The organism is Tardiphaga sp. 866_E4_N1_4 (assembly GCF_052076075.1).
Taxonomy (GTDB): domain Bacteria; phylum Pseudomonadota; class Alphaproteobacteria; order Rhizobiales; family Xanthobacteraceae; genus Tardiphaga; species Tardiphaga robiniae.
In genome coordinates this window covers 3327745-3383139 of the sequence record NZ_CP197242.1, presented here as the reverse complement: position 1 = coordinate 3383139, position 55395 = coordinate 3327745, and the positions used below count along the sequence as shown (strand labels likewise).

Here is a 55395-nt window from a genome sequence, read left to right as displayed (position 1 = left end):
AGGGCTCCTCGCAATGACGGCTGAGAGGTCTGTGGCTCGCGATCACTTCGGCGCTCTCGCTTTTCCCGATTTCGAACCTTAAAATCCTCCCCGACGACAAAACAACGAGACGCCGTGCGTCGCGCGTCCATTTTGCCGCAGGGAGACTTTGATGTCCGGTTACGACATTTTCGCCATCGCCGTTGTGCTGCTGATCATCTTCACGCTGTTTGCCGGTGTGAAGACCGTGCCGCAAGGCTATGACTGGACCATCGAGCGCTTCGGCAAGTTCACCCGCACGCTGTCGCCGGGCCTCAACCTCATCATCCCGTATTTCGACCGTGTCGGTCGCAAGATGAACATGATGGAACAGGTGATCAGTATTCCCGAGCAGGAAGTGATCACCAAGGATAACGCCACCGTCACCGTGGACGGCGTCGCGTTCTTCCAGGTGTTCGACGCGGCCAAGGCAAGCTACGAAGTGTCCGACCTCAATCAGGCGATCATCGTGCTGACCATGACCAACATCCGTTCGGTGATGGGCTCGATGGATCTCGATCAGGTGCTGTCGCATCGCGACGAGATCAATGAGCGTCTGCTGCGCGTCGTCGATGCCGCCGTCTCCCCATGGGGCCTCAAGGTCAACCGTATCGAGATCAAGGACATCGTGCCGCCCGCCGATCTGGTCGAGGCCATGGGCCGGCAGATGAAGGCCGAGCGCGTCAAGCGCGCCGACATTCTGCAGGCTGAGGGTCAGCGCCAGTCGGAAATTCTCCGTGCCGAAGGTGCCAAGCAGGGCCAGATCCTGCAGGCGGAAGGCCGCCGCGAGGCTGCGTTCCGTGACGCCGAGGCACGCGAGCGTTCCGCAGAGGCCGAAGCCAACGCAACGCGGGTGGTGTCGGAGGCGATTTCGAAGGGTGACGTTGCGGCGCTGAACTACTTCATCGCCGACAAATACATCAAGGCGTTCGGCCAGCTTGCGGAATCGCCGAACCAGAAGGTCATCATGCTGCCGGTGGAAGCCATGAGCATGCTGGGCTCGCTGGCCGGTATCGGCGAGATCGCCAAGGCGACCTTCGGCGAGAACTCGACCTCGGCCCAGGCTGCCGCGCGCCGCAGCGGATCAGTGCCGCCGGCGGGTACAACGCCGCCGCGCAGCTAGGGATTTCGCAATGGCCGAAATGTTCGTCACTTTGGGCAACTGGAACTGGTTGATCTTTGGCGTGCTTCTGATGGCGCTAGAGCTGCTGGCGCCCGGCGTCTTCATGTTCTGGCTCGGGCTGTCCGCATTCCTGGTCGGCGTGCTGTCCTTCATCGTCACGCCGTCATGGCAGGTGCAGATCCTGCTGTTCGGATTGTTCGCCGTCGCCGCCGTGCCGCTATGGCGACGCATAGCGCGTCAGAAGCCCGGCGCCAATCCGAATCCGTTCCTCAACAAGCGCAGCGATGCGCTGGTCGGCCGTATCTGCACGCTGGATCGGCCGATTATCGACGGCGAGGGCATCGTGCGGATCGACGATACGGTGTGGCGCGTCAGTGGCCCGGATACGCCGGCAGGCACCAAGGTGAAGATCGTGAAGGCGGACGGGGCCAGTCTGACGGTGGATGTGGCGTAAAAACTAAGCCACGCCCGCCCGCAGCAGATCATGCAGATGCACGATGCCGACGGGCTTTCTGGCGTCCGTCACCAGCAGCGCGGTGATCTTCGACGAGTTGAGGATTTCCAGCGCTTCGCCGGCGAGCAGGTCACGGCTGATGGTCTTGGGATTCTTGGTCATGACTTCATCGACCGAGACCGTCATCAGGTCGGCGCGCATGTGACGGCGGAGATCGCCGTCGGTGACGATGCCGACCACATGGCCGTTGCCATCGGTGATGCCGACGCAGCCAAAGCCCTTCGAGGACATTTCCACCAGCGCATCGGACATCTTGGTGCCGAGCGGCTTGAGCGGCACGGCGTCGCCTGAATGCATGAGGTCGCGGGTGTATTTCAGCATTGCGCCGAGCTTGCCGCCGGGGTGCAGCACGCTGAAATCCACCGACGTAAAGCCACGGCCTTCCAGCAGCGCGATCGCCAGCGCATCGCCCATCGCCAGCATCATCAGCGACGACGTCGTGGGCGCGAGATTATGCGGGCAGGCCTCGCGCGCCTTCGGCAGCGTCAGCGCGACATCGGCGGCCTCGGCCAGCGTCGAGGTAGCTTCGGAGGTGATCGCGACCACGCCGATCCTGAAACGCTTGGCATAGGTGATGAGGTTCTTCATTTCCGGCTGCTCGCCGGACCACGACAGCGCCATGATGACGTCGTCGGGCGTGATCATGCCGAGATCGCCATGGCTGGCTTCGGCGGCATGGACGAAGAAGGCAGGTGTTCCGGTCGAGGCGAAGGTCGCGGCGATCTTGCGGCCAATATGGCCGGACTTGCCGAGGCCGGTGATGATCAGGCGGCCCTTCGCCTTGAGGATCAGGTCGGCGGCGGCGACGAAGGACGGGCCAAGGTCGGATTGCAGCGCGGTGGCCAGCGCGGTGACGCCGCTGGCTTCGGCCTCCAGCGTCCGCAGCGCCGAGGCAATCGCTTCAATGGCTTGATCGCTCATCGCTGCCGTCGTTTTCGTCGGAAGGCCGGGTGTCTTGGAGAGGGGCATCAATCGCATCCTGGGGCCGTAAATTGTCCGGCTGTGTCGCCGTCCTCTTAGCACGGCTGGGCCTGCCTGGCGAAACCCCGCCGATGCGATCTCAACGGGCCATTAACCATAAGCGTTTTAACTCCCTTAACCATGAGTTGTCGCGCGCGCCTCCGGCGTCGCTCTTGGTGGATTTTGTAAGCTTTTGATAGTGTTGGAGTTTTTCTGATCGTGAGGATGGGTCGAGTACGCGACCGCCGCAACCGCGCCTGGGCCAACGGCGCGGTTTCGGCATGTCTGTGCCTGAGCCTCCTCATGCCATCTCCGGCATTCTCGCAAGCATTGACGTCAGACCTGCTGGCGCCGGTTCCGGGCGGCTTCGTGTCGCCGCAGAACCTGCCGACGCGGCGGACGACGGATGCGCCGCTCCAGCCAAATGGAACGCTGCAGACCAGCCAGCTATCGCCGGATCGCATCCCACAGTCGATCATCACACCACCCATACCCGCCGCATCGGGCGCCGCCGGCACCGGGTTCGATGCGCTCAACCGCAAGCGCAAGCAGACCAAATATTATCCGGGCGCGAAGAAGCCGAAGCCGCCAGTGGGGCCTGGCAGCCCGCCGCCGCCGCTGGTGCCCGAAACCCGGCCGTCACCGCCATCGGCCAAGGCCGCCAAGCCTCCCGTCGCCCCATCGGTTGCCGGTACGGTGGTGGGTCAGCCGCCGCGCCGGCGATTGCCGATTGATCCAGATCCTTACGCGCCGACCGGCGTGCGCGTCGGCAGCTTTCTCGTGAAGTCAGCCGTGGAACTCTATGGCGGTTTCGACAACAATCCGGCGCGTTTCGTGCAGCCGAAGGGGTCGTCGTTCTACAAGGTCGCGCCGGAGCTGCTGGCCGCAACCGACTGGACGCGGCACTCGATCATCGTGGATCTGCGCGGATCCTTCACCGGCTATGAGAAGCAGTTTCCCGCAGCGCCATTCCAGACTTCGCCGGCACCCGAAAATGTCGATCGCGCCGAATTCAACGGCAAGATCGCCGGTCGTCTCGATGTCGCCCGCGACCTGCGCGTTAACAGCGAAATGCGTATGCGGGTCGGCGCGGATAATCCGGGCAGCCCGAACATTCAGGCCGGCTTGAAGGAGTTCCCGCTGTTCACGACGACTGGTGGGTCGCTCGGGGTCGAGAAGGACTTCAACCGCCTTCAGATCAAGGTCGATGGTCTCGTCGATCGCACCGTCTATCAGGATTCGAAACTGACCGACGGCACCCAGACCAACAACAATGACCGTAATTTCAATCAGTATGGCGGCGTCGGCCGCGCCACCTATGAAGTGCTGCCGGGTCTAAAGCCATTCGCCGAAGTCCAGGGCGATGTCCGTGTGCACGACGATCGGGCGGATCGCTTCGGCTATCTCAGGGATTCCAGCGGCGGCTATATCAAGGCCGGCACGACGTTTGAATTCACGCGTCTGCTGACGGGCGAAGCCTCAATCGGTTATGCAGCGCGCAGCTATACGGATACGCGGCTGGAGGTTCTCAAGGGCCTGCTGACGTCAGCGTCGCTGATCTGGACGGCCACACCGCTGACGACTGCAAAATTCGTTTCGACCACGTCGATCGACGAGACCACCGTGCCCGGCGTTCCCGGCATTCTCACGCGCACCTATACGGTCGAGGTCAATCACGACTTCCGGCGCTGGCTGACGGCCACGGGCAAGTTCACTTACGTGACGCAGGATTATCAGGAAAACTTCCGCTTCGATAAGATCTACTCGCTGCAAGGTGATCTCGTTTACAAGCTGAACCGTGAGATCCAGCTCAAGGCGCAGGTACGCCGCGATATCCTGGATTCAAACATCCTTGGCGCGAGCACGGCCTCGACCGTGGTGATGCTGGGCGTGAGACTACAGCGATAACGGTCAAAAATCGCTGGGCGCCACGTCGCTCGTCCTAATTCCACTTCCGCATGAACTTGGCCGTCTTCCGGCGAAATTTCACACCGGAGCCATCGGGCAATCGGATGGCGATGAAGCCGGCTGCGATACAGGCCTCGCGCTGCGGCATGTGCTCATCGGGCGCGCGCTCGGTCTCCCACCACGAGGCCCGGTGCGACGCGCGCGGCAGCGCGTCGTCGATGATCTCCTCGATCGCATCCATGCTCAGCACGAATTCGTCCTTGGTCTGGCTGGCCAGGTAGGCGCGGAGCAGGTCGTAGTCAGGCACGGAATTGTCCTCGGTATAATCTCGCAAACGTCATACGCGCCCGCGCGATCAGGCGCTACAGCGCGATTTCGGTAAATCGACATCGGAAGTGCGTCATCCGAGCATTTTCCGCAACCGTTCGTTAACGCCGTGTGGAACCCAAAGCCGGTACTTAAGCGCTCGGCAAGCATTCGCGTGCGATCCGTGGGGTACGGAGCACATGATGAAGTCGGGGAATGCAAGCACGGGAATTCGACGCTGGCCGTTATCGGCCAAGCTGTTGATTCTGTCGTCGCTGGTCACGATCATTGGCTTTTCGGCCGTTTGCGGCACTGTGATGCTCGATATGCGCCGCGGCGAGGAAGCGCTCGCGCGACAGACTGCCGAGAACCTCGCCACCTCCATCGATTCTGATATAGGTCGAACCGTTGAACAATACGATCTGTCGTTGCGCGCTGTCATTTCCGGCATCAATACGCCCGAGATCGACAAGCTCAGCAAGGAAATGCGCCAGCTGATCCTGTTCGACAATGCGGCATCAGCGCGCCAGTTTGCATCCATTCAGGTGTTCGATGCGCATGGCGATCTTATCATCGATGCGGCATCGCTCGATCCTGCCAAGCAGAGCAGTGCCGACGAAGAGTTCTTCAAGGTACACAAGTTCGACGGCGAGCGCGGGCTCTATGTCAGCAAACCGATGCTGCACCGGGGCGCGTACTCCGTCGTGCTGAGCCGCCGCATCACCGACGTCGATGGCAATTTTGCCGGCGTCGTCGCGGGTGCCATCCGGTTCGCCTACTTTCATGATCTGTTCGGCCGCTTGCGGCTGAACAAGGACGACAACATCACAGTGATCCGCCGCGACGGCGTCGTCATCATGCGTACGCCGTTCGATCTCGACGTGGTCGGCAGGGATCTGAGCAAGACCCCCGGCGTGATGCGGGCGCTGAGCCGGTCCAACGGGTCGTATTCGGGCGTCGGTGTCGTTGACCAGATCGAGCGTCTCTATGTGTGGCGCGACAGCGGTCGGCCGTTGCTCGTGATTGTCGGCCGGCCGTGGGCCGGCATCTACAGTCTGTGGTATCAGCAGGCGATCAAGATCGGCGGCATCATGCTGGCGCTGATTATCTTCATCACCGCGGTGACACTGTTCCTGGCGCGCGAAATAGGCCGCCGCGCGCACGCAGAGCACAAGCTCGAAGAACTGGCCACGACCGATGGTCTCACTGGACTGCGCAATCGCCGCAAATTCGATGCGGCGATGGAGCTGGAATGGCGCCGTGCCATCAGGCATTCACGGCCGATGGCACTGCTGTTGATCGACGCCGACCATTTCAAGGTTTTCAACGACAGCTTCGGTCATCAATCCGGAGACACCGCCCTGATCGCGATCGCGAATTGCATCGCAGGAGCGGCGAAGCGCGCCGGCGACTGTGCCGCGCGCTATGGCGGGGAAGAGTTCGCCGTGCTGCTGCCCGGTGCGACCGTGCAGGATGCCTATGAGGTTGCCGAAACCATTCGACGTCGCGTCGAGCAGGTGCCGGCCGATCCTGCGATGCTCACGGTCAGCATCGGCGTCGCCAGCGTGAAGCCGCTGGTGACGATGGAGTGGACGGGACTGGTAGAAGCTGCCGACAAGGCGCTCTATGCGGCGAAGGCCGCAGGCCGCAACCAGTGTGTCATCGCAGGCGATGCGTACCAGGCGATTGCAGCCTAGCGCTTACTCTCCGAGGTAACGTAGCATTTCGGCGCGCAGACCTTCGCGCAGATCAGGGCGTTGCAGGCCGAACGCGATATTGGCGCGCAGGAAGCCCGACTTCGAACCGCAATCGTGCCGCTCGCCTTCGAATTCCACGCCGTAGAACGACTGGCTCTTGGCGAGGCCGATCATCGCATCGGTGAGCTGGATTTCGCCACCCGCGCCGCGCTCCTGAGTCTCCAAAATCTTGAATATCTCCGGCTGCAGGATGTAGCGGCCGGTAATTGACAGGTTGGACGGCGCGGTGCCCTTCGGGGGTTTCTCGACCATGCCGTCGATGGTGAAAGCGGCCTCGTGGGTTGGGTGGCGCTCGCCGACACCGCAGATGCCGTATTGATGCGTCATGTCCATCGGCACTTCCTCGACGGCAACGAGGTTGGACTTTTCGCCAAGCGCTCCCGCGATATCGACCATCTGCTTCAGGCAGCCCGGGGAATTCAGCACCAGCTCATCCGGCAGCACCACCGCGAAGGGCTCATTGCCGACGATATCGCGGGCACACCACACAGCATGGCCAAGCCCGAGCGGCGCCTGCTGGCGCGTGAAGCTCATGGCGCCGGCGGCAGGCTGGGACAGCGCCAGCTGTTCGATCTCGGCAGACTTGTTGCGGCTCTTGAGTGTCTCGTCGAGCTCGAACATGCGGTCGAAGTGATCTTCGATGATGCCCTTGTTGCGGCCGGTAACGAAGATGAAATGCTCGATGCCGGCCTCGCGGGCTTCGTCGACCACATATTGGATCAACGGCCGATCGACGATAGTCAGCATTTCCTTCGGCATCGCCTTGGTGGCGGGAAGGACGCGGGTGCCGAGGCCGGCGACCGGAAAAACGGCTTTGCGAATTTTCATCAGGGGACTTTGCAATGACCTTGGAGGGGAACGACGCAGGCAGGCCAACGAAGATTGCGCCTGCTGGTTCCGTTTGCAACCGGGAACAAAGGCGGATGTGTGGTGCCGGGCTACATGTCTGCAATTATCCTTTCTGCCGCGCGGCACGTCCGCCCAGCCAGGCAAAACTGGAATAGTGTTAAGCTGATGGAAACCCTCACCGGGCCTCCTGTCATGCCACAGTCATGACCAAATTCCGGTCAGATTCCCGAGATGGATAGTGATGAAATCTGCGAAGAAGATGGCGCGGAGCCTGACATGCGGTGTAGCTGCGCTCGGCGCAGTTTTGCTTACGGCAGCCCTGCCCGTGGCGGCGCAGGCGCAGAGCAAGAGCGGCCCTTTCAGCCTGTTCGACAATATCTTTAGCGGATCGTCGCAGACCCAGGACCCGCCGCCACAGGCGGCACTGCCCGGCGCGCCCGGAGCGCAGCCCTGGAGCGGCGAGGACGGCGCATCCGGCCATCCGCTGATGACTGCACAGGCAATCCGCGAGGCCGCTGGTAATTTCGACAACTGCATTGCCGGACTGTGGCCTGATGCCGCACGCCGCGGCATCTCGCAGGACAGCTATCAGCGTTTCACCGCCGGGTTGACGCCGGATCTGCGAATCATGGACCTGATGGATTCGCAGCCGGAATTCACCAAGGCGATCTGGGACTATCTCGACATCCTGGTGAACGACAACCGCATGGCCAAGGGCCGCGAGGTGCTGGCGCAGTACAAGACGATCTTCGATGCGGCCGAGAAGGCCTATGGTGTCGATCGCTACATCATCGCGTCGATCTGGGGCATCGAGTCGAACTACTCGACGATGATCGGCGATCGCAGCGTTCTGCGCTCGACGGCGACGCTGGCCTGCGTCGGCCGCCGTCAGGCGTATTTCAAGGACGAATTTCTGGTTGCTCTGGAAATCCTGCATCGCGGCGATCTGAGGCCTGAACAGATGCGAGGCTCCTGGGCCGGCGCATTCGGCCCGACCCAGTTCATGCCGACCGCGTTCAAACGCTTTGCGGTGGACGGCGACGGCGACGGTCGCCGTGACGTGGTGGACAATCCGACCGATCTGATTTTCTCGACCGCCAACAACCTGAAAAAGGATGGCTGGCAGAGCGGCCAGACCTGGGGCTACGAAGTCGTGGTTCCACAGGGCTTCAACTACATGCTGGCCGACAAGGCCAAGGCGATGACGCTGCCGCAATGGGAGCAGCTTGGCCTCAAGCGGGCCAACAACCAGCCGTTCCCGCGCATGACAGAAAAGGCCTATCTGCTCGCGCCCGCCGGTTCGCAGGGGCCGGGCTTCCTGATGCTGACGAATTTCCGCGTCATCATGAAATACAATCCGGCCGAGGCCTATGCGATGGCGATCGGCCATTTTGCCGATCGGTTGCGCGGCGGTCCGCCTTTCCTGCAGCCATGGCCGCGTCAGGAGCGCGTGCTGTCCCGCGCCGAGCGGCTCGAGCTACAGCAACTGCTGGCGCAGCGCGGCTTCTACAAAGGCACGCCGGACGGCCAGTTTGGCGGCCAGACCCGCGAAGCCTTGCGCAATTTCCAGGCCTCCGTCGGCGCGCCTGCTGATGGGTTTGCATCGTCGGAGATGCTGGATCGGCTCCGGGTGAGATAAGCGCCCTGCGCAGAGGGCCATAGCGCATAACATTATACCGCATTGCAGCATGCATGCTACGCTGCTCCCCTTGATGCATTCTTGGGGACTATCGATGTTGAACAGGCGCACGCTGCTGGCCGGGTTGTCGGCAAGCCTTCTTCCATTTCAGGCTAAAGCGGCGTGGCCGGAACGGTCCATCACCCTGCTGCACGGTTTCGCGCCGGGCGGCGGCACCGACGCAACCTCGCGTGTGCTCGCCGAAGGTCTGTCGAAAATTCTCGGCCAGACCGTGGTGGTCGAAACCAAGCCCGGCGCCGGCACGACGCTCGCCGGGGCGCAGCTCGCCCGCTCGGCGCCTGACGGCTACACGATCTCGCTGATCACCGCGACCTATGGCGCGTCGTCGGCCTTCTACAAGAGCCTGCCTTACAAGCCGGTCGATGACCTCAAGGGTATCTGCCAAGTCTCCGAAGCGCCCTACATGTTCTCGTGTAATGCGGACGCGCCCTTCAAGAATCTCGCCGAGTTGATCGCTTCTGCAAAGAAGCAGCCGGACAAGCCGCTCACTTACGGCACGCCCGGTGTCGGCTCGGGCCCGCATCTAATCGTCGAGCAGATCGGGCAGTTGGCCGGCGTGAAGTTTCAGCACATTCCGTTTCGCGGCGGCGCTCAGGCCGTTGTCGAAGTCCTCGCGGGGCGCATCGACTTCATGGTCGATCCGCCGATCTCGATGATCGAGCAAATCAAGGCCGGCAAGTTCCGCGCACTCGCCGTAACCACCGCTGAACGCTTTCCGTCATTCCCGGATATTCCGACCGTGGCCGAGGCAGGTTTCCCCGGTTACGCGGCGCCAGGCTGGTACAGCCTCGTTGGCCCGATCGGCCTTCCCGATGACGTTGTGGCAAGACTGAACGCCGCGACGGTCACGCTGCTCAAGGATGAGAGCGTGAAGGAGCGGCTGCTGTCGCTCGGTAGCCAGGCTAAGGCCTCGCAGCCGAAGGAGGTCATCGATCTCCTGGCCTCCGACGTGAAGCGCTGGAGCGAGGTGCTGGAGAAGGCAAAGATCGAGCGGATCTAGAACGCACACAGGCGCGCCGCATCGTGCGGCGCGCCTGTCTTTGAACGGCAGGTTATTCCGCCGCCTGCTGCGCCACCGTCGGCGCATTGCCGGCGACGGTGGCCCGGCGCATGTCGCGCGGCTGCGATTGGTCGTAGCGGCGGACTCGATGCATGGTCTGGCGATTGTCCCACATCACGAGATCATGCAGCGTCCATTTGTGGACATGGACGAATTGCGGCTGCGTGGCGTGCTCGTTGAGATCGCGCAGCAACACGCGGGCTTCGGGCACCGACATGCCCTGGATCGCGCCGGCATGCGACGACAGATACAGCGACTTCCGGCCATGCACCGGATGCGTGCGCACCAGCCGCTGCAGCACCGGCTTGAACATCTCTTTCTCTTCGTCAGTGTAGTCGAGAAAACCGAGCGCACCTCGCGACGTCATCAGCGAATGTTCGCAGATCATGTCCTCGATCTCGGTCTTGGCATCACTGTCGAGCGCATCATAGGCCGCGCGCATGTCGGCGAATTCGGTATTGCCGCCCTTCGGATTGACCACGCGTGCCGACAGCAGCGAGAATTTCGCCGGAATCGGCCGGAAGGAACTGTCGGAGTGCCACAGGCAGTTGCCCAGATTGAACAGGTGTGCCCGGCTGTCTTTCGGCAGCGGCTTGCCGTCCTTGCCGAGATTGGATACGTCGGCGAGCCCCGATGTGAGCCGGTAATCTTCCTTCTTGGTGACGGAGCCGCCTTTTCGGTTCTCTCGCTCGCCGAAATTCTGCGCGAAAGCGAGTTGCTGTTCGTCGGTGATATCCTGCTTCGGGAATATCAGGACAGCGTAGTCATCCATGCCGCGCTCGATGGCAGCGGCGTCATCGAGGCTGACCGGCTTGGTCAGGTCGACGCCGGTCACTTCGCCGACGAACAAGGGATGCAGTTTGCGGATTGTCACGGGCATTGCAGATTTCCTCCGTGTGGAATGGTTGACCCATTCGATTGCGGCTTCCAGCGATGCTGTGCCGCTTGAGAAAAATGCTACGCCCGCAAGGTGCGAAGTCAACCGGCGTGAATGCCGTCAGGCATTGCGTGCCATGAGGCCGCCGTCGACCGGGATCACCGCGCCTGTGATATAGGACGCGGCCGGCAGGCACAGGCTCAGCGTCATATGCGCGACTTCTTCCGGATCGCCATAGCGGCGCAACACGGTGCGGCGCTTGGCAAAGATCACCTTGTGCTCGTCGCTAATGCGTTCGGTGATCCCGGTCGTGATCGGTCCGGGACAGATGCAGTTCACAGTGATGCCGTCGCGGCCGAGTTCCACGGCAAGTGAGCGCGTCAGGCCGGTCACGCCAGCTTTTGCTGCGGAATAGGGACTGTGCAGTGCGGTGGCGCCGAGTGCTTCGGTGGACGCGATGTTGACGATCCGCGGCGAGGGCGATTTGCGCAAGTGAGGCAATGCGGCGCGGATGATGCGCTGGTGCGAGGTCAGCATCACGGCGATGGCGCGATCCCATGCGGCGTCATAGCCGTCTTGATCGATGGCGGTCGATACCGAGATGCCCGCATTGTTGACGATGATATCGAGGCTGCCGAAATGCGCGGCGACGTCGCTGACCACTGTGCGGATGCGATCGGGATCGGCGACATCGAGGGTCCATGCGTGTGCGCTGCCGCCGCCTGATGTGATCGCGTCAACGACGGAGGCAATGCCGTCTGCCGAAATATCGGTGACGGCAACATTGGCGCCTTCTTCGCCGAACACGCGCGCCGTCGCGCGGCCCATCCCGCTTGCAGCGCCGGTGACCAGAACGGTGAGGCCGCGCACCGAGCGGCTGAGTTGTTTGTAATCCGACAAGGCATCCTCCGAATTTTGCGCCTTCATGATGAGGCTTGGTTGAAGGCTTGCACCGATCGCCGGCGCGGTCAAACATGTGCCGATAAAATCCAGAAGGACGATCAGGGATGAACGAACTCGATTTCAGCGGCCAGCAGGTGCTCATCGTCGGAGGATCAAGCGGCATCGGCAATGGTATGGCGCAGGCCTTTCGTGCGCGCGGCGCGCATGTGCATGTCTGCGGGACGCGCGCCAAGGCAAGCGACTACACGATCGATGAAGGTTCCGATCTCGACGGCCTCGGCTACAGCCAGCTCGATGTTGGCAGCGCGTCGGCCATCGAGGCCTTCGATCCGAAGCTCGATCGGGTGGATGTGCTGATCCTCGCGCAGGGTGCTGTGATCTATCGCCGCGGTGAATTCGAAATGGAGGGCTTCCGCAAGGTGATGGAAGTCAACCTGATCAGCCTGATGGGCTGCGCGACGAAATTTCACGCGCAACTGAAGGCCAGCAAGGGCCGATTGATCATTGTCAGTTCCACCGCGGCCTATCATGCGACCAAGGGAAACCCCTCCTACAATGCGTCGAAGACCGGCGCAGTTGGGCTCACGCGCACATTGGCGCAGGCGTGGTCGGAAGACGGCATCCGTGTCAACGGTATCGCGCCGGGGCTCGTTGACACCAAGATGACAAAGGTCACGACAGCGAATCCGAAGCGGCTGGAAGGCGCGATTGCCAGGATCCCGCTGCAGCGCCTCGGCACGCCTGCCGATATGGCCGGTGCCGCATTGTTCCTGGCGTCGCCGCTGTCATCCTATGTTTGCGGTCATACGCTGGTCGTCGATGGCGGTTTGATCCTTTAAATTCACGGCGCCTGCATCGCGGCGGAACCAGTACTGGCTTCAGGCATTACACCGGCGAGAATTTCCTCACGGAGTAATCGACATGGACAAGGACCGTATTGCGGGCGCAGCCAAGGATGCAGCTGGCAAGGTTGAAGGTGTGATCGGCCGAGCCACGGGCGATGAGCGGACTGAAGCCTCGGGCCGCGCGCGCGAAGCGACGGGCACCGTGCAGAACCTGTATGGCCAGGCCAAGGATGCCGTGCGTGACGCATCGGACGCCGCCACCAGCTATGCCAAGGATGCACTCGACAGCGACGTCTATCGCGACGGCACGCAGGCGATCACCGACAAGGTCCGCGACAATCCGCTCGGCTCGCTGTTGATCGCAGGCGGTATCGGCTTTGCGCTGGCGATGCTGATGACGCGTCCGCCGCGCCGTCGTCCGAACCGTTTCGGTTATTGATAGCAGATCACGGCTGAGATAACGGACGCCGCAGAAGCGTCAGCAGCCACATCTAAGAAAACGTCCAAGAAAATATCCAAAGCAAAAATCCCTCAGCCCGCAAAGGCTGAGGGATTTTTTTGACTCTGAAATTTCGCGTCGCAATTTTTCGCGCGATTAGCGCGTGAAGAAACCGGAGGGGGCGGAGGCGGCGGGGCCGACATTGGCCGGCGGGCGCGGCCCGGGCGCCTGGGCCGGGCGGGGGCGCTGGGGCGCCTGCTGGACGGGCGCGCGGCGCGGCGCATCGTCGAAGCCAAAGAAACTACCGAAGGATGACGGCGCTTCGGTGGCGATGACGGGTTTCGGCTTTTTCTTCGGCGCGGCCGGCGGCGCCGGCACCGGAACGATGCCGTCCGGCCCGGTCGCCGCAGCGGTCGTGCCGCTCGTGCCTGATGTGGTCGGGGTGACTGCGGCCACAGGTACATCGCCCTTGGCCTGTTCGCGGCCGATCTCGCGGCGCGGCCAGGCGAAGTCGTCGGCGCGGCCGGCGGGCGCGGCGAGCGGCTCGCCCTTCACCAGCACGCGCGCCACCAGCGCATCGACACTCACCGGCTTCACGCCGGGGCCGCCGAGCAGTTGATCGGTGCCGACCGAGGAAGCGACCAGCGGCACGATGGGGCCGGCCAGCGGACGCGGCGCTGGCGCACCAGGCACGGCATTGAGGTCCGGCGTCGCAGGCTCGCTCGGCAGCGCGATCGGCGCGGAGCGGCCGGAGAGCAAACGGGTGATTTCGCGCTCGACGTAATGCGCCATCTTGCGGGCGCCGGCCTTGGTGAAATAGACGCCGTCGGCCGAACGCAGCCGGCGGATCTGGCCTTCGAAATCCGGGCCCTGCTGCAGGAAGCGGCCGGCCTCGTCGACGAAGCCGTCCCAGATATCGACATAGGTGATGCCGGCCTTGGTCGCGGCGTCGCGATAGAGATTGTCGAGATAGAGCATGTCGGCGGTCGCCTTGGTGCCGCGCACCGCGGGCAGGCCGACCCACAGCACGGGCATGCCCTTCGCCTTCACGACATTGATCATCTCCTCGATCTTCTTCGAGTAGAGTTCGCCCCAGCGCTCGTCGCGAAAATCGACCATGCCGCCGGTCCGCGCGCCGCGCTCGGTGACGATCGAACCGGGATCGGGAATATCTGCATCGTCAGCCTCGGGCTCGGCCGGCTTGTCGCCGGGCTTCACTTCGGCGGCGCCGTCCTTCTTCTCGTCCTTCTTGGCGCCCTTCTTCTCGGCGGCCTTGTCGGGCTCGCGGATTGCGACGCGGTCATTGAGGCCGAGCATGACGACAATGGCATCGGGCTTCTCGGTGGCGAGAATGCCCTTGGCCGCCGCGGCCCAATCGGCGGGCTCACCCTTCGGCTGATAGCGCAGCAGGCCGGAGACGGTCTTGTGCTTGCGGATCACGCCCATGTCGGGCTGTTCAGCATAGGCGTCCTCAAGGCCGTAAGCGAGCCAGTCGGCCATGCTGTCGCCGAGCACCAGCACGTTGCGCTCGGCCGGTGCATCGCGTTTTTCCGGCGACGGTGCGCGCGAATAGTCCTCGCGTGGAGCGGCCCGCTTCGGCGCCTGTTGTTGTTGGAACGGCGCGAAAAACGGACTGTCATTGCCGCCGCCGAACCAGCCGAAGCCGCCACCGCCGCCTTGAGGCACATTGCGCTGCGGACGCGGAGGAGGTTGCTGCGGACCGCCGAAACCGAAGAACTGCGCCGACGCGGGCGCCACGATGCCGATCAGCAGGCCCAAAGCCACGGCGAGCACCATCAGCGTGCCCTTTTCGGCACGCCAGTGATCGATCCGCCATCTCGGCAAGTTGGGCTTCTGTGACATGCGCCTCGACCGCAATCGCAGGGTCCGCAGACCCGGGTTCCCGCTCGACATACTACCGGATTCGGGCCGCAAGCGGGCAGCCGCGATCCCGCCATCAAGCGCCGCCCGGCGTTAACGTCAAGCAAATCCCGGAACTTTTAGCGGCAGGGTGAACGGCGAGACCGCAGCCAAGGCCTGTGCCGAACAAAGCGGCAATTCCGGAGTTGTCGTGACAAATCAGGGAGGTTTGCCATGAAGTCACTGCTGCTCGCCGCTGCGCTCGTTCTCGCGCTGCCCTCATGGGCTTCTGCAGATACCCCCGGCAAGGACTGGATGACCGCACAGCAGGTCACCGAGAAGCTGCGCAGCTTGGGCTACACGGAGATCAGAGAGCTTGAGGCCGACGACGGCCATTGGGAAGCCGATGTCGTGAAGGACGGCCGGACCTTCGAGGTCCATGTCGATCCGCATAGCGGCGCGCTCACCAAGAACGAGCCCAAGCACTGACGCCGGCAGGCTAGTCTATTTCCACAGCCCCAAAGCCTGCCATTTCGCCGGCGGAATGACCGTTCCCGTCTTGTAGGTGAAATCCAGCACCGTCTTGTGATCCGGCGTCGCCTTGCAGGTGAAGGCGACCTGCATCCATTTGCCGCCCGCGCGATAGGCGCCGCCCTTGGCGATCAGCGTATTGCCGAGATGCTGCGGCAGCACCAGCGCGTCGGATTTGGCGCGCTCGACACGCGGGCCGCCCTTGCTGATCCGGCGCATCGCCTCGAAGTCGCAGACCTGCTCCAGCCGGGTCTTCGGATCGAGCTTGCCGAGGGCCGCCATGAAGCGGGTATCGCTGGCATGGGCCTGCGGGACAAGCGCCACAAGGCCGAGCGGAATAAGCAGGAATTTCATGCGGGAAGGGACAACACGTTTGGAAGGTAAGAGATCGGCGGGATAATACCGCTTAGCGTCTCTGCGGGTTGCTGGCTACCCACTCTGGGATGCGCCGCGCGGCAGGTCGCGCTGTGCGAGTCCCGGCCGTGAATGGGATCGACGCGCGCACGCGCCGTCTGTCCCGCGCCGCCGCGCAAGTTGGCCTTCCGGTGGTCCCCCGCCTGAAGTAAGGGGGATAGAGCGCCGAAAGGCGCAACTTTGTAATCAGTGGCGCGGCCCGTCGGCTGCCTGCGACAGCGACCTTCGGTGCGCGCACGCCTTTCGGCGCTCCATCGCAGCTTTTCTGTTCCCGGGGCCGTGCTTCCGGGTACTGGGTACGGGCATCGTGCCCGTCATCCGGCCGGCTTTCGCCAGCCTTCACCCGCACCCGTCCAGCCGCAAGCGGCAGAGCCCCGTAGTGGGCCCGGACGGCTACCCAGGACCTCCCGAGTCCGTGCTTGCGAGGCACGTCCGCGGGCGCCGCATCCTGTCCCACCTCCAAAGACGCCCTCGAGAAGCGCCCCTCGTCGACAGGGTGAGGGGAATATAAGCTTAAATAGGACATATGTCAATAAGGAGCTTTCTATCGTTTCTGTCGAAGCGTCGAAGGAGTTCTCTGGCGTCCCACCCGACTGGCCTTACGTGCTCAGTTCGCAGCGGTGCCTTAGCTCCTGCTAATTGGTTGGTCTCCCTAAAATGTGTTACTATCAATCATGCCTCAGAAAGCGAACCGATCTGCGAAGACTGGAAAATTCGTCCTCGGAGCCGAGCGCTACGAGAGGATCAGTGCTGTCGAGGGCATCGCCTTGACACCTGCGATGAAGAAGCGCTCCGCGGACGCAAAGAAGAAGAAAGCCTCTCCGGCCGAATACCGTAAGGCGATTATGGACGCGCATCGCAAGGCCTGACCCTCCAGATGTATGACGCGATCGAAGACCCGTACACGTATCCAGGGTCGACGGTCCTCCGGAATAAACTCGATCTTCGGGAGCAGGGTGCGCTTGACGACTTCGAAGCGGAAATCTCCTACGCGCGGTCACAGGAGCCTTTTCCAGTCGGGCATCTGGATTTTGCGCACTACAAGGCGATCCATCACCACCTCTTTCAGGATGTCTATGATTGGGCAGGTGTCCCGCGGACGGTGCGGATAACGAAAGACGCCAGCCCGTTCTGCTTTCCGGAGAACATCGGAGGGCAGGCTGACAAACTGTTTGGCCAGCTAAAGCGCGAGAATTTCCTGCTCGGTCTGGATGCAAAGGCGTTCAGCAGAAAAGCGGCTCACTTTCTCTCCGAACTGAATGCCATCCACGCTTTTCGTGAGGGAAACGGCCGTGCCCAAACCACCTTTCTGGTACTGCTGGCAGCGGAGGCTAGTCATAGCTTCGATCATGAGAAGCTTGACCCGGACGAATGGCTCCGGGCCATGATTGCGAGCTTTGATGGCGACGAGAAGCCGCTTGCTTCGGCGATAGAGCGTCTGTTGACCGATTGAAGTTCGGGACCGCCGGGAAGGGCGGGCGACAAGAGAAAGGGCTCCGACACATAAGTGCGGAGCCCTTCAAAATTTGGCGATGTTGATGCCTTCACCTCGGCAGCGTCGTCGTTCCCATCAGCGCCTGATCGATCGAACGGGCGCAGAGACGTCCCTCGCGGATCGCCCAGACCACCAGCGACTGGCCGCGGCGCATGTCGCCGGCGGAGAACACCTTCGGCAGCGAGGTCGCGAAGTCCGTCGTCGCGGCGCGGACGTTACCGCGCTGGTCGAGGTCGACGCCGAGGGTCTTCAGCATGCCTTCGTGGACGGGATGGACGAAGCCCATGGCCAGCAGCACGAGGTCAGCCTGCAGCGCAAATTCCGAGCCGGGGATCGGCTTGAACTTGTCGTCGACCTGCACGCAGTTCAGCTTGGTGACCTTGCCGTCTACGCCTTCGAAGCTTTGCGTCAGCACGGCGAATTCGCGCTTGGCGCCTTCGGCTTGGCTCGACGAGGTCCGCATCTTCAGCGGCCAGTTCGGCCAGGTCAGGCCCTTGTTCTCCTGCTCGGGCGGCGCCGGCATGATTTCGAGCTGGGTCACCGACAGCGCGCCCTGACGCAGCGAGGTGCCGATGCAGTCGGAGCCGGTGTCGCCGCCGCCGATGACGACGACATGCTTGCCGCCGGCCAGGATCTCCTTGACGTCGCCGAGCGGCTCGTTGCCGACGCGGCGGTTCTGCTGCGGCAGGAAGTCCATCGCGAAATGGATGCCGTCGAATTCGCGGCCGGGGATCGGCAGGTCGCGGCCGTGCTCGGCGCCGCCGGTCAGCGCGATGGCTTCATATTCCTTGAGCAATTCGGCGGGGTCGATGGCGCCGGGCGAGGTGCCGCCGACAGCCTTGCCGTAATGGAAGGTGACGCCTTCGCCTTCCATCTGCGCGACGCGGCGATCGATGATGTGCTTTTCCATCTTGAAGTCGGGAATGCCGTAACGCATCAGGCCGCCGGCCTTGGCGAACTTCTCATAGACATGGACGTCGTGTCCGGCGCGTGCGAGCTGCTGCGCGCAGGCCATGCCGGCGGGACCGGCGCCGATCACGGCGACCTTGCGGCCGGTCTTCACGGCGGAGACCTGCGGCTTCAGCCAGCCATTGTCCCATGCCTTGTCGACGATGGCGCATTCGATGGTCTTGATGGTGACCGGGTTGTCATCGATGTTCAGCGTGCACGAGGCTTCGCACGGTGCCGGACAGATGCGGCCGGTGAATTCCGGGAAGTTGTTGGTCGAGTGCAGGTTGCGCGAGGCTTCTTCCCAGTTGCCGCTATAGACGAGGTCGTTCCAGTCCGGGATCTGGTTGTTGACCGGGCAGCCGGGCGTGCCGGGCTGAACCGAGCCGGTGCCGTGGCAATAGGGAATGCCGCAATTCATGCAGCGCGCGGCCTGGTCGCGGGTGTCTTTCTCGCTGAGCGGAATGACGAACTCGTTATAGCCCTTCAGGCGCTCGGCAACCGGCGCATACTTGCGGTCGTGACGATCGATTTCCAGAAAACCCGTGATCTTGCCCATTACAACTGACGCCTCTGAACTCTTAAGTTCCAAATTCCGTCCTCATCCTGAGGAGCGGCCACTTGGCCGCGTCTCGAAGGATGCGTGATTTGTCCCTCATGGTTCGAGACGGCGCTGCGCGCCTCCTCACCATGAGGGCCTTTTCCTTATGCGCCGATCGCGATCTGCGGTTCGGCCTCGGCGCTTTTCGCTTTCAACTCGCGCAGTGCGCGGCGGTACTCGACCGGCATCACCTTGCGGAATTTCGGCAGCCAGGTTTTCCAGTCCGCGAGGATCATCGCAGCCTTGGCCGAACCGGCATATTTCGCGTGACGCGTGATCAGCACATGCAGGCGCTCGATGTCGCTATCGAGCAGGTTAGCGAACACGTCGACCTTGCCATGGGCTTCGAGATCGCCGGAGTGGTGATAGGTGTTCTCGGCGATCATCTCTTCCGAGAGGACCGGTTCGAGTTCGACCATCGCCATGTTGCACAGCTTCGGGAAGTCGCCGGTTTCGTCGAGCACATAAGCCACGCCGCCGGACATGCCGGCCGCGAAGTTACGGCCAGTCTTGCCCAGCACCACGACGATGCCGCCGGTCATGTATTCGCAGCAGTGATCGCCGGCGCCTTCGACGACGGCCACGGCACCCGAGTTACGCACGGCGAAACGCTCGCCGGCGACGCCGCGGAAGTAGCACTCGCCCTCGATCGCGCCATACATCACGGTGTTGCCGACGATGATGGACTCTTCGGGCACGATGGCGGAGTGAGCCGGCGGGCGCACGATGATCTTGCCGCCCGAGAGGCCCTTGCCGACATAGTCGTTGCCTTCACCTTCGAGATCGAAGGTGATGCCCTTGCACAGCCACGCGCCGAAGGCTTGACCGGCGGTGCCCTTCAGCGACACCTTGATGGTGTCGTCGGGCAGGCCGGCATGGCCGTAGATCTTGGCCACCGAGCCCGCCAGCATGGCGCCGGCCGAACGGTTGGTGCTGTTGATCTTGGTGTCGATCTTCACCGGCGCACCCCGGTCGAGCGCGGGCTGCGCCTGCCTGATCAACTCGCGATCGAGCACGGCTTCCAGGTGATGGTCCTGATCCTCGGTGTGATAGATCTTCTGGCCGGGCAGTTCGGGCTGGCGCACGAACAGCTTGGAGAAGTCGAGACCCTTGGCCTTCCAGTGCGATACGAGGGCCGACTGGTCCAGCATCTGCACCTGGCCGACCATCTCGTCGAAGTTGCGATAGCCGAGCTGGGCCATGATCTCGCGCACTTCCTCGGCGACGAAGAAGAAGTAGTTGATGACGTGCTCGGGCTGGCCGGTGAAGCGCTTGCGCAGCACCGGGTCTTGCGTCGCGACGCCGACCGGGCAGGTGTTGAGATGGCACTTGCGCATCATGATGCAGCCGGCCGCAATCAAGGGCGCGGTGGCGAAGCCGAATTCGTCGGCGCCGAGAAGCGCGCCGATGACGACGTCACGGCCGGTACGGAAGCCGCCGTCGACCTGGACGATGATGCGGCTACGCAGCCGTTCACGCACCAAGGTCTGGTGGGTTTCGGCGAGGCCGATTTCCCACGGCGAACCTGCATGCTTGATCGAGGTCAGCGGCGATGCGCCGGTGCCGCCTTCGAAGCCGGCGATGGTGACATGGTCCGCGCGCGCCTTGGCGACGCCCGCGGCAACCGTGCCGACGCCGATTTCCGACACCAGCTTGACCGAGACCTGGCCCGTCGGATTGACGTTCTTGAGATCGTAGATCAGCTGCGCGATGTCTTCGATCGAATAGATGTCGTGATGCGGCGGCGGCGAAATGAGACCGACGCCCGGGGTCGAGTGGCGCACGGCGGCAATCGTCGCGTCGACCTTGTGGCCGGGCAACTGACCGCCTTCGCCGGGCTTCGCGCCCTGCGCCATCTTGATCTGCATCATGTCGGAATTGACGAGATATTCCGTGGTGACGCCGAAACGTCCCGACGCGACCTGCTTGATCGCCGAACGCATCGAGTCGCCATTCGGCATCGGCTTGTAGCGATCCGACTCCTCGCCGCCTTCGCCGGTGTTCGACTTGCCGCCGATCCGGTTCATCGCAATAGCAAGGGTCGTATGCGCCTCGCGCGAGATCGAGCCGTAGGACATGGCGCCGGTCGCAAAGCGCTTGACGATGTCCGCGGCGGATTCGACTTCGTCGAGCGACACAGGCTTGCGCTTCTCGTCCTCGGCCGTCTTGATCTTGAACAGGCCGCGCAGCGTCAGCAGACGCTCGGACTGTTCGTTGAGGATCTTGGCGAAGGCGCGATAACGATCCTGCGAGTTGCCGCGCACGGCATGCTGCAGCAGCGACACCGACTCCGCATTCCACGCATGGTCTTCACCACGGCTGCGATAGGCATATTCACCGCCGACATCGAGCGCCGTCTTGTAGATCTGGATCTCGCCGAACGCCTCGTTGTGGCGACGCACGGTCTCCTCGGCGATTTCGGCGAGGCCGACGCCTTCGATCTTGGTGTGGGTGCCTGTGAAGTACTTGGTCACGAATTCCTGACGCAGGCCGACGGCGTCGAAGATCTGCGCGCCGCAATAGGACTGGTAGGTCGAGATGCCCATCTTCGACATGACCTTGAGCAGGCCCTTGCCGATCGACTTGATGAAGCGCTTGACGATTTCATAGTCGTCGAGCTGCACCGGCAGCCGGTCCTTCATGGCGATGATGGATTCGAACGCCAGATACGGGTTGATCGCTTCGGCGCCATAACCGGCGAGGCAGGCGAAGTGATGCACTTCGCGCGGTTCGCCGGATTCGACGACAAGGCCCACCGAGGTGCGCAGGCCGGTGCGGATCAGGTGGTGATGCACGGAGGCGCAGGCCAGCAGCGACGGGATCGGAATGCGATCCGAGCCGGCCATGCGGTCGGACAGGATGATGATGTTGACGCCTTCGCGCACGGCAGCTTCCGCACGGGCGCACAGTTCGTCCAGCACCTGCTCCATGCCTGCCGCGCCGAAACCGGCATGGAAGGTGGTGTCGAGGGTGCGCGAGACGAAATGCGACTCGGCAACGTCGGTGATCGAGCGGATCTTTTCGAGATCCTGGTCGGTCAGGATCGGCTGACGAACTTCAAGGCGCTTGGTGGTGGCGACGCCCTGCAGGTCGAACAGGTTCGGCCGCGGTCCGATGATCGAGACGAGGCTCATGACGAGCTCTTCGCGGATTGGATCGATCGGCGGGTTGGTGACCTGCGCGAAGTTCTGCTTGAAATAGGTGAACAGCGGCTTCGGCTTGCTCGACAGCGCCGAGATCGGCGTGTCGGTGCCCATGGAGCCCGACGCTTCCTCGCCCTGCGACGCCATCGGCGTCAGCAGGATGGTGACGTCTTCCTGGGTGTAGCCGAAGGCCTGCTGGCGATCGAGCAGCGGCAGGTTGGAGCGCTGGCCCTTGGCCGCCGCGTCCGGGAGTTCTTCCAGAACGATCTGGGTGTGTTCGAGCCACTCGCTATAGGGATGGCTGGCGGCCAGCGTCGCCTTGATCTCGTCGTCAGGGATCAGACGGCCCTGGACGAGGTCGACCAGCAGCATCTTGCCTGGCTGCAGACGCCACTTGGTGATGATGTCTTCTTCCGGAATCGCCAGCACGCCCATTTCGGACGCCATCACGATGCGGTCGTCCTTGGTGACGAGATAACGTGCGGGGCGCAGACCGTTACGGTCCAGCGTCGCGCCGATCTGGCGGCCGTCGGTGAAGGCGAGCGCAGCAGGACCGTCCCACGGCTCCATCATCGCGGCGTGATATTCGTAGAAGGCGCGGCGCTGCTCATCCATCAGGGGATTGCCAGCCCAGGCTTCCGGAATCATCATCATCACGGCGTGGGGCAGCGAGTAGCCACCCTGCACCAGGAATTCCAGCGCGTTGTCGAAGCAGGCAGTGTCCGACTGGCCTTCATAGGAGATCGGCCACAGACGGCTGATGTCCTTGCCATAGAGTTCGGACTCGATCGACGCCTGACGCGCCGCCATCCAGTTGACGTTGCCGCGCAGCGTGTTGATTTCGCCGTTATGCGCGACCATGCGGTACGGATGCGCGAGCGACCATGTCGGGAAGGTGTTGGTCGAGAAGCGCTGATGCACCAGCGCCAGCGCGCTTTCGAAATCCTCTTCGTGCAGGTCGGCATAGTAGCTGCCGAGCTGGTCGGCGAGGAACATGCCCTTGTAGATGATCGTGCGACACGACATCGAACACGGATAGTAGCCGGCGAGGCCGCGCTCGCGGCGCTGATAGATCGCCTGCGAGATCGACTTGCGGAGAATGTAGAGACGACGTTCGAACTCGTCCTCGTCGGCGATCTTGGCTTTGCCGATACCGATGAAGACCTGCATGTTGGCAGGCTCGGTCGGCTTCACGCTTTCGCCGAGCGACGCATTGTCGGTCGGCACGTCGCGCCAGCCGAGCAGCTTCAGGCCTTCGGCCTTGATCTGGTCGCCGATGATGCCCTGAATGACTTTCCGCCACGCGGTATCACGCGGCATGAACAGCGCACCGATGGCGTATTGGCCAGGCTCCGGCAGGCTGAAGCCGAGTTCCGCCGTCTTGCGGACGAAGAACTTGTGCGGGATCTGCACCAGAATACCAGCCCCGTCGCCAAAGCGCGGATCTGCGCCGGTGGCGCCGCGGTGCTCGAGGTTGCAGAGGATGCTGATCGCGTCAGACACGATCTGATGCGACTTGCGGCCCTTGATGTTGGCAATGAAGCCGACACCGCAGGCGTCCTTTTCCTGCGACGGGTCATAGAGGCCCAGCGCCGGCGGACGGTAGGTATGGAGTTCCGGTTTGATGGCGGTGTCTTTCACGTTAGCCGATTTGATAGCCGGGGCCGCCGAATGCGTGCCGGTTTCGATCAATTGGCGCTCGTGCTCTGATCCGCTCATCTTCGTCCTCTCAACCCCCGTCGGGGTTCTGCCACCCTTGTCGGCGCACCTTTGACGCTCGCGGAACCCGTTCGGGCTACCGCTCGCGCGTCTTGCGAGCCTCGTTTTCAGAATTCAGACTGGTGGTGCCCATCGTCCCCGGCGGCCACCCCATATCTCGCCTTAAAGGCATTTCGTCTCAGCAGGCGTGTTTTTTAGTCGCGACGCCTGCTTATGTTGCAAACCCCGTGCCGGATTTGCCACCAAAAATTGCGACAGTGATGCTGTCCTAACCAGGACTTTGCCAAATTTTTATCTAGCACACAAGCGCGCTTGAGTCCGTCGTCGCATAGCAACAACGCATGCCAAATTGTCCATGTCTCGAAGACACATTCAGCCCGGAGGTGCCGCGTTCCGGTCAAAGGCTGGCCCAAGGGCTGCCGGATTCAGCAGTGAGGTTGCGCAGTGCTCGTTAACGCCTGTGGCAGCGGTGCTGGCAGGCGAGCGAAGCGTGAGGTTCAGGAAGTTGAATACTCTCCGGGCGCGGGGGCGTCGAAGGAGCATGCAATGAAGGTACTTGTGGGATGTCTGGCCTCGGCCGGTCTGTTGCTGGCGAGCGGCGCTGTACAGGCACAGGCGCTGCCGCCGATGCGCGGCGACGTTGCCGCTGTGGCGCAGGTATCCGATGTCGGCGGTCCCTATGCGGCCATGCCGCCGGCGGCATATGCGGAGCCGCGCCCCTATGGCGTGTTGCGCCGCGGTTATGATCTGGCGGTGCTGCCGCTGCGCGAGGTCTATTCGATCCTCCGCGAGGCCGGCTTCTCTGCCCTCGGCATGCCGCAGCAACGCGGCCTCATCTACACGGTTGCGGCGATCGACCTCGACGGCGAGGACGGCCGGTTGGTGATCGATGCGCGCAGCGGACGCATTCTGCGCTTCATTCCGGCCTATCGCATGGGCGACCGGATGAGCGAGGAGATCGACACGCGCTATGGCCCGCAAGGCGCAGTGCCGACCCTGCCGCAATATCGCCGCCCGCCGTTCACGGCCGGGACGGCAACGCCGGCGCCGAAAGTTGCCAGCCGCACGACGAGCGTGCCGCTGCCGAAGCGGCCACCGGTGCGCGCGGTTGCGGCACCGGCCAAACCTGTCACTCCGGCCGAGACCAAGCCGGTCGCAGTCAAACCACCTGAAACGCCGCCGGCCGCGGCGCCCGTGCAGCAATCGGCCGTGACTGAGCAGAAGCCGGCCGAGACGAAACCGCCGGAAACGACGGGTGCTGCTCCGTCGACCTCTACTGCCTCGAAGCCGGAGGCCGCAGCACCGACGGTTCCGCCTCCCGCGACGGAAGCAAAGCCTACAGAGCCTAGTAAGCCTGCGGACACCCCTCCGCCCGTCCAGGGCATGGAATAGTTAGTGCAGCGCTGCGCACATAACAAAACGCCCCGGATTGCTCCGGGGCGTTTCATTTACAGCTACACTTACGTTACTTCACAAAGTCGCGGTTACGCGGCGACTTTCTCGGCCGAGCCGTCGACCACCTGCGGCGTGCTCACGGCGCCGGTGGAAATCGGAATGCTGCGCGGTTTCTTGGCTTCCGGGATCTCGCGGACGAGGTCCACATGAAGCAGGCCGTTCTCGAGTGAGGCGTTCTTCACCTGTACGAAATCGGCAAGCTGGAAAGCGCGTTCGAAGGCGCGGGCGGCGATGCCACGATAGAGCACTTCGGCCTTGCTGCCATTCTCGTTGGCAGCCTTCTCGCCCTTGATCGTCAGCGTGTTTTCCTTAGCGACGATGGAGAGTTCGTTTTGCGCAAAGCCGGAAACGGCGACGCTGATACGGTACTCGTTCTCGCCGGTGCGCTCGATATTGTAGGGCGGATAGCCCGGCGCTGCGTCACCTGTACTCTGATCGAGCAGATTGAACAGGCGGTCGAAACCGACGGTGGAACGATAAAACGGGGTGAGATCATAGCTACGCATTGGATAGTCCTCCATTGAGCGACTGTTGCAATAACCCGCCCGCCATAAGGGCCGGGCTTTCGTGTCATGCAGCCTAGAGAGGCCTGCACGAAGCTGATATGGGATGGGTCTGGCGGCTCGCAAGAGGGGCCGAAAGATTCGCGTCGACCTGTCTCCCGCCCTTGAAATCCCGCGTTTTTCGCCTAACCGGTCCCCCGCCATGACGCTCGTCTCCATTCCCGCCAACCCCGTTCCCGAGGGGGCCGTGTCCGGCACCATCAAGACGCCGGACGGCGCTGAGCTACGTTTTGCGCGCTGGGCGCCGACGACCGGGCGCAAGGGCACGGTCTGCGTGTTCAGCGGGCGCGGCGAATATATCGAGAAGTATTTCGAGACCGTGCGTGACCTGCGCGACCGCGGCTTTGCAGTGGCCATGATCGACTGGCGCGGGCAGGGGCATTCGTCGCGGCAGTTGCGCGATGGCCGCAAGGGTTACGTGCGCAGCTTCTCGGATTTCGAGATCGACGTCGAAAGTTTCGTGCAGCAGGTGGTGATGCCGGATTGCCCGCCGCCCTATTTCGCGCTGGCGCATTCGATGGGCGGCGCGGTGATGCTGCGTGTGGCGCATTCCGGCAAGCGCTGGTTCGATCGCATGGTGCTGTCGGCGCCGATGATCGATCTGCCGGGCCGTTCGACCTCGCTGCCGGCGCGGTTGTTGTTGCGTGTCATGCGCTGGACCGGGCAGGGCGGCAACTACATTCCCGGCGGCAATGGCGAACTGGTCGGGACCTCGTCATTCCCCAATAACAAGCTGACCAGCGATCCGGTGCGCTATGCGCGCAACGCGGCGATCCTCGAAGAGGATCCGACGCTCGGCATCGGCTCACCGACGGTGGCCTGGGCCGATACGGCGATCCGTGGGATGCACGGCTTTCGCGAGGCCAGCTATCCCGTGAAGATCCGTCAGCCGATCCTGATGCTGGCGGCCAGCAACGACCAGGTGGTGTCGACGCCGGCCATCGAGGAATTCGCCTATCACCTGCGTGCCGGCTCGCATCTGGTGATCGCCGGCTCCCGTCACGAGATCCTGCAGGAGCAGGATCGCTACCGGCAGCAGTTCTGGGCGGCGTTCGATGCGTTCGTGCCGGGCACGCCTCTGTTCAAGTAACGAAAGCCACTCATGCTCGGTATTCACGGCCTCTGGCTCTTCATCCTCTCCGGCATCCTCCTCAACATCACGCCGGGGCCGGACACGGCCTATACCGTGGGGCGCAGCGTGCAGATGGGCTGGCGCGGCGGCGTCGCGGCAGCGCTGGGGATCAGTGCAGGATGTCTGGTCCATGTCTTCGCCGCGGCGGTCGGATTGTCGGCGCTGCTGGCGGCGTCATCTTATGCTTTCACCGCAGTGAAATGGATCGGTGCGGCCTATCTGCTTTACACCGGCGTGCAGATGCTGCGTGCGCGGGCATCGACAGTTGCAACGAACGACGCCGCGGAAAAGCCGCTGCTGTCGCTTCGGCAGGTGTTCTGGCAGGGCGCCTTCACCAACGCGCTGAACCCGAAGGTAGCGCTGTTCTTTCTCGCCTTCCTGCCGCAATTCGTCGACGTGGATGCGCCCAGCAAGGCGCTCGCCTTCATCGTGCTTGGGCTGATCTTCATCAGCACGGGCACGATCTGGGGACTCGGCACGGCCATTGTCGCTGCGAAAGCCGCCAGCCGCGTCCGGCAATCCAGTCAGGCAATGGTGTGGATCAACCGCGCCCTCGGCGGCGTGTTCATCTATCTCGGCATCCGCGTGGCGATGCTCGAAACACGCTAGCGTTTACTTCAGCACCGCGAAAGTGGCGGTGACGGAGAGATAGATCCCGAGCAGCAGCATCGCGATCAGGAACCAGCGGCGGAACTGCTCGGGCTCCATGCGGTCGCGCACCGCCTGGCCGATGAACATGCCGGCAAAGGCGGTGATCATTGCGACAATGCCGGGCACCGCCGTCGCGGCCGTGAGCAGACCGGCGCTGGTGAGGTTGAACGCCTGGGCCATCGTGGCGACGGTGAAATAGAGGCCGAGCGCCTGCACCAGTTCGTTTTTCTCCATGCCGATTGACTGCATGAACGGCATGGAGGGAATGACCTGCACCCCGGTGGCCGCGGAGACCACGCCGGTCAGCACGCCGGCAATACCGCCGACCCACTTCTCGTTTTGCGGCGCCGTCTTGAACTGGAATTTCACCAGCGTCACCACGGCATAAATCACCAGCAGTACGCCGAGCACGATCGAGCCGTATTTGGCGTAGGGGCCGGTCATCAGGCTGCCGCAGAGCCAGATGGCCACCGCAGTGCCGATCAGCAGCGGCCACAGCCGGCGAATGATGTCGCGCAGATAGGGGCCGGCGAAGGTCTGCCAGATATTGGTGACGATGGCGGGCACGATGACGATGGTCAGCGCCTGCACAGGCGTCATGGTCACTGCCAGCAGGCCCATCGAGACGGTGGGCAGGCCGAGGCCGATGACGCCTTTGACGAAGCCGGCGAGCGCGAAAACAGCAGCAATCAGAATGAGCATGGAATCGATCATGGTGCGACACATTGACCGATCGGCCCGGCCGGCACAATCTGGAGGTTACGGAGACTGCCTTCGTTTGGAACGAAGGCTGGTGCGGAGAACGCCATGCATGCCGACCTTGTCGATCTCAGACTGTTCGTCGCGGTGGCCGAGGCGCGCAGTATCACCGCGGGTGCTGCCGCTGCCAATCTGGCGCTGGCCTCGGCAAGTGCCCGGATCAAGGGCTTGGAAGCGACAGTCGGCGTGCCGCTGCTGAAACGCGGGCGGCGCGGCGTCACACTGACGTCAGCCGGCGAGAGCCTGCTCGGCCATGCGCGCATTGTGCTGCAGAATGTCGAGACCATGCGCGGCGACATGGCCGCCTATGCCAATGGTATGAAGGCCAGCGTATCGATGCTCGCCAACACAGTGGGGCTCTCCGAACATCTACCGAAGGCGCTGGCGAGTTTCCTGCGCGAGCACCCCAATGTCAGCCTTGAGGTCGAGGAGCGCGAAAGCGCCGATATCGCCCAAGCAATCGCTGCCGGCATCGCCGATTTCGGCTTCGCGGCCGAGCATACGCTGCCAGACAGTCTGGAACGCTTCACCTTCAGCGAGGACCGGCTGATGCTGGTGACGGCGCCGCGCAGCGATCTCGCCGGCCGCCGTCACATCGATTTCCATGAGATCATCGACCGCGACTTCATCGGCCTCACTAATGCGACCGCGCTACAGAACCACATCGGCAAATATGCGGCGAAGCTGGGCGCGCGACTGCGCTACCGGGCGCAGATGCGGGATTTCGATGCGATGTGCCAGATGGCTGCGGCGGGGGTCGGCATTGCGATTGTGCCGGAAGTCGCGGCACGGCGCTGCGCGCGGTCGACGGCGTTGGCGTTGATCCGGATTCGCGATCCCTGGGCCAATCGAAAGCTGGCGATCTGCTTTCGCAGCCTGAAGACGTTATCCCGTCCGGCGCAGCAGATGATCGAGCATCTGCGCGCTGCAGCGCGGGCGTAGCAGTGCCCGATCAGGCGTTGAGGATCTTCAGCGCCGCCTCATGCACGCGCGGGTCGCCGGCGGCGACGATGCGGCCACCGTTCTGCGCGGGCTTGCCCTCCCATGTCGTCACCACGCCGCCGGCGCCGGTAATGATCGGGATCAGGGCTGCGATATCGTAGGGCTTCAGCTCGGTCTCGATGACGAGATCGAGATGGCCAGCGGCGAGCATGCAATAGGAATAGCAATCGCCGCCGTAGCGCGTCAGCCGCACACCTTTTTCGACGTCGTGAAATTTCGCGCGATCGGCGTCGCCCATTAGCCGCGGGCTGGTCGTGAACAAAGTCGCGTCTTTCAGCGATGCGCAGCGGCGCACGGCAAGCTTGCGGGTGGTGTTGTTGGCGCCCTGGTAGCGCGCCGAACCGCTGTCGCCGCTGAAGCGCTCGCCGATATAGGGCTGGTGCATCATGCCATAGACCGGTGTGCCCCGATGCAGCAGCGCGATCAGCGTGCCCCAGATTGGGAAGCCGGAGATGAAGGATTTGGTGCCGTCGATCGGGTCGAGCACCCAGACATATTCGGCGTCTTCGCGTTCGGTACCGAATTCCTCGCCAACAATGCCGTGCTGGGGGAAGTTGGCCTTGATCAGCCGGCGCATCACCGCCTCGGCGGCGCGGTCGGCTTCCGTGACCGGGTCGAAATCGGTGCTGTTCTTGTTGTCGATACTCAGCGAGGTGCGAAAGAACGGCAGGATGGTCTCGCCCGACGAGGTCGCAAGACGACCAATGAAGGCGTTGAAGTCGATGACCGTCACGGAGAGGTCCTTTGTTGCGGCTGCTGATGGGGACGTGTCGCTTCCTATACAGCGCAGGGCAACGACTCGCATCTGCGGTGATCGAAATCTCTCTGCGATTCCCCTAAGCCACAGCACTGAATCGGATTGCGATTTCCCTAAGATTCCTGATGTCCGGCATCAGAAATTGGCCAATGATATGAATATGCGATCATTTCATAAATAGGTCAAAGCTACTGCCATTTCTATATCGCATTGATTTTGCTTGTAGAAATTATGACGCCTATGCCTGAACGGTGCGATCACCATGCGAAATTTGCATGGAAATTTGCCCGAAAACTCTTGCACTTGGTGCGTCGCGGCTGCATATTGTTGCGGTGCGGTAGCGCTTGCGCTATCGCTGCCCTCCTTGGGCGTTTCCTCCCTAGACTTGGACCGCTTGCTATCGCAAGCGGTCCTTTTTTCTTGTCGGAGGAGTTTTGCATCACGGCGTGCCGACGTGGCTGCCGGCGATTGTCTTGTGTCGCCTGGCCTGTTCGTCGTCTGGCACCCCGACAGCCTCGGGCCCATTGCGACGTCAGTCATCAAGCAAGACTTATTCGGCTGAGAACCTCAAGCCGGTGTCCACTCGTGGCGGTTACTTCAGCGACGTATTGATGTCGCTGAACTTGCCATTGAGGTTGGTGCCGAGTCCGTTGACGACGGCAATGATGGCCAGCGAGATGCCGGCGGCGATCAGCCCATATTCGATCGCAGTCGCTCCCGATTCGTCCGACCAGAATTTCTTGATCATGTTCTTCATGTTCTCTCCTGCCATGTTGCACGGTTCCAATCCGCGGAACCACGCTGGCGGGGATAACCTAAAGTTGTATGAATCGTGGTGGTAGAATCCTGCCCCATCTCTAAATCCAGCGAAAATTGACAATTTGTCGCACGAAATAAGCGCTGTCGTGACCCGGCGGTCACGGTTCCAAATACCCCACCTGATTGAGTGACGGTTCGAACCCCGCGAGACGTTCGGCCCCGGCCTATTCGGCGGCGGCCTGGAACGGGCCGAGGCTGTCCAGCGGGATCTTCGCCAGCGCATCGGCCAGAACGGTAAAATCGGCAGCAATTTGATCGAAGCGCGCTGTCCTCTCGCGGCGGCGTTCGTCCATATAGATCGCCCGGTTCAGCTCGATCTGGATGGCGTGCAGCCCGCTGGCCGGGTTGCCGTAATGCTCGGTAATGAAGCCGCCGGCATAGGGCTTGTTACGGCCCAGCGAATAGCCGAGGCCGCCGAATGTGCCTTCGACCACCTCGGCCAGGATAGTGGCGCAGCTAGTGCCATAGCGGTCACCGACGACCACGTCCGGGCGGCGCGGCTCCTCACGGGAAATTCCGATCGAGGGCATCGAGTGGCAATCCACCAGGATCACCGTGCCGAATGTCTGATGCGCCTTGTTGATCAGGCGGCGCAGTGCGCGATGGTACGGCTTGTACAGCGCCTCGATCCGGGTGAGGGCGTCATCTACGTCGAGCCGCTCGCGGTAAATCTCCTGGCCGTCGCCGACCACCCGGGGAATCGTGCCAAGGCCGCCGGCGACCCGCATCGAGCGGGTATTGGCAAAACTGGGCAGGCGGCCGTTGAACATCCGCGGATCGAGCTCATAAGGCTCGCGGTTGACGTCCACATAGGAGCGCGGGAAGTGCACCCGGACCACCGGGAAGCCGCGATCGCTTAATCCCGCGATCAATTCGTCCATGAACGAATCTTCCGAGCGGCGCAGTGCCGTCACGTCGATGCGGGACGCACTGAGAAACTCCGCTGGATAGACCGAGCCGGAATGCGGGGAATTGAAAATGATCGGGGCGCGCCAGTTGGCCGGCTCGACGATCTCGAAGGGAGGCGACAGCTCACCGTCAAACTGGGTCATCGTCGCGCATCGTCCCTGCAGCCGCGTTCTTCGGTTTGCCCAGTCTGGCAGAAAACCGGCGCTTTGTGAGGCTGCATTGTCGATAACGGAAACAAGTCTGCCAAGTTAAAAACCTTCCGCAGGCGCGGCGATCGCGAGAAACGCGCTCATTTGTTGTGTTTCACGACGTTCTGGCGCACCATCTTGAGACGCTTATGCACAGTCTGCGCTGATCACCTTCACCCGAAATTTACCAGACCTCGGGCTTAGTGGGCGAACAGGTCCTCTCATTCGGGTTCGACGTCCAACCGCCATGCACAAAATCCTTCTCGCAGAAGACGACAACGACATGCGCCGCTTCCTGGTGAAGGCGTTGGAAAACGCCGGTTTTCAGGTGTCGCACCACGATAACGGGATGTCAGCCTATCAGAGACTCCGCGAGGAACCCTTTGAAATGCTTCTAACGGACATCGTGATGCCGGAGATGGACGGGATCGAACTGGCGCGCCGCGCCAGCGAACTCGACCCCGACATCAAGATCATGTTCATCACCGGTTTCGCCGCCGTGGCGCTGAATTCCGACTCGGAAGCGCCGAAAAACGCCAAGGTGCTGTCCAAGCCGGTCCACCTGCGCGAATTGGTCAGCGAAGTGAACAAGATGCTGGCGGCCTGAGGGCAGCCCGCTTTCCTGGATTTCTTTCTTGGATTTCCTACAAATCAGGCAAGGATTGGTACTCCGCCGTCCTTGCTTGTCCGGGTTTGACCCGTTATAGACCCCACACCCGTAACGACCGGTTCTTAGGGCGCGTAGCTCAGCGGGAGAGCACTTCCTTGACATGGAAGGGGTCACAGGTTCGATCCCTGTCGCGCCCACCATCATCTTAAAGGGTTTAGCCATCATGTGGCTGAGCCGCGAAAAGATGATTTCCACGAACTTTCCACGAGACCCGTCTGAGGCGCATTCGCCGTCGATAGGAGTCTCCATTTTTCCGGCCGATGTTCGCATGTTGGTCGCCGATGCCATAAGGTACCCGAAGCAAAGCCCATTTGGCCCCACGTTACTCCGATTGTAACACTGGTAACGCCGACGCTTTGACAGTCCCCGAGGATCACATCGTTGCCCGTTATCATCTCTAACAGTCTCGTAGTTGACGATACTCGCAATCGTTCAGGCCAGGCGACTGCCCGAAAGAAGAATACTCCACATCCCGCGCATTGCAAGCAAAACAGATGTTAGGCATGCTGCGTCGTCTGAGTCACTCGTTTGCTTGAAAACAATAATGGTCGGAAAACCAAAGCTTCCCAATTGGCTCGCCTACATCCGGCCTCATGTGCATCCGTACCTGGCGTTGGGAAGAGGAGAGCGCAAGAAGTACGTCGCGAAACTGTCGGCGAAGACAGATTTATCCGATAATAGCTTGCGGCGCATGATCGCGTCAGCACAGTTCCTGGAAGCCGAAGGCATCACCGATTTACCTCCCGGCGGACGCCTGCCGTTGGGGTCGGTCGAAAATATTGCCCGAATCGCTGCGCACGAACCGTCGCGTCGGCGCGAACTGCTGGATGAGGTGTGGGCCGGCCGCCTCACGATCGATCAGCTCGCAGAGGAGCTCGAGAAGACGAGAAGAAAGGCGAAACAACGCGCGAACACGAAGCATGTGGATGCGCCGGAAAATCCGGATCAGCTTCTTGCTTCGCGGGCCGTTGAAACTTTGAAGTCGATGAATTTCGACCTTGAGGGAATGGCGATCGTCAGCTTCGACGCCTTTGGGGATCGACAATATTTCGATTCGCAGACTAGGCCGGCCCTTGTCATTCTAATTCCGACTAAGCCGCCGATTTTGGTGATGGATGGCCAGCGGCTGGGAGGCACGGCTGCCTCTTTCATGAGACAACGCATAGAGTTTCTGCGCAATATCCTGGTCGCAGCCGGTCTGTACGAAACGGTATTGGTCTATGCACCGCACTGGCATGAAGACGTCGCGAAACTGCTTCAGCATGCGCGCTCGTCGGTGGGAAACCGGATCATTCAAATCAAAGAAATTCCCACACTTGTCGACGATATTGGTTCGAGGTCCTGAGCTGGCGATCGTCTAGGATCACCGCGCTGTCAGATCATCAGGAGAGTAGCCGCCACGATCACGAAGACCGCAGTCAAGCCATGAACGCTCAAGGCGGTCCGAGCTGAGCCCTTGCTTGGCCGCAGCTGAAACGGTCGAGACGAAGATGGGTTCGCAGCTCTACGAGCTTTTCTCCAACGATCCCGAGATACAAAATCTACTTATCCTCCAGGACGCCTCACGGTCGGAAATCTTGAAGGAACTTGGCTGGTCGCTGACGACTTACGAGACGGTAGTGAAGGGGAAGAAGAGGCGAATGGCTCGTCTGTTGAACGAGGGTAAAATATCACCGGTACCGAACGTATCGGTCTTCGCACTCAGATCATGGAGGAGATAGCGGATGAGATGTTCGGTCTCGACGGCAATGAGCTCGACATGTTTCTCACTGAATGCGGCTTCGAGCCGGCCTCTCTGCTACGGGATTTCGATCGGTTCGTTCTGTCGACGAAAGCCGGACGACGGCGTTTCGAAGCGGCCAAGATCGCACTTTCGCGACCGAAGCCCGCTGCCCGTGTCGCGCATCTGGTAGGGGCTCGGAAACAACAGATATTCGACGACGTTAAGCGAGCGATGGCGACTAGCGGAAGCATGACGATCGCCGCGCGTAAGATCGAATCGGTGAACGATTTGGATCGGTTTCTGGAGGCGTGCCTTGACCTCGGCATCATCGACGAAAACGGCGATATGAAGGATTGAGCGTGCGTCCGGCAGAAACACTCCTCCGCGATCTCGGGATCGAAGACCCTCGCGACATCGACCTGCCGACGATAGCACTCTGCGTTGGTGCGGAGATCCGCTACGAAGCGCTCATCAGCTGCGAAGCCCAGATCGTCGGTTACAAGGATGGAGCCATCATCTATGTCGATGTAGACGTGCGCGATCCTCGGCGCCGGTTTAGTGCGGCGCACGAGCTCGGCCATTGGCATCACCATAGGGGACGCTCGTTCGTATGTCGGTCGGACGATATCGGACGCCTGGGTGATGCGGGCACCAAGGTGGTCGAGCGGGAGGCGGATTCCTACGCGGGGGATCTGCTTCTGCCTTCCTATCTTTTCGGCCCGTTATTGGCTGTAGCCGGTGAAGTCGGACTTGAGACCATCGCCGAACTGGCGCGAACCTTTTCGACAAGTCTCACTGCGACGGCGATCAGAGTGGTCAGATCGACCTGTCAGCCTCTGATCGTAATCGCCCACGATCTGTCTGGACGTCGGTGGCAGTGGAGTAGTCTTGGCGTCGGAGGGTTGCGGATACGCCCGGATCCAGACATGCGCTCAAGCGCTTTCACCGCGATCGCCGGGGCGGCGGGATTGAGGCCTGCCAAGAAAGAGCCTGCAAGCTTTTGGTTCGATCGACGGCACGTCGAACAGTTCGACGTCCGAGTACAGAGTGTTCGAACCTCAGACGGCGAGGCACTAACGATTTTGCGCATTCTTGATCCGAAGATGATCGACATCTACGGCTAATCGTCGTTCCGACAGTCAATCCTTGATCCGCACACCGAGCGCATCGAGAAGGAGTGGAAGGTATTTGTCGACCTGCTCGCGGTCACTCTGCTTCTCTTCTTCGCTGAGGTCTGCGTACGACATGTCGCATTGTCGCTCCCATCGATCTGCCAAATCTCCCGGGATAACGAGTGATCCATTCTCCGATCGCGTACCCTTGCCGTGCATGTACTTCTGCCAGTGCGTCCATCGCTCGTGTTCTATGTCCGCCAACCGCTCTCTTAGCTCGGCGATATGCTTTCGAGAAATATCGGTAGCGGCCATGCTGAAACTCCATACGATCGCGCCGCGGCGAATGCGCCGCGCTTCCCCGATGCGTTCGAAACGTCCAGTCGTCGATGCAGGCAGAAGCGTGCGTCACGACTACACCAATTCGATGGGGGATGACACGCCTACTTGGACTGCGGCGATTGTGGCCCGCTTCGTGGACGCAGGCGCGCCAACGCAGCTCGAAGGGACGGGTATCCTCGACAGCGACGGCCTTGCGCAGATCGTCCTCGATCATAGGGCGCGACGCCCGACGGGCGAACCTGCGTGCGTCGTTGACGACGCGTTCTATGTCGGCGCCGGTCATGCCGATGGCCAACTCGGCGAGCGGCTCCAGATCGATGTCCGGCAGGTCGCGACCCAAGCGGACGCGCAGCATCTTCTCCCGATCATCCTGTCCGGGCAGTCCGATGTCGACGATGCGCTCGAAGCGACCCGACCTCAGCAGCGCAGGATCGCAGCGGCTGAGATCGTTGCTGGCCCCGATCAGGACGACGCCGTCCCTTCCGGCGATGCCGTCGACGAGTTCGAGCAGCGAGTTCACCACCTCGATCTGATAGTCCTTGTGCGAATGCGTGAGGCTGGCGCGGTCGGGAAAGGAATCGATCTCGTCGATGAAGAGCACGCACGGGCTGCGTGCGCGCGCGTCCTGGAAATCCTGACGCATGGCGCGTAGCAGATGCCCGAGATGCGCCTCCCCGCTCGCCTGCCACTTCGCCAGCGTCGCGGTGATCAGATTCATGCCCGCCTCGGCGGCGAAGACCTTGGCGAACGTGGTCTTGCCGGTGCCTGGCAACCCCGTCAGGGCCACCGCCGATGCGACGGAATTCCAGCCGATCTCTCCCGCGCGCCAGGCCTTGATGTCGGCAATCGCCATCTCCGCCCACTCCCTGGCTTCGCCGAGGCCGTGGAGTTGGGCGAGGGTGAGATCGCGCGCATCCTTGGTCGCGTGCTTCACAGCCGCGAGGCGTTCGAGCTCGGCGAGACATTCTTCAGGCTCGCGGTCGAAGCGGACGGCGATCGCGAGATCGGAAAGGCTGGTGCCGGCGGCGGTGAGGGCATCCAGGCGACGCGGGCTGCGCCTACCGGTGACGATGCGGATCGCGCGGCCGATCGTCGTCGGATCGAGCGGCGCCATCTCGATGCGCGCAGTCGCCGCCCTAAGGATGCACTGCGGCAGATGGGAATTTCCGGACGGCGAGATGGCAATGAGCGGCAATCCCATCGACAGCGCCACGAGGCCCATATGTTCCTGGTCCGCGAGCTTCGCCGGCTTCTGCGGGTCGCGAGCGACGAGATACAGCGCGTCGTCGTCGCGGTGACGACGGCGCGACCCGTCCGCCGCAACCTTGCGCAGGAGTTTGGGGTCGAAGAGGACCGTCTTCCAGCTGTCGGCGACGGCCGTGAAGAGGTCGGGGGAGGGGATGTCGATCACGATCGTGGGAGCCCGCCGGCGGAGGTCGTCGAGCAGAGCGGGACGCTGGTCGAACAGACGCGCGAACATCAACCGCGCCGCCAATTCCGCGACCCGCAGCACTTCCGCGGAGTCGATGCCCGGCTTGCCCGCGCGGTTGTCGTCTTCATCATCCCGGGAGGCGATCGAGCGCAGAGCGGCGAAGCCCTTGCGGATGTCGGTCTTCGGTCGCGCCTTCCTGTCGGCAGGGATGGCTTCCACGAATGCGCGGAACGCGTTGACCTCCTTGCAGGCGGCGCGGTAGGTCGCCGCTTCGAGTTCGCCCATGGCGGGCGGCGCGTTCTTCCGGGGCTTGTCGGCGGCGACGTCCGTACCATGGTCACGGCGCTTACGGCTGTTCGAAAGATCTTTCATTGTCTCGTTCTTCATGTCGGCATGTCGGTCTTCGAGAGTGAACTTGCGGGTGCCGCTAGGCGGTCGGACCTTTTCCAAACCAATTCTGGCGATGAGCATGCGGAGGTCGGTCATGTGTGCGTCTCACTGAGGGATGATGTCGGTGGCGATGGTGCCGGCGGTCCGGCGGGGTAGACGTCTCGCGGCTTGCTAGGGCGGCCGCACCTTCTCCAAGGCAAGTCTGGCGATGAGCTTGCGAAGATCAGTCATGGGACACCTCGACGATGCAGGCAGGATCGAAGGCGACGCCTTCTCCAGGATAGCCCCGTGGATTGCTGATCATCCGGCACCCGGTGCGCCGGAAATTCATGGGCCGGCGGGTATGGCCCGAGATCCACGCGGCGGGGCGGTGGCGGTCGACGATCGGCAGCAGCTCCGACGCGTAGGCCGCGGAGAAGATGCTGCGCTGGTGACGCGGATCGACCGCCTCGATCGATGCTCCGTGATGCGTCAGGACGACGGCGCGCTTGCCTTCCGACGCGATCCTGGCGAGCTCATGCTCGACGAAGCGGCGCGACTGCAGATGGACCGCGCGGGCCTCCTGCGGCCGGAAGCGCATCCACGGCGACTTCCCGATCGCCTCGTGGTCGGCCTCGGTCTTCATCTTCTTCGAGGTCAGCTTCGCGAGGTTCTTGGTGACGGGGTCCAGAGGGTCGGACAACCGGCCGGCATGCATGATCAGCCGACGGGTGCCATGGAGACGCAACACGATGTCTTCCGCGATCACGACGTCACCTCCGCCCGGGTGGGGTCGACGAGGGTCGAGCGGACGTCGCGCAGACGCGGCGCATCGGCGATCATCGGACGGCGGTCCTCGTAGCGGCGCCGGCGCATGAAGGTGGTGACCTCGCGGTGGCATTCGCCGCAGAGGGCGACGAGATCGCCGTCGCGCTCGTCGCCGAGATTGACGTAGTCGCGGTGGTGGGCTTCGAGCGGCGGCGTCGTCGACGCGCACAGGCGGCACTTGCCGCGGGCTATGGCGAGCTCGCGCAGGCGGGCCCCGTTGGTGCGCCAGCGGTGGCTGGCGATATAGATGGGGTAGTCCATGATGGTCTCCGTCAGGAGCGACGGATGCCGCTCTCACTGTCACATTAAGCGACATTGATGCTGTCTTGTCCACTGTTCCTTTCAGTGACAGTGGGCTATGGTTAACGCGTTGCCGGTTCGGCTTCGGGAGTAGCGCTTTGACGGACGACAGGATACCGACCGCGAGGATGATCCGGGCGGCGAGAGGTCTCGCCAACATCGATCAGGCGGTGCTCGCCGAACTGGTCGGCGTCGACAGAAGGACGATCATCCGGATCGAGGCCGACGACGCGCCGCCGACGAACCCTCGGCGGATCGCGGTCATGCAGAGCATTCGGGACGTCTTGGAAGGCGACGCGTACAACGTCCGGTTCGTCTACGCGGACCGCAACACAGGCGAGGGCGTCATCATGAAGCACGGCGCCTGAAGCGGTCGGCGCGAAATCTCCTAACCGGTCGGGTAGAGGTTCTTCGGGTCCCGGATCAGGATCACCGAGAAGTCCCACCTGAGGGCGTAGGACGTCGCGTTCGCGATGGCCTCGGCGACCGGTCCGGCGACCTCGACCACGGTGCGGATCCGGCGCACCGGATCGGCCGCGCTCTGCACCGCCTCCCATTGTCCGACCACCCGGCCGTCCTTCTCGGCCCGCACCGCCAACTCGATCCGCCGGGTGCAATCGGCGGGTAGGGACCGCACAATGCGGACGCCGGTCTCGGCCGGCTCCCACACGGCGCCGGTCTTGAACGGAGCGCCGGTCACGCGACCCCGCTCCCGTACGACGCGGTAGCCCAAGCCGCGCATTACTTGCCCGACCGACCAGCCGCAGAATTGACTCGCCGCGTCCTTTTCCGCCTTCGTCGGCAACGCGTCGATGACACGGCCCGCCTCGACCGCGACGGCCTGGACTGCGGGCCGTCCCATCCGCGACATCAACAGGAAGTCGGCGACCAGTTCGGGCGCGTCGACGATCTCCGTCAGCGCAATGCCGGTCGCGGTCCCGGCATAGGAGTGAAACCTGTTAGACATGGGCGGGCCTTGGTTTTGACAACACGAAACGTGACTGCATAACATTTAACCACTCGTTTCGTGCAGTCAAGATGATGGCGTGCGCCAGAACGGGCATTCCTGGTGCGGCCTGGCCGGGCGAGCGCGAATCCTTGGACGAATGTTCGGGAGAGCCGACGCCGGAAAGATCGACCGGCCGACGGCCGCCTCTGCGCCGCTGTCGGACGAATCCTTGAAATCCCGCAGCGCCGGAAATCGCGTCCGCCGCAACGCCGGGCGGCCGGCGACGGGTCGCGGGACCGGGATCGGAACGGGCGGGGTTCGGGACCATGCGTCCCGAACCCTATACGCCGTGACGCTTGCACAGGCCCGATGATGGCATTGAGGTTTCGCTGCAAGGCTCGTCCCGAACCTCAGCTTTCAGGAGCACGAAATATCTCGGTTAGCCAATCGACGAAGACCCTAATTCGTGAAGACGGGTGCCGGCTCTCCGGATAGAGCACGGACACGGGCATGGCTGGAGGCGGAAAGCCTTCCATTATCGGTATCAACAGTCCGGCCGTGATCTGATGCTCTACGCGATATCGAGGGACCTGTATCAATCCGAGCCCTGCAACCCCGGAGGCAGCGTAGATTTCCGCGCCGCGGACGATGACATCGTAAGGAAGCGGAATCTCCTGTGCCACGCCCTCGTTTTCGAACTCGAGCGGATAGGGTTGACCGGTTGCGGAGGCGACGTAGGCGACCATCTTGTGGCCATCGAGGTCATCTGGTGACGACGGTACGCCATGACGTTTGAGATATGCCGGGCTCGCTAGGGTTAGTTGCTCGAACACCGTGATACGGCGCCCGATCAGAGAGGAATCGGGCAATTCACCTGCTCGCACGACGCAGTCGACACCTTCGGTGATGAGGTCGACCAACCGGTCGCCTTCACTGAGGCTGAGCGACACGCCAGGATAGCGGGCGATGAACTCCGGCAAGCGGGGCAGGATAAAAAACCGCCCGATGGTGCCCTGCATATCAACGCGAAGCGGCCCCCTGGGTTCGGCATTCCTGAATACGTTTTCTACCTCATCCAGGTCCGCAAGGAGGCGGACGGAGCGCTCATGGTAGAGCGTACCATCGAGCGTCGGCCTCACATTTCGGGTCGTTCGTTCGAGCAGCCGAACACCAAGATCTTCCTCCAGGCGCTGGATCGCATGAGTCGCGCTGGGACGCGGAATCCGCAGGTCCCTCGCAGCTTGAGCGAAGCTTCCACGTTCCACGATCCTCACGAACAGCCGCATGATGTCGATGCGATCCATGACCATCCCGTACCCGATTGTTATGTTTTTTGAAACGGTGATGTTGAATTTGCCTTCCTACCCCTGTTTTTCGAAATGGTTACGCTCGTTCACGGGCTCAGCGATGGAATGAAGGCGACATGTCGAATGAAGTTCAGGCGAGCGGGCACCCTGGAACGAACAAGGAAGCCCGACTCCTCTTCCCGTTTCTTGCTCCGTTCTATGCGGTCGCAAAGCCCGCCGCCTACGCGGTCCTCCGGGCCGCGTTCGGCCTTACGATCGTTACTCATGGGGTTCCGAAGCTGTTCGGCATGGCCCACGGCTCAATGGCCGATCCGATGAGCGGGTCGATCCACCTAATCGGCAAGGTTCTGAAACTGCCCTTCGCGCCTCAGGTCGCCATGTTCGTCGCGCTACTCGAGACGTTTGGTGGTTTGGCCTTGGCGATCGGCCTGGCGACGCGCTTCATTGCTCCGATGCTGGGTGTGCAGATGCTCTTCATCAGTATCGCGCTTGGCCCGACATATCCGTGGATCGACCGTGGCATCGAGTACCCGCTGATGCTGGGCTTCATCGCTCTACTGATTTCGATCCACGGTGCCGGCCCATATTCAATCGACCGACGCATCGGTCGCGAACTCTGACCGCAAGAAGCAAGTACCCATCGTTCCTTTCAACAGATCGACCAAACGGAGTGAGCATATGCCATTTGTCAATTTCAAGGTTCCCGAGGCAGCGCTGAGCCGAGCCCAGAAGGAAGAGATTGTCCATCGGACCACGGCGATGCTCGTCGAATATTTCTCCGAGGCAGTTCGGCCGCACACAATGGTCTTAATCGAGGAAATCAAGGACGGCGGCTATGCGCGCGCCGACGAGGTCTTCGTGATTCCGGATGAATATCGAGCAAACGGCTGATGCCGCGGGACGACACGACAGAGGATCCGCGCCGATGACCACCTCGACGAGCAGAGTTGCGATCGTCACGGGTGCATCCCGTGGCATCGGAGCCGCCATCGCTCGCCGGTTGGCGAGCGATGGTCTCACGGTCATCGTAAACTATGCCGGCAGCGCCAATGCGGCCGGTAAGGTCGCGGACGAGATCGAAAAGCTCGGCGGCCGAGCTATATCCTGCCAGGCCGATGTCAGCGACCCGCAGGCTGCGTGAAGGATGTTCGATTTCGCAGAGGCAGCCTATGGCTGCGTCGACGTCCTGGTGAACAATGCTGGCATCATGAAACTTGGGCCGGTCGCAGACTTCGACGACGCGACTTTCGATCAGACTATCGCGATCAACCTGAAGGGCACGTTCAACGGTCTCCGGGAGGCGGCGAAGCGCCTGAGGAGCGGCGGCCGCATCGTGAACTTTTCCAGCAGCGTCGTCGGGCTCTATCAGCCCACCTACGGCATCTATACGTCGACCAAAGCCGCGGTCGAGGCCCTGACGCATATCCTCGCAAAGGAACTGGGATCTCGACGCATCACGGTCAATGCCGTCGCGCCTGGACCGGTGGCCACCGAGCTTTTCTTCGAAGGCAAGGATCAGGCGACGCTGGATCGCATCAAGCAGATGAACCCGCTATGCCGTTTGGGCGATGTTGATGACATCGCTCGCGTTGTTTCCCTGCTGGTTGGGCCGGACGGCGGCTGGATCAATGGCCAGATCATCCGGGCAAACGGTGGGGTGATCTGAGAAGACGGCATCCGTTGCGAACCCTCCGGCTTCTGTTCGAACGGCAGGATGCCACCTACAAGATGTGGTCGCTGATGTCCTTCGTTACTCGTGCCGGCGCTTTCCTTCGCTTTGTCTCGCTGGAAAGGCGAGGATTTCTTCCTGGCGGCTTGGATTTGCCGGCGGGCCAGGCGGAAAGCGCCTGCTGCGCGACGGCCTCCAGCATTTCACGGCGGAAGCCGGCCTTGGCCTGCACTGCCATGCCGTGCGTGATCGCCAGCAGGAATGCCGCAAGGGCATCTGCGTCGACCGTCTTCGGCAGGTCGCCCTCGGTCCTGGCCCGTTCGAAGCGCTCGCGAAGCCGCGCCTGACCGGCCGCACGAAAGTCGATCAGCGCCTGCCGCACTGATTCCGCTTCGTCCGATCCAGCCAAGACGCCGTTGACGCCCAGACACCCCGTGTGTTCGGGATACCGCGTATTCAGGTCAACAGCGTGGCGCAAAATGTGCTCAGCGACCTGCCGCGCCGTCGGTAATTTCAGCGCTTCCGGAATGTAGTCCAAGTAGCGATCCTCGTAGCGCGCGAGCGCCTGGCGGAAGAGCGCCTCCTTATTGCCGAACGCGGAATAGAGCGCGGGCCTCTCGACGCCTGTCGCCTCGGTCAGATCGGCATATGAGGCGCCTTCGTAGCCCTTGCGCCAAAACACGCCGAGGGCGGCGTCGAGCACCTGTTCCACATCGAATTCGCGGGGGCGGCCCATGGTCTCATCCCTTAAGTTCCATAACGGTCATTATTAAATCACTTGACAGCCCCTGTCTAGATTTCATAACAAGCGTTACGTAATGACTGTTATGAAATCCCCACTCGAGCGTTCGGGCGGCAATCATAGGGAAGAGGATCTCATGTCGAACAAATTGAAGGGCAGGGTCGCCCTCGTCACGGGCGGCTCGCGCGGGCTCGGGGCCGTCACGGCGCTCGCCCTTGCCGACGAGGGGGCGGACGTCGCCATCAGCTACGTGTCGTCGGCCGAGAAGGCCGAGGCTGTCGTCGAGAAATTGAAGGCGAAGGGCGTCCGGGCCCTGGCGATCCGGAGCGACCAGGCCGATGCGGCCGCGGCCAAGCCACTCATCAAGACGGTGATGGCGCACTACGGCAAGCTCGACATCCTCATCAACAATGCGGCGGTTGTCGCGAAGGGACAGACGGTCGACGATCCCGATCTCGACACGGACGCTCTCGACCATCTGTGGCAGGTCAACGTCATGGGAGCTGTGGCGACCACGCGGGCGGCGGCGCCGGCACTCTCCGACGGCGGAAGGATCGTCTTCATCGGCTCTCTCAACGGCACCCGCGCTTTGGTCCCCGGCGTCGCGGACTACACCGGCTCCAAGGCGGCCATCAACGGCTACGCGAAGGGCGTCGCCCGCGATCTCGGCGCACGCAACATCACGGTCAATGTCGTCCAGCCCGGCGCCATGCCGACCGACATGATGGCCGAGGTGTTCGGCGGCACAGTTGCTCCCGATGCGTTTCTGGACCTCCATCCAATTCGCCGGATTGCAAAACTCGAGGAAGTGTCGGCTCTCGTCTGTTTTCTGGCAGGGCCCGACAGCGGCTATATGACGGGCGGCGTGATCGATGTGGCCGGCGGCCTTGGCATCTGAACGTCTCCGAGATCTTTCAATCCACCCAACCGTACTGAGATGCGTCCGGCCTTCGCGGCCCAGGATCAAAATCGAACAATCAGGAACAGGACATGACAGCTAAATTTGGTGCAAAGTCGACCGTCGACGAGGTACTTGCCGGCAGGAATCTCAAGGGGAAAAGATTTCTCGTCACGGGCGTGTCGTCGGGCATCGGCCTGGAAACCGCCCGCTCGTTGGCGGGGCACGGTGCCGACGTTGTCGGCACGGTCAGAGACGTCGCAAAGGCCGAATCAGTCGTTGCATCGATTCGTGCCGCTGCGCGGGAAGCGGGTGGCAGCTTGGAATTGGTCAAACTCGATCTGGCTTCCTTGCAAAGCGTTCGAGCCAGCGCCGAGAAACTGCTGGCCGATGGCAGGTCTTTCGATGCCATCATCGCCAACGCTGGCGTCATGGCACCTCCGTTCGGCCGGACAGTCGATGGCTTCGAACTCCAGTTCGGGACCAACTATCTCGGCCATTTCGCCTTGCTCGATCGTATCGCACCGCTGCTTGCCAACAACGGTCGGTTGGTGGTGCTGTCGTCTCAGGCGCATCGGGTCGCCGACGTCGACCTGGACGATCCGAACTTTGAGAAGCACGCATACGATCCGTTCGTTGCCTACGGCCGATCGAAGACGGCCACCTCGCTTTTCGCCGTGGAGTTTGACCGGCAGTATCGCGACCGCGGGATCCGGGCCGCCTCGGTGATGCCGGGCAACAGTCTGACCGATCTTCCGCGCCATTTTTCGCAGGAGCAGTTGCAGGGCCTTCTCGAGACCGTCGGCAAGGCCCGCGCCGATGCCGGTCTTCCCCCGGGAGAACTGAAGGACATCGGGCAGGCGGCGGCAACGTCGGTCTGGGCGGCGGCCGTGGCGGACAAGGACGAGATTGGCGGACGCTACCTCGAGGATTGCGCGGTCGCTCCGGTCAACGACATACCTAATCCATTTGCCGACGGTGTCAGGTCGTATGCTCTCGACGCGAGCAAAGCCCGGGAACTCTGGGCGAAGAGCGAGCGGCTGCTGAACGCCTCGTAAGGTCGAGATGGGACGGCGGAAGACCATCCTCCGCCGTTCTTGTCAACGCTTTCCTTGGCAGGGGCGACGGTGGCTCCGGAGCCGGCTGGGATGCCGGGCATCGGCGATCAAGAGGGCCGATTTTCAGGCCGCATGACCGGGACATCGAGCAAAGCGAGCCGCCGACGAACGTATAAAGAAACTTGAGGTTCAAGCAATCATGACCACCATTGGCATCATCGGCGCGGGCGAGATCGGCAGTCAGGTTGCGCGCGCGGCCATCTCGCACGGATACGTAGTCGTGATCGCCAATTCGCGAGGACCCGAGACGCTGAAGGACCTTGTCGCAGAACTTGGCCCATCGGCACGCGCAGCGACCGCGGCCGATGCTGCCGAAGCCGGCGACTTCGTCGTCGTCGCCGTTCCCCTCAAGCCGGTGAACGACATGCCCGTGCACGCGCTTGCCGGGAAAGTCGTTCTGGACACGAACAACTACATGGTCTGGCGCGACGGTCATTATCCGGAAATCGATTCCGGCGAGAAGACCGTTTATCAGCTCCGACAGGAGCAGCTTCCTAGGTCCAAGGTCGTGCAGGCGTTCACTCACATTCAGGCTCCCCGCATCACCACGGCTGGGAGACCCGCCGGCGCTGACGACCGGATCGCGGTGCCGATCTCCAGCGACTTTCCCGAAGCCGTCGAGCTGGCATCGCGACTGCTCGATCAGTTCGGTTTCGACACCGTCGACAACAGCCCGCTCAGCGAGGCTTGGCGAAGCGCCCCCGGCCAACCCGCATGGCGCGCGCTGCAACACCAGACCAGGCCCGAGCTCGTTGCCAACCTTTCGCGAGCGCGGCGCATCATTCCGCCGCACCCGGGGCCATAGTTTCACCTACTCGATCTGCACCTCGGAGAACGATCATGCCCGACATCGATCTACGCGACTTCTACGATCGCTACATCGCGGCCCTCAACACACACGATTTCGAGGTCATGGATAAGTTCATTCATGACAATGTCACCCTCAACGGCGTTCCTGGCACCCGGGACGACGTACTCGCGGTGCAGAGGGAGGATGCCGGTGCGGTGCCGAACCTTCACTGGGTTCTGCAGAACCTCATCATCGACGGCGACCGCATCGGGGCCCAGTTGGTCAACACCGGCACCCCCACGAACGAGTGGCTGGGCATCGCTCCCACCGGCGCTTCCTTCGAGATCGTCGAATACGCCGTCTATCAGGTCCGCGACGGGCGGTTCTTGCACATGGCGGCACTGCATGACGCCGAGGCGCTGAAGCGGCAACTGGGCGCCTGACGTCCGTAACCGGCTCACGTCCCAGCTCCCGGCAAATCCGCATCGACGATCAAAGGAAGTCGCCATGGCACTGTTTGCTCCCGCGAAGAACCCGATCAGCCCGCTGCGGTCGATGAAGGGCGATCACGTCGGAGTGCGCGTACCCGACTACGACGCGGCACTCGCGTGGTACACCGAAAAGCTGGATTTCCGTCTGACCGCCACCACCGAAGCCGTAGGTCTGAAATGGGCATTTCTGGCCCCGGCCGATGACGACAGCTTCCACATCGAATTGGCTGCCGGACCGGGGGGCCCAGGACCGTCCGGCATCCGAAGAACTTGGAGACAGCCTTCGCCTGCACGGCTGGCACCACTTGTGCCTGCGGGTCGACAACATCGAGGACACGATTACGGAACTGGCACGTCGCGACGTCAAGATCGTCGCAGGTCCGCTCGAATACGAACCCAATCGACGGCGCGGCGCGTTCTTCGAAGATCCGTGGCGCAATCTGTTCGAGATCATCCAGGACGCGTGAAAGATCGGCTCAAGTCCTTGCCTAGACTCGGGAGGCGCGTTCCCCGTGCTATTTGGTGCCCTGGACGGAACGCGACAGCAATGTCTCGAAGCGTTTAAAGAATTGCGATCTGACGACGTCCTTGTTCCAACTGAGATGGAGATGAAGCGTCGGGCTGTTCTTGATGCGAACGACCGATACCGGCAGGCCCCAGATCTCTACCGTCGAGAATTCGTCGACCAACGCGATTCCTACGCCATTGGCGACTAGTCCGACAGCGGTCTCGATATGTCTCACGATGAAATCGACGCGCACGGGCAGCCGTTCGGCCTCAAACAATTGGGAAACCACGGCCCCGTGCGGGGTTTCCGCCTCGAACGAGATCAGAGGCTCCTGCGTCAAGTCCTGCACCGATATCTGCCGCTTCGTCGCCAGTGGGTGCCGGTGTGGGACAAGTGCCACGAGCCTGCCCTTTCCGATGGGCTCGCAGTGAACTAGTGGATGGCGTACCGGAAAAACGGAAACAACGCATTCTCCGCGCTGAAACAGCAGATAATCTATGATCTGATCGATGAGCAGGACGTCTACCTGGAAATTGAGTTGAGGGAGCGCGGCTCGCATCCTGGCGACGGTCCTCGGGACCAGGCATCGGCCCGGGCTGCCAGTACATCCGAGCCGAAACATCCCTCCGTCTCCCTTCGTGAGACGATCCACCGCTTCGCCGAGTTCATCCAACTGCCGATAGACGCGTCCCACGAGATTGAGAAGTACGCCGGCCTCGTCCGTAGGTATCAGTCTCCCCCGCGTTCTCTCGAAGAGCTTGAAACCGAGCACATCCTCCGTGCGCTTCACGACGCGGGAAAGGCTCGGCTGCGCCACACGCAGCATCTGCGAAGCGCCGTTGATCGATCCGGACAGCATCACCGCCCGAAAAACCTCGATCTGCCGCAAGCTCAACTTCCGCCGCTCACCAGCGCCGTCCCTCACTTCCAGCGGCGATGACGAGGGTTGTTGGCCGGTAGGCCGATCCTTCATGCGAAATGCCCTATGCCTAGATGGCATAACATACCCATATTCCGGCATTTGCTAACAACAGTCCAGCGTCTAGTTTCGTCCGGAAAATAACAACCGACCGAGAGGAAGCACATGTCATCATCCGGGATATCGAATGACGCCGTCAGCCCAGCTACCGGATCGACGATCCGCGTCACGGCTCTGTCGTTCCTCCTGATGGTGGCCGACTCCTACGACGTGGCGGCGCTCTCCTTCGCGGTACCGGAACTGATCCGGACCTGGAAGGTCGACAAGCTCGCCGTCGGCGGGGTTTTCAGCGCCGGCCTATTCGGACTGCTCGTCGGCTCCATCGTCTTCGGCTACATCGGCGATCGCTGGGGCCGGAAGAAGGCTATCATCATCGGCGCCATCCTGTTCGGCGTGGTCACCTACGCAACCGGCTGGGCCTCGGCGCTCAACCAACTGCTGATCTATCGTTTCATCGCCTGCGTGGGCCTGGGAGGAGCCGTTCCGAACGCGGTCGCCCTGACCAACGAGTTTGCTCCGAAACATCTTCGGGTCACGGCCATCACGGTCATCTTCGCCGGGTACGCGATCGGAGGCACCTTCGGCGGCGTGATTGCGGCCCAACTGGTGCCGGCCTACGGATGGCCCATCATCTTCCAGCTCGGGGGTGCGGCTTCGCTGCTGCTCGCCGTCGCGCTGATGTTCTTCCTGCCGGAATCGTCGAGCTATCTCGCGGCGAAGGCCGTGGCGCGCGACGGCGCGGCGAGCGCCGTTCTCGCGGTGCGGAGGTCCGATGAACAGTTGGGCTCCTCGTTCGCCCAGCTCTTCTCGGAGCACCGATCGATAATGACGCCGCTCCTGTGGGTCGTGTACGTGGCGAACTCGATAACGTTGTTCTCTCTGGTGAGCTGGCTCCCCGTTCTCATCGAAGCCGCAGGATTGCCGCGCAGCGCGGCGGCCTTGGCGCTGTCGTGCTTCTTCCTAGGAGGAGCCGTGGGTGGGCTGGTCGTCGGGTACATCATCGACCGATCGGGAATGAGAGCTTTGGTAGGCTCGGCTCTGATTGCCTGTCCGGTGGTGGGTTCGCTCGGTGTACTGAACTCGTCCGAACCGCTTCTGCTTGCGGCCGCCACGACGGCGGGTTTCTTCACGATCGGCGTACAGAATTCCCTGCACGGCATCGCCGGAAGCATCTATCCGACCCCGATCCGCGCCAACGGCTTGGGTTGGGCGCTCGGCATCGGAAAGATCGGATCCATCGCAGGCCCGTTCGTCGGCGGGATTCTTCTTTCGATGGCCCTGCCGGTCTCGCAGCTGTTCTGGGCAGCAGCCGTGCCAATCGGCGTCGTGACCGTCGCATCGTTCTTCCTGATGAGGATCTACGATCACTCGGTTCACATGGACAGCGAGCCGCGCGTCGCCGATCGCCGGCCGCACGTCGCGTCTGCCTGATCACGGACTGGAGCTGCGAGATGATCGACAAGAGGACACGTTTGGTCCGGAAGAACGTCGAGAGGTTAAAGATCGACGCCGATGTATGCGTAGTTGGGTCCGGCGCGGCCGGTCTGATGGCCGCTCTTACGTCGGCCCGGCTGGGACGCCGCACCGTTCTACTGGAGGCGATGCCCGTTCCGGGCGGGCAACTCGTCGGCACGTTGCTCGGCACCATCTGCGGGCTGTATTCGAACGGTCCCAGGCCTCGGCGCGTAACGTTCGGACCCGTGGACGAAATGCTCCGATACCTGAACGACGCGGATGCGCTGCACTCCCGCCGGGCCCTGAACACGGTCGTCCTTCAGTACGACGAGACCATGTGCGGTCGTTGGGCGGAAGGAGCTCTGACGGAATCCGGCGTCGAGGTCGTGCTGGGCGCCGTCCTCCGCGAGGTACGGATGGAGGGTCGGCAAGTCACGTCCCTCCACGTGGCCACGCGATGGGGAGATATCGAGGTCCGGTGCAACGGGGTGGTCGACGCGTCCGGAGACGCTACGGTCGCCTGGCACGCCGGCCTGCAGGTGAGGGAACCCGAAACGCCCCATTGGGGGACGCAGATGGTCACGCTGGAGAATTTCGACCCGCGGGCCGTCGCTGAATTCGACGGCTTCCATGTCGCGCAGCTGCTCAAGGAGAAGAGAGGTCAGTACGGCCTGGCGCGCGAGGACGGTTTCATCTTCGCCTTTCCCGGTCGCAACATCGCGACGGTGAACATGACCCACATGCCGAATCCGACCGATCCGATCGGGGCCAGCCGCGCGACCCTGGAGGGACGTGATCAGGCCGACAGGGTCCTCGCTCTCCTGCGCGCCGAACTTCCCTCAATGAAGGATGCCCGCATCCGCGCCTACGGTCTCCCTGGAATCAGGCAGACGCGCTGGTTCGTGTCAGCCCACCAGCTTTCGATCGACGAGGTCCGCAGCGGTCTGCGTCCCGACGACGCCGTCGCGCGCTGCTCCTGGCCGGTCGAAGCCCACGACATCGCCGAAGGCGTGAACTGGGAGATATTCGACGATGACGATCACATGCACTACGTGCCCTTGCGGAGCATGGTTCACCGCGACGCGGACAATCTGATAGCCGCCGGCCGATGCATCGACGGCGACGCCGTGGCGCTCGCCTCCGTCCGGGTGATGGGGCCCTGTTTCGCGATGGGCCAGGCCGCAGCTCACGCCCTCGACGTTCGCGGGAAAGAAAGCCTCCACGAAATCGATCTTTCCCAACTGTCGGAACGGCTGCGGCCGAATCTGGTCGATCTTCGTCAAGATCCCTGGACGGAGGATGTCGGCAAGGCGAGCAACAACCCTGCACGGAAGCATCTCGATGCGAACGTATGACGTCGATCTGTACTCAGACGAGGCAATTCTCGAGCCTTACGAGCACTATCGGGCAATCCGGGAGCTGGGGCCGGCCGTCTGGCTGCCCAAGCATGATCTATGGTGCTTGGCCCGCTTCGACGACGTGCGGGCCGCGCTTCGCGACTATGACACCTTTTCGTCCGCCCGCGGAGTAGCCGCGAACGAAATCATCAATACGCAGTCGCTAGGCAACACGATCACGACGGATCCGCCCGAGCATCGGAGGATGCGCAGTATCATAAGAGCGCCTCTCACCGTGCCGGCCCTTGAGGAGATCGCCCCCGTTATCGGAGAGGAGGCGGAGCGATTGGTCGAACGGCTCGTTGATCGAAGAAGCTTCGATGCCATGGCCGACTGTGCCAGGTACTTGCCCGTCACCATCGTTTCGCGATTGGTCGGCCTGCCGGAAGAGGGGCGGGCGAACATGCTCCGCTGGGCAAGCGCGACGTTCGATGCGCTGGGGCCGATGAACGATCGGGGAAGGGAGGCTCTCCCCCAGATTCGGGAGCTGCATCGCTATTGCATGGACGAACGAATGTTGAGCGGGCTCTCGCCCGAGGGTTGGGCTGCCGCGATCTGGCGCGCCGCCGACGATGGCCACATTCCCCACGCGAAATGTCCCGCAATGATGCGGGACTACATCAGTCCGAGCCTCGACACGACGATCTTCGCCACGGGAAGTCTTTTATGGCTGTTCGGGCGGCACCCCGATCAATGGGAAAAGGTCCGCTCGAACGAGGCTCTCATACCGGGTGCCATCAACGAGGCTATCCGGTTGGAGTCTCCGATTCGAGGTTTGACGCGGGTGAGTACCCGCGAGATGACCTATGGAGATCAGACGATTTCACCAGGTTCCAGGTTCTTGCTGCTTTACGCGTCCGCCAACCGCGACGAGAGCAAGTGGCCAGATCCGGAAAGATTCGACGTCACCCGGGACGCTCGCGAACACCTGGGATTCGGATTCGGATCTCATGTCTGCGTCGGGATGCATCTGGCGAGACTTGAGATCATGGCGTTGGTCAAGGCGTTCGCCCGACGCGTGCGCCGGTTCGAACTGGGCGAGCCGAAGCGGGCCGTGAACAACGTCCTCCGCGGATTCGAACGGTTGCCGGTCATCGTCCACTGACCAGGAAGCTGATCGAAGTAGGCAGATGCCGGTCATCTGCGATCACTTCGGGAAGTAGGGACGAAGTACGGCGGCGAGGATACAGTCGAGCAGCCGGTCGGGCAGGACCGCGAACAAGGGCAGCAATGCCGCCTCTCGACCGATGGTATAACGGGTCCGCGGCGTGCGCGCGGTCACCGCCTTAGCGATTACCTTCGCGGCCGCATCGGCCGGCAAGCCCGCCTCGGTGGCCGACGCGGCCTGTGCCGTAATGGCCTGCACCAGCCTGCCGTAGCGTCGGGTCTGCTCAGGGGTCATGGTCGAAACCACCCTGTTGGCCGTGGCGATTGCACGGCCGGCGATCTTGGACCGGATCGCCCCGGGTTCGATCACGACGACCTTCACGCCGAACGGAGCGATCTCGCGGCGCAAGGCGTCACTGACCGCTTCGAGCGCGAACTTCGTGCCGGCGTACGGACCATAGGTGGCCATGGCCAGCTTGCCGCCCACGGAACTGATGTTGATCACGCGACCCTTGCTGCGGATCAGGGCAGGCAGGAGTTGCTGGGTGACGGCGACGTGGCCGAAGAAGTTGACGTCGAACAGGCGTCGCCATTCGTCAATGTCGAAGACCTCAACCGGCGCGTTGACGCCGATGCCCGCGTTGTTCACCAGCGCACGCACCGCCCGGCCATGCGGATCCTCCTCTATCCGGGCGACTAGCGCCCGGACGTGGCCCTGATCGGTGATGTCGACGATCAACGGCTCGATGCCCGGCCCCCGGATGGCGTCGGCGTCCTGGTCCCGGCGGACGCCCGCCAGGACGTGAAATCCCAGCTTGGCCAGTTCACGCGCCGTGGCCTCGCCGATGCCGCTGGACGCACCGGTCACTACGACGATCTCTTGAGCATGGGACGGTGCCGTCATGTTCGATTTGCTTTCTTTGTCGGGCGAGGAGCAAACCGGCCCGCGAGGATCCGGGTTCGCTCCTCGAGAGTCTCCATCGAGGGTTGGTCCGCGAACAACCCGTCAAACGAGAGACGGAAGACCTCGGCGGTCGTTTTGTCGCTTAGAATGGCGGTGAAGCACTCGAGCAGGACCTCGCGGTAGAGCGCCTCGCTCTGGGGATCGATCCGCTCGCACGCTGCAAGGAATTCGTGCCCCATGGGCGTGCCGACCATCTCGGCCCAAGGCTCGAGCGCCATCAGGCGGCACACGGTGAGAAGTCGTTCGTAGGCGCTGCCCGGTCCCGTCGCCGCCGTCGTGGCGGCAGGGTGCCGGGAGACGAGCCAGTCCGCGAAGACCGCCTGGTAGATCTCTTCCTTGTCTCCGAATATCCGGTAGAGCAGCGTCCGCGAGACGCCGGCGCGCTTGGCGATGTCCTCGAACGACGTCTTCGCGAAGCCGAAGTTCAGGAAGCACCAGCGCGCGGCGACGAGCGTCTTCGCTCGCCGTGTGGCCGTCTCGCTATCCGTCAACATCGGTGGCATTCTTCGCATTTTGACATATTTACGTACTTTGTCAAGATGACAAACAGGCAGTGCGCTCGGTGCGTCAGGCGAACGAAATCGCTTTGAGACCTTGGTGTACCGATCGCGTTGAACAGGCCTGCGCCGAAGAAGCCTGCAACTAGAAGCCAGATCGAAAGAGAGTGAACCATCTCAGCGCAGCTCGATCATCAAGGGAACGGCCGCCGTCACCATGATCACCGCCGTAAGCCCGTGAATGCCGAAGGCGCGTTTGGTGGCGCCCTTGGCCGCAAGAATGACCAACATGTCGCCCAAGGGGATCATTGCTTCGACGAAAAGGATGAGGCCGAGCCCGCGAGGGGCGCCCAGCGCCTTTCACTCCCGACCCTTACGTTAGATTCACATCTAAACCAACGAGCGCTTCACAGTTTAGTGTTTCTTGCGTTGCGAAGGCGTCGTTTTGAGGCGACTGCGAACGGCTTCGCCCAATTCGCGCACAATTTCTTCGATACTCAATCCATTGCTTCGCGAGTTATGCAGCAGTCCTTCGGAGTTCAGCATCACCACGCCGTGCAGGGTACACCACACCCAACTTGCCACCGCTTGAACGCGATCCGGAGAAGCATGCGCTTTAACCCGCCTCAACAAGTCCTCGAAAGCCGCTGACGAGGCAGCAGCCAACGGACTGTCGGGCCCTGCGCCGCAAATCTCTCGCGATGAGAACATCAGCCGGTAGACACCTGGATTGGCTTGGCCGAAGCGGATGTAAGCCATTGCCGCGCGCTCAAAGGCTCCCTCAGAGCGGGCATGCATTTCAGCGGCCTGCAATGTTGAGCGAAACCGTCCGAACCCATCGGCCGCGACGGCCTGCAAAACAGCCTCCCGGCTCGCGAAATGACGATAGGGCGCCGATTGCGTCACGCCCACCTTGATCGCGAGATCTTTCAAAGAAACTGTCTCGGGGCCGGCCTTGTCGATGGCATGGCGGGCTGCGTTGATCAGCGCCTCTCTGAGGCCGCCGTGATGGTAGGCGCGACGCGGCTTTGTCTTGGTGTTCATCTCGTATCACTAACTTTTCGCTTGACGCGGGGCAATCCCGCCTGAGAGATGTAATACGGAATCACATACCTTGGGGGTCAGCTTGCGTTCCTTACCGAGTACAATGACGGCCATTGCTATAAGTCGTCCCGGCGGTCCGGAGGTGCTGTTACGCGAAGAACGTCCGCTGCCGACCCCCACGGAATTCGAGGTGTTGATCAAGGTGGAGGCCGCCGGCATCAATCGTCCCGACTTGATGCAACGCAGCGGCATGTATCCTCAGCCCCACGGCGCCAGCGATTTGCCAGGGTTAGAGGTGGCGGGTGAAATTGCTGTCCTTGGACGGTCCGTTCGGAGCTTCAAACCGGGAGACAAGGTGATGTCGCTGGTTTCCGGCGGGGGGTACGCCGAATACTGCGTTGCGCCGGAGAGTCACCTCATACGAAAGCCTGAAAATTTTTCGATGATTGAGGCCGCTGCCGTGCCGGAGACCATCATGACCGTCTGGCACAACGTCTTCG

53 protein-coding genes, 1 tRNA gene and 3 pseudogenes (1 of these 57 only partly in view) are annotated in these 55395 nt (G+C 62.3%); 32 read left to right on the top strand and 25 right to left on the bottom strand.

All coding sequences use genetic code 11. The features are described from left to right. Positions 1 to 151 precede the first annotated feature (151 nt). Positions 152 to 1141, top strand: coding sequence for an SPFH domain-containing protein (locus AB8B20_RS16510; RefSeq protein ID WP_089265787.1), 990 nt, complete (start codon positions 152 to 154; stop codon positions 1139 to 1141). 10 nt (positions 1142 to 1151) lie between these two features. Beyond that, complete coding sequence (locus tag AB8B20_RS16505; RefSeq protein WP_439074602.1) at positions 1152 to 1595, top strand: NfeD family protein; 444 nt, start codon at positions 1152 to 1154, stop codon at positions 1593 to 1595. Positions 1596 to 1598: 3 nt separating this feature from the next. On the opposite strand, the gene AB8B20_RS16500 is transcribed toward AB8B20_RS16505, so the two are convergent. Beyond that, positions 1599 to 2576, bottom strand: a complete 978-nt coding sequence (locus AB8B20_RS16500) for a KpsF/GutQ family sugar-phosphate isomerase (RefSeq protein ID WP_439075039.1) — start codon at positions 2574 to 2576, stop codon at positions 1599 to 1601. A gap of 342 nt (positions 2577 to 2918) precedes the next feature. Between AB8B20_RS16500 and AB8B20_RS16495 the strand changes: the two genes are divergently transcribed. Further along, complete coding sequence (locus AB8B20_RS16495; protein WP_439074603.1) at positions 2919 to 4523, top strand: outer membrane beta-barrel protein; 1605 nt, start codon at positions 2919 to 2921, stop codon at positions 4521 to 4523. 34 nt (positions 4524 to 4557) lie between these two features. Here the strand turns inward: AB8B20_RS16495 and AB8B20_RS16490 are convergent, their stop codons facing one another. Beyond that, positions 4558 to 4830: a hypothetical protein gene (locus AB8B20_RS16490; protein WP_089266229.1), complete on the bottom strand. Its 273-nt coding sequence runs from the start codon at positions 4828 to 4830 to the stop codon at positions 4558 to 4560. 199 nt (positions 4831 to 5029) lie between these two features. On the opposite strand from AB8B20_RS16490, the gene AB8B20_RS16485 reads away from it, so the two are divergent. Further along, positions 5030 to 6526 (top strand): sensor domain-containing diguanylate cyclase, encoded by a 1497-nt coding sequence (locus AB8B20_RS16485; protein ID WP_439074604.1) that lies wholly within the window; start codon positions 5030 to 5032, stop codon positions 6524 to 6526. Positions 6527 to 6529: 3 nt separating this feature from the next. Here the strand turns inward: AB8B20_RS16485 and AB8B20_RS16480 are convergent, their stop codons facing one another. Continuing rightward, positions 6530 to 7414 (bottom strand): UTP--glucose-1-phosphate uridylyltransferase, encoded by an 885-nt coding sequence (locus tag AB8B20_RS16480; RefSeq protein ID WP_068728967.1) that lies wholly within the window; start codon positions 7412 to 7414, stop codon positions 6530 to 6532. Positions 7415 to 7676: 262 nt separating this feature from the next. Here AB8B20_RS16480 and AB8B20_RS16475 point away from each other — a divergent pair, with 262 nt between their 5' ends. Then, positions 7677 to 9074, top strand: coding sequence for a lytic murein transglycosylase (locus AB8B20_RS16475; RefSeq protein WP_439074605.1), 1398 nt, complete (start codon positions 7677 to 7679; stop codon positions 9072 to 9074). A gap of 94 nt (positions 9075 to 9168) precedes the next feature. After that, positions 9169 to 10134, top strand: a complete 966-nt coding sequence (locus AB8B20_RS16470; protein WP_439074606.1) for a Bug family tripartite tricarboxylate transporter substrate binding protein — start codon at positions 9169 to 9171, stop codon at positions 10132 to 10134. Positions 10135 to 10186: 52 nt separating this feature from the next. Here AB8B20_RS16470 and AB8B20_RS16465 read toward each other — a convergent pair whose 3' ends face one another. Together AB8B20_RS16465 and AB8B20_RS16460 are read right to left on the bottom strand one after the other, a co-directional pair. Beyond that, positions 10187 to 11074: a TauD/TfdA dioxygenase family protein gene (locus tag AB8B20_RS16465; protein WP_439074607.1), complete on the bottom strand. Its 888-nt coding sequence runs from the start codon at positions 11072 to 11074 to the stop codon at positions 10187 to 10189. A gap of 117 nt (positions 11075 to 11191) precedes the next feature. Then, positions 11192 to 11971 (bottom strand): SDR family NAD(P)-dependent oxidoreductase, encoded by a 780-nt coding sequence (locus tag AB8B20_RS16460; RefSeq protein ID WP_439074608.1) that lies wholly within the window; start codon positions 11969 to 11971, stop codon positions 11192 to 11194. Between the two features lie 107 nt (positions 11972 to 12078). Here AB8B20_RS16460 and AB8B20_RS16455 point away from each other — a divergent pair, with 107 nt between their 5' ends. Next, on the top strand, positions 12079 to 12813 hold the full coding sequence (locus tag AB8B20_RS16455) for an SDR family NAD(P)-dependent oxidoreductase (protein ID WP_439074609.1): 735 nt from the start codon (positions 12079 to 12081) through the stop codon (positions 12811 to 12813). An 82-nt stretch (positions 12814 to 12895) separates the two neighbouring features. Next, on the top strand, positions 12896 to 13258 hold the full coding sequence (locus AB8B20_RS16450) for a CsbD family protein (RefSeq protein WP_089266232.1): 363 nt from the start codon (positions 12896 to 12898) through the stop codon (positions 13256 to 13258). 156 nt (positions 13259 to 13414) lie between these two features. Here the strand turns inward: AB8B20_RS16450 and AB8B20_RS16445 are convergent, their stop codons facing one another. Then, positions 13415 to 15121, bottom strand: a complete 1707-nt coding sequence (locus AB8B20_RS16445; protein WP_439074610.1) for an SGNH/GDSL hydrolase family protein — start codon at positions 15119 to 15121, stop codon at positions 13415 to 13417. Between the two features lie 231 nt (positions 15122 to 15352). On the opposite strand from AB8B20_RS16445, the gene AB8B20_RS16440 reads away from it, so the two are divergent. Then, on the top strand, positions 15353 to 15607 hold the full coding sequence (locus AB8B20_RS16440; protein ID WP_309942977.1) for a PepSY domain-containing protein: 255 nt from the start codon (positions 15353 to 15355) through the stop codon (positions 15605 to 15607). A 15-nt stretch (positions 15608 to 15622) separates the two neighbouring features. Here the strand turns inward: AB8B20_RS16440 and AB8B20_RS16435 are convergent, their stop codons facing one another. Next, positions 15623 to 16003 (bottom strand): DUF930 domain-containing protein, encoded by a 381-nt coding sequence (locus AB8B20_RS16435; protein ID WP_439074611.1) that lies wholly within the window; start codon positions 16001 to 16003, stop codon positions 15623 to 15625. Between the two features lie 937 nt (positions 16004 to 16940). Here AB8B20_RS16435 and AB8B20_RS16430 point away from each other — a divergent pair. Beyond that, positions 16941 to 17516: a Fic/DOC family protein gene (locus tag AB8B20_RS16430; RefSeq protein ID WP_439074612.1), complete on the top strand. Its 576-nt coding sequence runs from the start codon at positions 16941 to 16943 to the stop codon at positions 17514 to 17516. Positions 17517 to 17607: 91 nt separating this feature from the next. Here the strand turns inward: AB8B20_RS16430 and AB8B20_RS16425 are convergent, their stop codons facing one another. Both AB8B20_RS16425 and gltB read right to left on the bottom strand, forming a co-directional pair. Beyond that, on the bottom strand, positions 17608 to 19065 hold the full coding sequence (locus AB8B20_RS16425) for a glutamate synthase subunit beta (RefSeq protein ID WP_439074613.1): 1458 nt from the start codon (positions 19063 to 19065) through the stop codon (positions 17608 to 17610). Positions 19066 to 19211: 146 nt separating this feature from the next. Beyond that, positions 19212 to 23969 carry a glutamate synthase large subunit gene (gltB, locus tag AB8B20_RS16420; protein WP_439074614.1) on the bottom strand — a complete coding sequence of 1586 codons (4758 nt, stop codon included), beginning with the start codon at positions 23967 to 23969 and terminating at the stop codon, positions 19212 to 19214. 546 nt (positions 23970 to 24515) lie between these two features. Here gltB and AB8B20_RS16415 point away from each other — a divergent pair. Further along, entirely contained in the window at positions 24516 to 25361 is an 846-nt protein-coding gene (locus AB8B20_RS16415; protein WP_439074615.1) for a hypothetical protein, read from the top strand. Between the two features lie 92 nt (positions 25362 to 25453). Here AB8B20_RS16415 and AB8B20_RS16410 read toward each other — a convergent pair whose 3' ends face one another. Next, positions 25454 to 25930: an Hsp20 family protein gene (locus AB8B20_RS16410; protein ID WP_439074616.1), complete on the bottom strand. Its 477-nt coding sequence runs from the start codon at positions 25928 to 25930 to the stop codon at positions 25454 to 25456. Between the two features lie 199 nt (positions 25931 to 26129). Here AB8B20_RS16410 and AB8B20_RS16405 point away from each other — a divergent pair, with 199 nt between their 5' ends. After that, the gene (locus tag AB8B20_RS16405) at positions 26130 to 27077 is read left to right on the top strand and encodes an alpha/beta fold hydrolase (RefSeq protein WP_439074617.1); all 948 of its coding nucleotides are present in this window, start codon (positions 26130 to 26132) and stop codon (positions 27075 to 27077) included. Positions 27078 to 27089: 12 nt separating this feature from the next. Beyond that, the gene (locus AB8B20_RS16400; RefSeq protein WP_439074618.1) at positions 27090 to 27728 is read left to right on the top strand and encodes a LysE family translocator; all 639 of its coding nucleotides are present in this window, start codon (positions 27090 to 27092) and stop codon (positions 27726 to 27728) included. Between the two features lie 3 nt (positions 27729 to 27731). On the opposite strand, the gene AB8B20_RS16395 is transcribed toward AB8B20_RS16400, so the two are convergent. Next, the gene (locus tag AB8B20_RS16395; RefSeq protein ID WP_439074619.1) at positions 27732 to 28484 is read right to left on the bottom strand and encodes a sulfite exporter TauE/SafE family protein; all 753 of its coding nucleotides are present in this window, start codon (positions 28482 to 28484) and stop codon (positions 27732 to 27734) included. A 93-nt stretch (positions 28485 to 28577) separates the two neighbouring features. Here AB8B20_RS16395 and AB8B20_RS16390 point away from each other — a divergent pair, with 93 nt between their 5' ends. Beyond that, a complete protein-coding gene (locus AB8B20_RS16390; protein ID WP_439074620.1) occupies positions 28578 to 29471 on the top strand; it encodes a LysR substrate-binding domain-containing protein in 894 nt (297 codons plus the stop codon). A gap of 10 nt (positions 29472 to 29481) precedes the next feature. Here the strand turns inward: AB8B20_RS16390 and hisN are convergent, their stop codons facing one another. The 3 genes from hisN to AB8B20_RS16375 all read right to left on the bottom strand — a co-directional run bounded on the left by hisN (position 29482) and on the right by AB8B20_RS16375 (position 32159). After that, a complete protein-coding gene (gene hisN, locus AB8B20_RS16385) occupies positions 29482 to 30264 on the bottom strand; it encodes a histidinol-phosphatase (RefSeq protein WP_439074621.1) in 783 nt (260 codons plus the stop codon). A gap of 616 nt (positions 30265 to 30880) precedes the next feature. Beyond that, positions 30881 to 31045, bottom strand: a complete 165-nt coding sequence (locus AB8B20_RS16380; protein ID WP_170849584.1) for a Flp family type IVb pilin — start codon at positions 31043 to 31045, stop codon at positions 30881 to 30883. A 226-nt stretch (positions 31046 to 31271) separates the two neighbouring features. Further along, positions 31272 to 32159, bottom strand: a complete 888-nt coding sequence (locus AB8B20_RS16375) for an N-formylglutamate amidohydrolase (protein WP_320445547.1) — start codon at positions 32157 to 32159, stop codon at positions 31272 to 31274. 292 nt (positions 32160 to 32451) lie between these two features. Between AB8B20_RS16375 and cpdR the strand changes: the two genes are divergently transcribed. The 5 genes from cpdR (at position 32452) to AB8B20_RS16350 (ending at position 35721) form a co-directional block, all read left to right on the top strand. Then, a complete protein-coding gene (gene cpdR / locus AB8B20_RS16370) occupies positions 32452 to 32811 on the top strand; it encodes a cell cycle two-component system response regulator CpdR (protein ID WP_015669438.1) in 360 nt (119 codons plus the stop codon). A gap of 128 nt (positions 32812 to 32939) precedes the next feature. Continuing rightward, a tRNA-Val gene (locus AB8B20_RS16365) sits at positions 32940 to 33014 on the top strand. A 404-nt stretch (positions 33015 to 33418) separates the two neighbouring features. Next, the gene (locus tag AB8B20_RS16360; RefSeq protein ID WP_439074622.1) at positions 33419 to 34219 is read left to right on the top strand and encodes a hypothetical protein; all 801 of its coding nucleotides are present in this window, start codon (positions 33419 to 33421) and stop codon (positions 34217 to 34219) included. Between the two features lie 384 nt (positions 34220 to 34603). Then, the gene (locus AB8B20_RS16355; RefSeq protein ID WP_439074623.1) at positions 34604 to 34954 is read left to right on the top strand and encodes a hypothetical protein; all 351 of its coding nucleotides are present in this window, start codon (positions 34604 to 34606) and stop codon (positions 34952 to 34954) included. Between the two features lie 2 nt (positions 34955 to 34956). Beyond that, on the top strand, positions 34957 to 35721 hold the full coding sequence (locus tag AB8B20_RS16350; RefSeq protein ID WP_439074624.1) for an ImmA/IrrE family metallo-endopeptidase: 765 nt from the start codon (positions 34957 to 34959) through the stop codon (positions 35719 to 35721). An 82-nt stretch (positions 35722 to 35803) separates the two neighbouring features. Here the strand turns inward: AB8B20_RS16350 and AB8B20_RS16345 are convergent, their stop codons facing one another. The 3 genes from AB8B20_RS16345 to AB8B20_RS16335 form a co-directional block, all read right to left on the bottom strand. Further along, on the bottom strand, positions 35804 to 37969 hold the full coding sequence (locus AB8B20_RS16345; protein WP_439074625.1) for an ATP-binding protein: 2166 nt from the start codon (positions 37967 to 37969) through the stop codon (positions 35804 to 35806). A 127-nt stretch (positions 37970 to 38096) separates the two neighbouring features. Next, the gene (locus tag AB8B20_RS16340) at positions 38097 to 38621 is read right to left on the bottom strand and encodes a hypothetical protein (protein ID WP_439074626.1); all 525 of its coding nucleotides are present in this window, start codon (positions 38619 to 38621) and stop codon (positions 38097 to 38099) included. Continuing rightward, on the bottom strand, positions 38618 to 38941 hold the full coding sequence (locus AB8B20_RS16335) for a hypothetical protein (protein WP_439074627.1): 324 nt from the start codon (positions 38939 to 38941) through the stop codon (positions 38618 to 38620). The genes AB8B20_RS16340 and AB8B20_RS16335 overlap by 4 nt, the downstream gene beginning before the upstream one ends. 137 nt (positions 38942 to 39078) lie before the next feature. Here AB8B20_RS16335 and AB8B20_RS16330 point away from each other — a divergent pair, with 137 nt between their 5' ends. Further along, positions 39079 to 39348, top strand: coding sequence for a helix-turn-helix domain-containing protein (locus AB8B20_RS16330; RefSeq protein ID WP_439074628.1), 270 nt, complete (start codon positions 39079 to 39081; stop codon positions 39346 to 39348). Positions 39349 to 39368: 20 nt separating this feature from the next. On the opposite strand, the gene AB8B20_RS16325 is transcribed toward AB8B20_RS16330, so the two are convergent. Beyond that, a complete protein-coding gene (locus tag AB8B20_RS16325; RefSeq protein WP_439074629.1) occupies positions 39369 to 39947 on the bottom strand; it encodes a hypothetical protein in 579 nt (192 codons plus the stop codon). A 392-nt stretch (positions 39948 to 40339) separates the two neighbouring features. Next, entirely contained in the window at positions 40340 to 41233 is an 894-nt protein-coding gene (locus AB8B20_RS16320; RefSeq protein WP_439074630.1) for a LysR family transcriptional regulator, read from the bottom strand. A 119-nt stretch (positions 41234 to 41352) separates the two neighbouring features. Between AB8B20_RS16320 and AB8B20_RS16315 the strand changes: the two genes are divergently transcribed. The 3 genes and pseudogenes from AB8B20_RS16315 (at position 41353) to AB8B20_RS16305 (ending at position 42902) form a co-directional block, all read left to right on the top strand. Then, positions 41353 to 41856, top strand: a complete 504-nt coding sequence (locus AB8B20_RS16315) for a DoxX family protein (RefSeq protein WP_439074631.1) — start codon at positions 41353 to 41355, stop codon at positions 41854 to 41856. A gap of 58 nt (positions 41857 to 41914) precedes the next feature. Further along, positions 41915 to 42127, top strand: coding sequence for a tautomerase family protein (locus AB8B20_RS16310; RefSeq protein WP_439074632.1), 213 nt, complete (start codon positions 41915 to 41917; stop codon positions 42125 to 42127). 34 nt (positions 42128 to 42161) lie between these two features. Further along, positions 42162 to 42902, top strand: a pseudogene (locus tag AB8B20_RS16305) (SDR family oxidoreductase). A gap of 55 nt (positions 42903 to 42957) precedes the next feature. On the opposite strand, the gene AB8B20_RS16300 reads toward AB8B20_RS16305, so the two are convergent. Further along, positions 42958 to 43641 (bottom strand): TetR/AcrR family transcriptional regulator, encoded by a 684-nt coding sequence (locus tag AB8B20_RS16300; protein WP_439074633.1) that lies wholly within the window; start codon positions 43639 to 43641, stop codon positions 42958 to 42960. 142 nt (positions 43642 to 43783) lie between these two features. On the opposite strand from AB8B20_RS16300, the gene AB8B20_RS16295 reads away from it, so the two are divergent. The 5 genes and pseudogenes from AB8B20_RS16295 to AB8B20_RS16275 all read left to right on the top strand — a co-directional run bounded on the left by AB8B20_RS16295 (position 43784) and on the right by AB8B20_RS16275 (position 47411). After that, positions 43784 to 44545 carry an SDR family NAD(P)-dependent oxidoreductase gene (locus AB8B20_RS16295; protein WP_439074634.1) on the top strand — a complete coding sequence of 254 codons (762 nt, stop codon included), beginning with the start codon at positions 43784 to 43786 and terminating at the stop codon, positions 44543 to 44545. A 92-nt stretch (positions 44546 to 44637) separates the two neighbouring features. Further along, positions 44638 to 45603 carry an SDR family NAD(P)-dependent oxidoreductase gene (locus AB8B20_RS16290; protein ID WP_439074635.1) on the top strand — a complete coding sequence of 322 codons (966 nt, stop codon included), beginning with the start codon at positions 44638 to 44640 and terminating at the stop codon, positions 45601 to 45603. 199 nt (positions 45604 to 45802) lie between these two features. Next, positions 45803 to 46468: an NADPH-dependent F420 reductase gene (locus AB8B20_RS16285; protein WP_439074636.1), complete on the top strand. Its 666-nt coding sequence runs from the start codon at positions 45803 to 45805 to the stop codon at positions 46466 to 46468. 35 nt (positions 46469 to 46503) lie between these two features. Next, positions 46504 to 46896, top strand: a complete 393-nt coding sequence (locus AB8B20_RS16280; RefSeq protein WP_439074637.1) for an ester cyclase — start codon at positions 46504 to 46506, stop codon at positions 46894 to 46896. A gap of 64 nt (positions 46897 to 46960) precedes the next feature. Beyond that, positions 46961 to 47411: pseudogene (locus tag AB8B20_RS16275) on the top strand (VOC family protein). A gap of 48 nt (positions 47412 to 47459) precedes the next feature. On the opposite strand, the gene AB8B20_RS16270 reads toward AB8B20_RS16275, so the two are convergent. Further along, positions 47460 to 48425, bottom strand: coding sequence for a LysR family transcriptional regulator (locus AB8B20_RS16270; protein ID WP_439074638.1), 966 nt, complete (start codon positions 48423 to 48425; stop codon positions 47460 to 47462). 111 nt (positions 48426 to 48536) lie between these two features. On the opposite strand from AB8B20_RS16270, the gene AB8B20_RS16265 reads away from it, so the two are divergent. Genes AB8B20_RS16265 through AB8B20_RS16255 form a run of 3 tightly spaced genes read left to right on the top strand, consistent with a single transcriptional unit; the run spans position 48537 to position 52388 of the window. After that, on the top strand, positions 48537 to 49862 hold the full coding sequence (locus AB8B20_RS16265; RefSeq protein ID WP_439074639.1) for an MFS transporter: 1326 nt from the start codon (positions 48537 to 48539) through the stop codon (positions 49860 to 49862). Positions 49863 to 49882: 20 nt separating this feature from the next. Continuing rightward, entirely contained in the window at positions 49883 to 51241 is a 1359-nt protein-coding gene (locus AB8B20_RS16260) for an FAD-dependent oxidoreductase (protein ID WP_439074640.1), read from the top strand. Then, positions 51228 to 52388: a cytochrome P450 gene (locus AB8B20_RS16255; protein WP_439074641.1), complete on the top strand. Its 1161-nt coding sequence runs from the start codon at positions 51228 to 51230 to the stop codon at positions 52386 to 52388. The genes AB8B20_RS16260 and AB8B20_RS16255 overlap by 14 nt, the downstream gene beginning before the upstream one ends. Before the next feature lie 42 nt (positions 52389 to 52430). On the opposite strand, the gene AB8B20_RS16250 is transcribed toward AB8B20_RS16255, so the two are convergent. From AB8B20_RS16250 to AB8B20_RS16235, 4 genes and pseudogenes are all read right to left on the bottom strand, one after another. Further along, on the bottom strand, positions 52431 to 53294 hold the full coding sequence (locus tag AB8B20_RS16250; RefSeq protein ID WP_439074642.1) for an SDR family NAD(P)-dependent oxidoreductase: 864 nt from the start codon (positions 53292 to 53294) through the stop codon (positions 52431 to 52433). Then, complete coding sequence (locus tag AB8B20_RS16245) at positions 53291 to 53848, bottom strand: TetR/AcrR family transcriptional regulator (RefSeq protein ID WP_439074643.1); 558 nt, start codon at positions 53846 to 53848, stop codon at positions 53291 to 53293. Before AB8B20_RS16245 ends, AB8B20_RS16250 begins: the two co-directional genes overlap by 4 nt. A 180-nt stretch (positions 53849 to 54028) precedes the next feature. Continuing rightward, a pseudogene (locus AB8B20_RS16240) lies at positions 54029 to 54202 on the bottom strand (DUF4267 domain-containing protein); the annotation flags it as partial. Between the two features lie 63 nt (positions 54203 to 54265). Continuing rightward, entirely contained in the window at positions 54266 to 54895 is a 630-nt protein-coding gene (locus AB8B20_RS16235; protein ID WP_439074644.1) for a TetR/AcrR family transcriptional regulator, read from the bottom strand. A gap of 82 nt (positions 54896 to 54977) precedes the next feature. Between AB8B20_RS16235 and AB8B20_RS16230 the strand changes: the two genes are divergently transcribed. Then, a protein-coding gene (locus AB8B20_RS16230) for an NAD(P)H-quinone oxidoreductase (RefSeq protein ID WP_439074645.1) crosses the window boundary here: on the top strand, positions 54978 to 55395 show its 5' portion. 584 nt of this gene lie beyond the right edge of the window; only the first 418 of its 1002 coding nucleotides appear in the window; it begins with the start codon at positions 54978 to 54980; its stop codon lies off the right edge, out of view.

What these genes read in the sequence shown, in the direction of transcription:
- AB8B20_RS16245 (WP_439074643.1), bottom strand. Translation starts at nt 53,848, where the DNA reads ATGTTGACGGATAGCGAGACGGCCACACGGCGAGCGAAGACGCTCGTC.
- AB8B20_RS16455 (WP_439074609.1), top strand. Translation starts at nt 12,079, where the DNA reads ATGAACGAACTCGATTTCAGCGGCCAGCAGGTGCTCATCGTCGGAGGA.
- AB8B20_RS16395 (WP_439074619.1), bottom strand. Translation starts at nt 28,484, where the DNA reads ATGATCGATTCCATGCTCATTCTGATTGCTGCTGTTTTCGCGCTCGCC.
- AB8B20_RS16335 (WP_439074627.1), bottom strand. Translation starts at nt 38,941, where the DNA reads ATGGACTACCCCATCTATATCGCCAGCCACCGCTGGCGCACCAACGGG.
- gltB (WP_439074614.1), bottom strand. Translation starts at nt 23,969, where the DNA reads ATGAGCGGATCAGAGCACGAGCGCCAATTGATCGAAACCGGCACGCAT.
- AB8B20_RS16280 (WP_439074637.1), top strand. Translation starts at nt 46,504, where the DNA reads ATGCCCGACATCGATCTACGCGACTTCTACGATCGCTACATCGCGGCC.
- AB8B20_RS16360 (WP_439074622.1), top strand. Translation starts at nt 33,419, where the DNA reads ATGGTCGGAAAACCAAAGCTTCCCAATTGGCTCGCCTACATCCGGCCT.
- AB8B20_RS16505 (WP_439074602.1), top strand. Translation starts at nt 1,152, where the DNA reads ATGGCCGAAATGTTCGTCACTTTGGGCAACTGGAACTGGTTGATCTTT.
- AB8B20_RS16290 (WP_439074635.1), top strand. Translation starts at nt 44,638, where the DNA reads ATGACAGCTAAATTTGGTGCAAAGTCGACCGTCGACGAGGTACTTGCC.
- AB8B20_RS16450 (WP_089266232.1), top strand. Translation starts at nt 12,896, where the DNA reads ATGGACAAGGACCGTATTGCGGGCGCAGCCAAGGATGCAGCTGGCAAG.
- AB8B20_RS16410 (WP_439074616.1), bottom strand. Translation starts at nt 25,930, where the DNA reads ATGCGTAGCTATGATCTCACCCCGTTTTATCGTTCCACCGTCGGTTTC.
- AB8B20_RS16390 (WP_439074620.1), top strand. Translation starts at nt 28,578, where the DNA reads ATGCATGCCGACCTTGTCGATCTCAGACTGTTCGTCGCGGTGGCCGAG.
- AB8B20_RS16375 (WP_320445547.1), bottom strand. Translation starts at nt 32,159, where the DNA reads ATGACCCAGTTTGACGGTGAGCTGTCGCCTCCCTTCGAGATCGTCGAG.
- AB8B20_RS16435 (WP_439074611.1), bottom strand. Translation starts at nt 16,003, where the DNA reads ATGAAATTCCTGCTTATTCCGCTCGGCCTTGTGGCGCTTGTCCCGCAG.
- AB8B20_RS16465 (WP_439074607.1), bottom strand. Translation starts at nt 11,074, where the DNA reads ATGCCCGTGACAATCCGCAAACTGCATCCCTTGTTCGTCGGCGAAGTG.
- AB8B20_RS16265 (WP_439074639.1), top strand. Translation starts at nt 48,537, where the DNA reads ATGTCATCATCCGGGATATCGAATGACGCCGTCAGCCCAGCTACCGGA.
- AB8B20_RS16235 (WP_439074644.1), bottom strand. Translation starts at nt 54,895, where the DNA reads ATGAACACCAAGACAAAGCCGCGTCGCGCCTACCATCACGGCGGCCTC.
- AB8B20_RS16345 (WP_439074625.1), bottom strand. Translation starts at nt 37,969, where the DNA reads ATGACCGACCTCCGCATGCTCATCGCCAGAATTGGTTTGGAAAAGGTC.
- AB8B20_RS16415 (WP_439074615.1), top strand. Translation starts at nt 24,516, where the DNA reads ATGAAGGTACTTGTGGGATGTCTGGCCTCGGCCGGTCTGTTGCTGGCG.
- AB8B20_RS16255 (WP_439074641.1), top strand. Translation starts at nt 51,228, where the DNA reads ATGCGAACGTATGACGTCGATCTGTACTCAGACGAGGCAATTCTCGAG.
- AB8B20_RS16480 (WP_068728967.1), bottom strand. Translation starts at nt 7,414, where the DNA reads ATGAAAATTCGCAAAGCCGTTTTTCCGGTCGCCGGCCTCGGCACCCGC.
- AB8B20_RS16325 (WP_439074629.1), bottom strand. Translation starts at nt 39,947, where the DNA reads ATGTCTAACAGGTTTCACTCCTATGCCGGGACCGCGACCGGCATTGCG.
- AB8B20_RS16400 (WP_439074618.1), top strand. Translation starts at nt 27,090, where the DNA reads ATGCTCGGTATTCACGGCCTCTGGCTCTTCATCCTCTCCGGCATCCTC.
- AB8B20_RS16300 (WP_439074633.1), bottom strand. Translation starts at nt 43,641, where the DNA reads ATGGGCCGCCCCCGCGAATTCGATGTGGAACAGGTGCTCGACGCCGCC.
- AB8B20_RS16495 (WP_439074603.1), top strand. Translation starts at nt 2,919, where the DNA reads ATGCCATCTCCGGCATTCTCGCAAGCATTGACGTCAGACCTGCTGGCG.
- AB8B20_RS16270 (WP_439074638.1), bottom strand. Translation starts at nt 48,425, where the DNA reads ATGAAGGATCGGCCTACCGGCCAACAACCCTCGTCATCGCCGCTGGAA.
- AB8B20_RS16260 (WP_439074640.1), top strand. Translation starts at nt 49,883, where the DNA reads ATGATCGACAAGAGGACACGTTTGGTCCGGAAGAACGTCGAGAGGTTA.
- AB8B20_RS16500 (WP_439075039.1), bottom strand. Translation starts at nt 2,576, where the DNA reads ATGAGCGATCAAGCCATTGAAGCGATTGCCTCGGCGCTGCGGACGCTG.
- AB8B20_RS16425 (WP_439074613.1), bottom strand. Translation starts at nt 19,065, where the DNA reads ATGGGCAAGATCACGGGTTTTCTGGAAATCGATCGTCACGACCGCAAG.
- AB8B20_RS16470 (WP_439074606.1), top strand. Translation starts at nt 9,169, where the DNA reads ATGTTGAACAGGCGCACGCTGCTGGCCGGGTTGTCGGCAAGCCTTCTT.
- AB8B20_RS16430 (WP_439074612.1), top strand. Translation starts at nt 16,941, where the DNA reads ATGTATGACGCGATCGAAGACCCGTACACGTATCCAGGGTCGACGGTC.
- AB8B20_RS16485 (WP_439074604.1), top strand. Translation starts at nt 5,030, where the DNA reads ATGATGAAGTCGGGGAATGCAAGCACGGGAATTCGACGCTGGCCGTTA.
- AB8B20_RS16405 (WP_439074617.1), top strand. Translation starts at nt 26,130, where the DNA reads ATGACGCTCGTCTCCATTCCCGCCAACCCCGTTCCCGAGGGGGCCGTG.
- AB8B20_RS16445 (WP_439074610.1), bottom strand. Translation starts at nt 15,121, where the DNA reads ATGTCACAGAAGCCCAACTTGCCGAGATGGCGGATCGATCACTGGCGT.
- AB8B20_RS16310 (WP_439074632.1), top strand. Translation starts at nt 41,915, where the DNA reads ATGCCATTTGTCAATTTCAAGGTTCCCGAGGCAGCGCTGAGCCGAGCC.
- AB8B20_RS16285 (WP_439074636.1), top strand. Translation starts at nt 45,803, where the DNA reads ATGACCACCATTGGCATCATCGGCGCGGGCGAGATCGGCAGTCAGGTT.
- AB8B20_RS16380 (WP_170849584.1), bottom strand. Translation starts at nt 31,045, where the DNA reads ATGAAGAACATGATCAAGAAATTCTGGTCGGACGAATCGGGAGCGACT.
- AB8B20_RS16355 (WP_439074623.1), top strand. Translation starts at nt 34,604, where the DNA reads ATGTTCGGTCTCGACGGCAATGAGCTCGACATGTTTCTCACTGAATGC.
- AB8B20_RS16510 (WP_089265787.1), top strand. Translation starts at nt 152, where the DNA reads ATGTCCGGTTACGACATTTTCGCCATCGCCGTTGTGCTGCTGATCATC.
- AB8B20_RS16440 (WP_309942977.1), top strand. Translation starts at nt 15,353, where the DNA reads ATGAAGTCACTGCTGCTCGCCGCTGCGCTCGTTCTCGCGCTGCCCTCA.
- AB8B20_RS16295 (WP_439074634.1), top strand. Translation starts at nt 43,784, where the DNA reads ATGTCGAACAAATTGAAGGGCAGGGTCGCCCTCGTCACGGGCGGCTCG.
- AB8B20_RS16475 (WP_439074605.1), top strand. Translation starts at nt 7,677, where the DNA reads ATGAAATCTGCGAAGAAGATGGCGCGGAGCCTGACATGCGGTGTAGCT.
- AB8B20_RS16320 (WP_439074630.1), bottom strand. Translation starts at nt 41,233, where the DNA reads ATGGATCGCATCGACATCATGCGGCTGTTCGTGAGGATCGTGGAACGT.
- AB8B20_RS16250 (WP_439074642.1), bottom strand. Translation starts at nt 53,294, where the DNA reads ATGACGGCACCGTCCCATGCTCAAGAGATCGTCGTAGTGACCGGTGCG.
- cpdR (WP_015669438.1), top strand. Translation starts at nt 32,452, where the DNA reads ATGCACAAAATCCTTCTCGCAGAAGACGACAACGACATGCGCCGCTTC.
- AB8B20_RS16315 (WP_439074631.1), top strand. Translation starts at nt 41,353, where the DNA reads ATGTCGAATGAAGTTCAGGCGAGCGGGCACCCTGGAACGAACAAGGAA.